Raw genomic sequence first — 56,205 nt, 5'->3', positions numbered from 1 at the left:
TGTATTACCTGTTGCTTGCCGCCGCCGCGTTGATGGTGCTCGCCGGCCTCGCCGCTGTGCACCAGATGGAGTCGCACGGTCACATCGTCACAGGCATGAACAACCAGATCGTGTGGGGCATGCCGCACGTGTTCGCCATCTTTCTGATTGTCGCCGCATCGGGCGTGCTGAATGTTTCCTCGATTGGTTCGGTGTTCAACAAACCGGCCTACAAGGCGCGCGGCCCGCTCGCGGGATTGCTGTCGATCGCCATGCTGGGGGGCGGCCTGATGGTGCTGATGCTGGACCTCGGGCGCCCGGATCGCGTCATCGTCGCGGCCACCAACTACAATCCGACCTCCGTTTTTGCCTGGAACGTCCTGCTTTATTCCGGCCTGTTTGCCTCGGTCATCGTGTACCTGTGGACGATGATGGAGAAAAGCATGTACCCGTGGTCGAAGCCGGCAGGGTTGCTGGTGTTCGTCTGGCGGTTCGTACTGACAACCGGCACCGGCCTGATCTTCGCATTCCTCGGCGCGCGCCAGGCCTATGGCTCGGCCATCCTGCCGCCGATGTTTATCATTCTGTCTTTCGCCTGGGGGATTGCGGTTTTTCATCTGGTGCAATCCGCAATCTATGCGTGGAACGGCACGAGCCTTGACGAGTATGTGCAGAAGCGCATGCGCAACCTGATGGGCGTATTCGTGGTTGCCGCCCTGTATTTCGTGGCGGCCTATCACCTCACCAATCTGTATTTTTCGCGCCAGAGCGCCTTCGAATACTTCATCCTGCGCGACGGCGGCATCTATCCGCAGCTCTTCTGGTGGGGTTATGTCGTCATCGGCAATCTGTTGCCGCTGCTGCTGATTTTCCATCCGTCTCTGGGCAAGACGAAATGCGTGATCGGCGCTTCGCTGGCCATCATTCTGGGCGGTTTCGCGTTCCTCTATGTCTTCATCATCGGCGGCCAGGCGTTCCCGCTGGACATTTTCCACGGTTACGAAGTGAGCAGCACCTTTGGCGACGGCATGATCGGCACCTACCACCCCTCGCTGTTCGAGACCCTGCTCGGGTTTGGCGGGATCGGCGTGGCGTTCATGATCACGGCCATCGGGATTCGTGTGTTGGATTTCGTGCCGCACGAAATCCCGAAAAAAGTCGATCATCACTGATTTGCGCATGCGCAAACGCGATTGAGGTGGCGGCCATGAGTAACCGGATGCTGATTTCAGCCGCGCACAAATCTTCTGGCAAGACCATGGTCAGCATCGGCCTGTGCGCGGCCTTGAGCGCGCGCGGCCATGCCGTCCAACCGTTCAAGAAAGGCCCGGACTACATCGACCCGATGTGGTTGTCACAGGCCGCCGGGCATCCCTGCCGCAATCTCGACATGTATCTGATGGAAGACGCCGATGTCGTGGCGACCTTTGCGCGCCACGCCCGCGCAGTGAATCTGGTCGAGGGCAACAAGGGCTTGTACGACGGCCTGTCGCTCGACGGCAGCAACAGCAATGCCGCGCTGGCCAAACTGCTCGATCTGCCGATTTTTCTGGTCATCGACGCGCGCGGCATGACGCGCGGCATTGCCCCGCTGATCCTCGGTTACCAGGCGTTCGACCGGGATATCAATATCGCCGGCGTCATCCTGAATAATCTTGGCGGCTCGCGCCATGAATCCAAACTGCGTCAGGTCATCGAACATTACACCGATGTGCCGGTGGTCGGCGCGATCCAGCACGATGCGCGCTTGAGTATCATCGAACGTCATCTCGGCCTGATGCCCAGCAACGAATCGCATGTGGCGAACGCCAAGATCAGGCAGATTGGTGAAGCCATCGCGGAGCAGGTCGATCTGGACCAGCTGCTCGCCCTGTCATGCAAGGCGCCATTGCCGGTGCCGCATACCGCCGAGGTGCAGCCCATGTCTTCCGGTGACAAGGTGCGCATCGCCATCGCGCGCGACCGCGCCTTCGGCTTCTATTACGCTGACGATCTCGATGCGCTGCAGGCGGCGGGAGCCGAGCTGGTACCGTTCGATGCCTTGCGCGATGCCCATCTGCCCAAGGTTGATGGCTTGTACATCGGCGGCGGTTTCCCCGAGACCTGTGCGGCCGAACTGGAAGCCAATGCCAGCTTGCGCGGCGAGATCCGGCAGGCCATTGCCAACGGATTGCCGGCCTACGCCGAGTGCGGCGGCCTGATGTACCTGTCGCGCAGCATCGCCTACGAAGGGCACACCTTCGACATGGTCGGCGCGATTCCCGGTGACGTGAAGATGCACGCCAAGCCCGTCGGTCGCGGCTACGTGCATCTGCGGGAGGACGCCGCGCATCCCTGGCCGCGCCCAAAACCGCTTCAGTATTTCCCCCTATCCAACTTTCCCCCGCAAGCGGGAGAAAGCGCAAACGAGAAGAGCAATTTTTTAATTCGCGCGCACGAGTTCCACTATTCGAGTCTGGAGAACCTGCCCAAAGACTGCCGCTTCGCTTACCATGTCGAGCGCGGTTTCGGCATCGACGGCAAGCGTGACGGCATCATCGTCAACAACCTGCTGGCCTCCTATACGCACCTGCGCACCATCGGCAGTTGCTACTGGGCCACGCGCTTTGTCGCATGTGTGCGCCGTTGCAAGGTATCGCATTCAATCCCAACCCAAGAGAACGTTATATGAACAACCATTTGTACCAGGCCGCGATTGCGGCATTCGACCAGGCCAACGCGGAAGACCCCAACAAGGAAGTCTGCGATGGCAAGGAATACCCCAAGGAGCTGCTCTACGCGCAGCGCATGAGCGAGATGCAGGAACGGTTTGCACCGGAAGCGTCCGAGGCGGTGAAACTCGCCTGCCGCGCGCAGCACATCCAGCGCTGGAAAAGCCCGCGCAGCGACTATCCGATGGACAAGAAGGGCTACATGCTGTGGCGCACCAACCTGTACAAGTTCCATGCCGAGACGGCAGGCCGGCTGATGAAGGAAGTCGGCTATGACGACGCGATGATAGACCGCGTGAAGACCATCGTCGGCAAGAAGGAACTCAAGACCAACCCCGAAACGCAACTGATGGAAGACGTGGTGGACCTCACGTTCATCGAGCACTACATGCTGGCCTTTGCCGGGCAGCATGCGGAATACGACGAGGCGAAGTGGATCGTCATCATCAAGAAGACCTGGGACAAGATGTCGGAGCGCGCCCACCAGTTCGCGTTGTCCGGCAAGATCAAACTGCCCGAAGCGCTGGTGCCGCTGATTCTCAAGGCAGTGAAGGGCTGACATGGACTATCTGCCCCTGTTTCACAACCTGCGCGGCAAGCGCTGTCTCGTCGTCGGCGGCGGCGCGGTAGGCACGCGCAAGGCCGGCGTGCTGCTGGAAGCCGGAGCCCGCGTGCGCGTGGTGGCGCCGCAGATCAGCGCGGAACTGCGTGCGCACCCGGAAGTCGAGATGATCGAGGCGCGCTTCGAGCCCGCGCATCTGGACGATGCGGTGCTGGTGATTGCGGCCACCAACGATCGCGCGGTGAACAGCCAGGTCTCCGAACAGGCGCAGGCGCGCGGTATCCCGATCAACGCGGTGGACGATCCGGAGTTGTGCACGGTCATCATGCCCGCCATTCTCGACCGTTCCCCCTTGATGGTGGCGTTCAGCAGCGGCGGCGCGTCGCCGGTGCTGACGCGCATGATGCGCGGCAAGCTGGAAGCGGTCATCCCGCAGAACTACAAACGCCTTGCCGCCTTCGCCGAGCGTTTCCGCGAAACCGTCAAGCAACGCGTGACCAACCCGCCCAAGCGCCGCCTGTTCTGGGAAGACGTGCTGGAAGGCGTGATCGCCGAAAAGGTGCTGACCGGCGACGAGGCGGGGGCGGAAGCCTTGCTGCAACAGCGGCTCGACAGTGAAGACAATGTCCTGCACGGCGAGGTGTATCTGGTCGGCGCCGGCCCCGGCGATCCCGATCTGCTTACCTTCCGCGCCCTGCGCCTGATGCAGAAGGCCGACGTGGTGGTGTACGACAATCTGGTTTCCAAGCCCATCGTGGAGATGACGCGGCGCGATGCGGAACGCATTTTCGTCGGCAAGAAACGCGCCGACCATACCCTGCGCCAGGAAGAGATCAACGCGCTGCTGGTGCGGCTGGCGAAGGAAGGCAAACGCGTGCTGCGCCTCAAGGGCGGCGACCCGTTCATCTTCGGCCGCGGCGGCGAGGAGATCGAAACCCTGGCGGCGGAAGGCATCCCGTTCCAGGTGGTGCCGGGGATTACCGCCGCGTCCGGGGTAGCGTCCTATGCGGGGATTCCGCTGACGCACCGCGACCATGCCCAGGCCTGCGTGTTCGTCACCGGCCATCTCAAGGATGGCACGATGAACCTGGATTGGGAGTTGCTGGCACGCCCACGGCAAACGGTGGTGGTCTATATGGGCTTGCACGGGCTGGATACGCTGTGTGCCAAGCTGATCGAGCACGGCCTGCCGGACAGCACGCCGATCGCCATCGTGCAGCAGGGCACCACGCAGAACCAGCGCGTCCTCACCGGCACGCTGGCGACCTTGCCCGCCATCGCCGAGCGCGAAAAACCGCAGGCACCCACGCTCATCATTATCGGGGGCGTCGTCACCCTGCGCGAAAAACTATCCTGGTTCCACCCGCAAGGGACGGCGTGAAGACGCGCGTTCCCGGGGACGGCAGAACACGATGAGCCACCTGTTGAGTCTGACCCGCGCGGCAAAACTGGTCGGGGCCACGCGCGTCGAATTGCAGAAGAAAATGAAGAGCGGGGAACTGGTCGCCTTCGATGGCATGGTGGCGGTCAAGGACTTGCTGGCGTGCTATCCCGCCGCGCAACTGGAGGATACCGCCGAGTACCGGCGGGTAACGCAGATCAAGGAGCGCGCATTTGCCAAGCGCGTGTTCGAGCGCATCCTGCCCGACGCGGAAGTACTGGCGACACGCCTCACCGATTTGAGCAAACGCCTGACGCAGAGCGAGTCGCAGGTCGGCCGGTTCAATGCATTGCTGGGAAAGATATGGGACAAATTCAGGGAAACCGAAAACCGGAGTTCGGGCGAAACGGCCGCAACATTGTCCGTTTTGCGCCACTGGCTGGAACACGAGGTGGAGCAGGCGATGGAACCCGGCTTCACTAATCCGCTGGAAATCAAGGATGGCGTGTTGAGCGTGCTGTCGGCGCAGGTTACCCTGCTGCCGAGCAAGCAGGACTTTCTGGTCGAGGGACAGGCGACCCTGCTGGAAGCCGCGCTGCGCGCCGGCGTGTCGCTCAATTACGGTTGCAGCGGCGGCAACTGCGGCCTGTGCAAGGGGCGGGTGGTGTCCGGACAGGTGAGGAAGACCCGCCACCACGACTTCCCGCTGACCCGGGCGGAACAGGAGCGGGGCGTCGTGCTGCTGTGCAGCAATACCGCGGTCAGCGATGTCGTGATCGAAGCCGCCGTGACCGACGGGGTGCAGGACATTCCGTTCCAGCAGATCAGTGCCAGCCTGAAATCCAGGGCGAACCTGAACGACGAAGTCGTCCTGCTCCACTTGCAGACGCCGCGCAGCCAGCGCCTGCGCTTCCTCGCCGGACAACGGGTAACGCTGAAGGTCGGCGCGTCTTTCACCGCCGAGTTGCCGATTGCCAGTTGCCCGTGTGACGACCGCAATCTGCTGTTTCATGTGCACCGGCAGGCGGGGAATCTGTTTTCGGACTATGTCTTCGACAAGCTGAAGAACAACGAAACGGTCGAGGTCGAAGGGCCGCAGGGCGAGTTCATCCTGCACGAGCAGTCCGGCCGCCCGCTCTTTTTCATTGTCTTGGATGGCGGCTTCGCGCCGATCAAGAGCCTGATCGAGCACGCCATGTCGCTGGAGGCGTAATCCATTCACCTGTACTGGATCGGTTCCGCGCCGGCACAGATCTATCTGCCGAATGTGGGCCGTGCCTGGGATGATGCGCTCGATACCTTTGCCTATACCGAGCATGTCGCCGATTTCGACCTGCGGACGATGAATGCGAAACGCGAAGCGCTTCTGCATGAATACCTGGCTGCGATCGGCAAGCAGCAGGACGAATTGATGCAGGGCGATATCTATGTGGCCGGTCCCGAAGAGGCCGTGGCGGCCGCCGAACGGTTTTTTCTGGAGCTTGGCCTGCACAAGAGCCGGGTTTTTGTCGAAGCAGTGAGATAACCAAAGGAGAAGCATGATGCGAATGATTCGAGTCGGGCTGTTGCTGTCGCTGCTGTTCATGGCTGTTGGCGCATATGCCGCAGATGCGTTGCTGAAACCATTTGTGCTGGGTTCAAGAGGGGCGGGCACCGTGGCCGATACTTCTGCCACGGTCAAATCGGCGCTGACCGGCGCCGGCTTCGCCGTGGTCGGCGAATATGCGCCATACCCTGGCGCCAACATCATCGTGGTCACGAATGACGAACTGAAACGGAATGCGGCGGCTTCCGAGTTTGGCGGATATGGTGCGGTGCAGCGCGTGGCGGTGACCGCGGAGGGGAGCGAGGTGCAAGTGAGCTATACCAACCCGGTCTATATGGCGCAGGTGTATCGCATGAAAGACGATCTTGCCGGGGTATCGGCTTCACTGGAGAAGGCACTCGGGCGGGTGGAGGAATTCGGATCACGCGGCCTGACCGTGAAGCAGGCGCGCAAATACCATTACATGTTCGGCATGGAATACTTCGACGAACCGAGCGTGCTGGCCGAGTACGCCAGCTACGAGGAGGCGGTGCAGGCGGTGGACGGCAAGCTCGGCAACAATAAAAACGGGGTGGCGAAAGTCTATCGCGTGGATATACCGGGCAAGCAGGAAAGCGTGTTCGGCGTGGCGCTGAAGGGGGAAGGAAAGGCGGGGAAATACCGGGACGATGCGTTTGTCATGTCGGAAATCGATTTCCATGAGGTCCGCTCAACCGCGCATCTGCCCTACGAGGTGCTGGTCTCCGGCACCAAGGTGTATGCCCTGTACGCGCGTTTCCGCATTGCCATCAACTTTCCGGACCTGAGCATGATGGGCAAGAACAGTTTCATGAACATCATGAAGACACCGGAAGCGATCCGCGAAGTGTTGCAACAAACTGTGCAAAAATAAACGCAACGGAGATGACCATGGGACTGATTAAGGCAGTCAGGACGGGCGATACGGAAGCGGTGCGGCGCCTGCTCGCGGGCGGCGCCGATGCGAATGCCGCAGATGCGGAAGGCGCTACGGCGCTGATGCATGCGGCATACCGTGGCGACATCGGGATGGTGCAGCTGCTGCTCGCGGCTGGCGCGGATGTGAACGCCACCGACCCTGCCGGATGGACGGCGCTGATGAAGTCCTGCTACAACGGCGAGCTTGACCGCGGATTCGCCGATGTGGCCCAGGTGCTGATCGATGCGGGCGCCAACATCGAGGCGCCCATCGGCTACGGCGTGCGCCCGCTGATGCTGGCGTCCGGCTACGGAGAAACCGCGGTGGTCGAGACCCTGCTGAAGGCCGGGGCGGATGTGCTGGCGAAGAACGAAGGCGGCTTCACCGCGCTGATGATGGTCAAGCAGAAATTCTACGTGGATGTCATCAACCTGCTGCACGAAGCGGAGCAACTGGCCGGACTCGGCGAGAACAGTTGCGCCAGCAAGAACGCGCCGGGCAGCAATGTCATCACTTTCCTGAAACGCCCCGAGGCTTGAACATCAGCCGCTTCCGCAACGAAAGAGTGCCATGCCTTACTACATCTACCGCGTCACCGAACGTCCCATCCGCCAGTTGGAAAAACTGGAGCAGCATGACACCTACAAGGAAGCCTCCGTGCGCGCGAAACAACTGCGCAAGGACGAGGTTTGGGGCGCAAACGGCCTGGTCAAAATGATTCATGCCCAGAACGAGCTTGAGGCGGAGGACTTGCTGAATCAGGTGCGCGAACCCGCGCCCGAACTGGGCGACGATTAGCATTCCGGATGGACGAGGCAATCTTTCGCCAACGTTTGCAAACCCTGCAGCAGCGGCATTGCCCTTTTCAAAAAGCGATCCTGAGCGCCTGTGTCGCCTGTGCCCGTTCCGACCGGGTGCAGATCGCCGAACGTGAGGTCGTGGTATGCGACGCGGAACCCAGTCATCGCCGCTGTGAGGAATTGCACGCGCATCTGCGTCACAACTTCGGTTTTGCGGTGGGCGTGTTGCACGATGAGTTGCCCTTGCCGCACGCGCAGGAGATGCGTATCCAGTGCGGTGGCCTGCGCGGTTTGGCGGCGGTGGTCGCGGCCGATCCGGAAGTGCGGGACGTCGATGCCTTGCTCGAACAGGTCTTGCAGAGATTTCAAAGGCTGGCCGATATTGATTTTTCCATCGTTGTGCATATATCCCGAGAGATTTACCAAGGCAGACAACGGCCTGACGGAAAGTGAAGACTTTTTTGCGTGCATGCAGCCGTGGGGCATAGCGGCACGCCTCATGCTGACTTAATCTGGCGTCCGATCTGGTTTTGAGGCACGATTCAAATGCAATTGCGCGCCAACCCGTGTCTTTGCTCAAGCGATCTTTCGGGGAATTTGATGTTCACTTTGGGTTTGGATGGAAAAGAAGAGACTCAAACTCTGCTGCAATCGGGGTGTTCCTACTGCCTCGTTGTTCGTTCCGAATCTCAGCGTGCCGCGCTGCTGGCGCATTTGTGCGGCCAGCCCCATGCGGTCATCGTGCCCCACAATGGCGGGTTGATCAGCAATCTTTCGGTATGGGAGAACATTGCCCTGCCAGTCCAGTATCATGCGCTTGCACTTGCCGGGACACTGGAGGAAAACGTGTGCAGATTGCTTCTCCAGTGCGGTCTGACCGATGAGACCACAGTCTCCGCTTTATTGTTCAGTTCCCCCGACCAACTCTCGCTTCTGGAGAAACGGTTGGCCGGATTTGTTCGGGCCATGCTGATGCGTCCTGAGTTGATCATTTACGATGCCTTGAACGAAGGGTTGTCGCGCAAGGAGTTGGCACGGATGGCTCAATTCGACCGAATATTTCGTTTATACTTTCCCCTAGGCACATCGGTCCTGGTCAGTTTCGACGAATATCGAGACAAGGAAAATCCAGAACAAGTCGTGATCCAGTTGTGAACGTAGATTCAGGATGGAACAGCCTCCCTATAGCCAGAAGTTGTTAAATATCGCAACACGCACCCGGCGTTTCATGCTTGGGGCGCTGGCCTTGTTGCTGCTGGTGCTATTGATGATCGCGGTCAAACAGGATTATTTCAGCCGCAGCACCGCGATCTACTTTTTCACTTCCAATGCGCAAGGTTTGAGCAAGGGGATGGCGGTCAAGTTCGTCGGGTTCAAGGTGGGCAGTGTGCAGGAAATCAGCATGGAGCCCAACGCGACCGTGCGGGTCAGGGTGTCGCTGAATGACGAATATCTCCATCTGATCGGTCAGGATGCCAAGGCGCGCCTGATCAAGGAAGCGCTGGTCGGAGAAAGTGTGGTGGAAATCATCCCGGGTTCGTCGCCGGTGCGCCAGGTGACGCAAAACAGCGTGCTGGAATTCGAGCGCGGGCAGGATGCGGGTACGGTAATGGAAAACCTGGCTTCGCAGTTGCAGCCGATTTTGAGCGACATTCGGCAATTCACCGCAACCATCAACAAGCCGGACGGCGATATCCAGCAGTCCATCAGGAATCTGAACCAGGCCACGGGCAGCCTGCGCGAGATGATCGACCAGCTCACGCGTCTGGGCGTGAACGGCAACCAGAAACTGGAGGGTGCCTATGTCAAGGTCGGGCAGGCGCTGGATACGGCCAATTCCAGTTTGACGGCCCTGGATAAAGCGATTCCGGGCCTGGTGAACCAGGCCGATGCAACCTTGGCCAATGTGCAGGAAGCGGCGGTGCAGATCAAGCAGGTCACCCGGGATTCCGCCGGGGAGATTCCGGCGCTGGTCCACAACACCAACGCACTGGTGCAGGACGTACAACAGACACTGGACGGCGTGCAGCAATCCTGGCCGCTAAACCGAATGCTGCCCAAGGCCGAAGAACAGATTTTGCCGGTAGATGGCTATAGCCCGCCGGCGGGGCAGCGATGACATGAAGCGCTGGCGCCTGCTTGACCTGTTGTTGTGCAGTGTTCTGTGGCTGGCTGCCTGCGGTCAGGTGGAAGCATTGCGCAGCCCCCGTCTGGTGCAGGCGGCCGAATTCAACCAGCGCGCCCAGCACGCTTTCCGGCACGGTGAATATGAGCAGGCTGCGACGCTGTATGAGCGTGCCCTGCAAGTGGATATGGCGATCGAGCATGCGGATGGCATCGCCATCAACACCCTCAATCTGGCGCGGGTGAATCAGGTGCGGGGCCAACCAGCCTTGGCGGAGCACCTGCTGGATCGGTTGCTGGACGACCAGGCCCTGCACTTTGCTCCCGCGTATCTGACAGAAGCTGCCGTGCAAAAATCCCTGTTGCGTTTGCGTGCGGAAGACGCGGCGGCGGCCTCGATATGGCTGGATCGAGCTGTCTCGTGGTGCAATCCGGACTGCAAACTGAACGGCGTAATCGCGAACGTGCGTGCCGGAATCGCCCTGCAGGGGCAGGATGGCGCGCAGGCACTCTCATGGAGCGAGCGCGCAGCGGCGGAGAATCGCGATGTTCCGCTGGAATATGCCAATGCCTTGCGCCTGCAGGCCTCGGCACGGATGCTGCAAAAAGCGCCCGATGCTGCATTGCCCCTGGCGGAAGAAGCGCTGCGCATCGACAAAGCACTGGGATTGCCGGAAAAGATCCGCCAGGATTTGTTGCTGTTGGCACAAGTTCAGGAGCGGAGGGGGCAGCCCGAACTGGCGGCTCAATACCGTGAGCGCGCCGCACGCATCGCCGCGATTGGCTTGAAGTGAGACGGCAATGGGGATGCTGTTGCACCTGCGCCAGGTCAATGCCCGTTTGCCCCAGCAGGGTCGCGCTTCGATCAAGATGGGCATCGTGCTGCATATGGGTGAAGTTATCAGCGGGCGTATCGGCTCCGCGGCTCGGTGCGAATACATCCTTATCGGCGGGGCAGTGAGTCTGTCGGTCAAACTGGCGGCGTTGGGCAATGCCCCAGACTGGAATCCACCCGTGCGGGCCGCAGCATAATGCCGAAGTTCTGGAGCAGACTGGGCGCGCGGCTGAAGATGACGCAATTGCGGCAGACGGTGCTCGGAACATTGCAGCTGCTTTGGTATGCCTTCACCCATTTGCACGTGCTGCGCATCGCCCCGGTGAATGCCGTGTTCCAGCGCCAGTTGTTCTTTACCGGGGTCGAGGCACTGGCCATCGTCGCGGTATTCGGTCTGTTGAGCGGCGCGCTGGTCATTACCCAGATCACCTCGCTGGTCGGCGGCGACAGTGAGCTGACCGTCAAAATCCTGATCTGGACCGTGGTCCGGGAAGTTGGTCCCTTGTTTGCCGCCATCATCATCATCGCGCGCAGCAGCGCCGCCATTGCTTCCGAACTGGCGCTGATGAAAACGCGCGAGGAAATGACCAGCCTGCTCCGCATGGACATCCCGCCGCAGGATTATCTGCTGGTGCCGCGCATCGCCGGGGTGACCCTGGCCGTCCTGGCGCTGACCATCTATTTTCAGGTGGTGGCCATCGGCGGCGGGCTGGCAATCAGCGCCATGTATCAGAATGTCTCCTACCTCGACCAGGTCGGGCGCTTCCTGCAAACCGTCAAACTGTCCGAATTCGCCGTGGTCGGGCTTAAAGGCTGCTTGTTTGGCCTTGCCATTTCATCCATTTCCTGTTTCAACGGCATGCAGGCGCAGCCCTCGGTGACCGAAGTGCCGAAAGTCGCGATCAAGGCCGTGCTGCAAAGCCTTTTGTTCGTTTTTGCTTTGGATGCGCTGATCGCCTACCTCGGCATGGCGGGCTGACTTGCGCTATACTGCGCGCCCGTTTGGCGCTAGAGCGCCTCTAAACGGTTACAGACCGAAATTTGAAGTGCGGCGCTTGCCGCATTTGTTTTTGCAGAGTGGACAAAATGCCTGTCATTACCTTACCGGATGGTTCGCAACGTAGCTTTCCCAACCCCGTGACGGTCGCCGAAGTTGCGCAGAGCATCGGCGCCGGCTTGGCGCGTGCCGCCCTGGCGGGCAAGGTGGACGGGAAACTGGTGGATACCTCGCACCTGATCGCTGCCGATGCCCGGCTGGCCATTGTCACCGACAAGGAGGACGACGGGGTCGATCTGATCCGCCATTCCACCGCGCACTTGCTCGCGTACGCGGTGAAAGAACTCTTTCCCGAGGCGCAGGTGACCATCGGCCCGGTGATCGAGGACGGTTTCTTTTACGATTTTGCCTATGCGCGCCCGTTCACCCCGGAGGATCTGGCCGCCATTGAAAAGCGCATGGCGGAACTGGCAAAACTTGATTTGCCCGTCACGCGGCGCGTGTTGCCGCGCGACGAGGCGGTGGCCTATTTCAAATCGCTCGGCGAAAAATACAAGGCCGAACTCATCGCGGCCATCCCCGCCGACCAGGAAGTGTCGCTTTACAGCGAAGGCGAGTTTACCGACCTATGCCGCGGCCCGCACGTGCCATCGACCGGCAAGCTCAAGGCGTTCAAGCTGATGAAAGTGGCGGGTGCCTATTGGCGCGGCGACGCGAAGAACGAGATGCTGCAACGCATCTACGGCACGGCCTGGGCAAAAAAGGAAGACCTCGATGCCTATCTGCACCGTCTGGAAGAAGCGGAAAAACGCGACCATCGCAAACTCGGCAAGCAACTTGATCTGTTCCATATGCAGGACGAGGCACCGGGCATGGTGTTCTGGCATCCAAAAGGCTGGGCGGTATGGCAGGTGATCGAACAGTACATGCGCCGCGTGTATCGGGATAACGGCTATCAGGAAGTGCGCTGTCCGCAGATCATCGACCGCGTGCTGTGGGAGAAATCGGGCCACTGGGAACATTACAAGGCCAACATGTTCACCACCGAGTCCGAGAAGCACGACTACGCCATCAAGCCGATGAACTGTCCCGGCCACGTGCAGGTATTCAATGCCGACCTGCGTTCCTATCGCGAGCTTCCACTGCGCTACGGCGAATTCGGTTCGTGCCACCGCAACGAGCCTTCCGGCGGTTTGCACGGTTTGCTGCGCGTGCGCGGCTTCGTCCAGGACGACGGGCACATCTTCTGCACCGAGGCACAGATCGAGTCGGAAGTCACCGCCTTCAATGCGCTGGTGCTAAAGGTCTATAAGGATTTTGGCTTCAATGACGTGGTGGTGAAACTGGCGTTGCGTCCGGAAAGCCGCGTCGGTTCGGACGAGATATGGGATAAGGCGGAGGAGGCCTTGCGTGCCTCGTTGCGCGCTGCGGGGATGGACTGGGTCGAGTTGCCGGGCGAGGGCGCATTCTATGGTCCCAAGATCGAATTCCACATCAAGGACGCGATCGGCCGTTCCTGGCAATGCGGCACGATCCAGGTGGACTTTTCCATGCCGGGCCGCCTCGGCGCAGAGTTTGTGGACGAAGACAATACGCGCAAGACACCGGTGATGTTGCACCGCGCCATCCTCGGTTCGCTGGAACGGTTCATCGGCATTCTGGTGGAAAACCATGCCGGAGCGTTGCCGTTGTGGCTGGCGCCGGTGCAACTCGTCCTGATGAATATTTCACAGGCGCAGGAAGCCTACACCGAAAAAGTCTCCGGAATTTTGCGCGCTGCCGGTTTTCGCGTGCAAACAGATTTGCGCAACGAGAAGATTACCTATAAAATCCGAGAACATAGCTTGCAGAAATTGCCATATCAGCTGATTGTGGGTGACAAGGAAATGGCTGCAGGTCTCGTTGCCGTGCGAACCCGTCAAGGTGAAGACCTCGGGCAGATGTCGGTGGAGGCGTTGTTACAGCGCCTCAATACCGAGCTGCATGCGGGACGCGCGGTTTAATTTTTTAATGGAGAAATTGCAATAGCACAGGATAAGTCGCAGCGACTGAACGAGCAGATAACGGCACCACAAGTGCGGCTCGTTGGCGCGGAGGGAGAGCAGGTTGGCATCGTGGCCGTAGCGGAAGCGCTGCGCATGGCGGATGAAGCGGAACTGGATCTGGTCGAGATTGCGCCCATGGCGGAACCGCCGGTCTGTCGCATCATGGACTTCGGCAAGTTCAAATACGCCGAAAGCAAAAAACAGCACGAAGCCAAGCTCAAGCAAAAGCAGGTGCAGGTCAAGGAAATCAAATTCCGGCCCGGCACCGATGAAGGTGACTACAACATCAAGTTGCGCAACCTGATCCGCTTTCTGGGAGACGGTGACAAGACCAAGGTGACGTTGCGCTTTCGCGGACGCGAGATGGCGCACCAGGAGATTGGCATGCGCCTGATCGAGCGGATTCGGGAAGATCTGGCCGAGCATGGTGCCGTCGAGCAGTTCCCGAAAATGGAAGGCCGCCAGATGGTGATGGTGATCGGTCCGAAACGTAAATAAGTTTGCATCGCAACGGAGTAAGGGGCTGTCGTTGTGGTGGTTGTCGAAGTGCCCCAGACAAGTGATTCCGGGTTTCAAGCGTTTCTGCCAGAAACCTCCCGGCGTCATCCAATAAACGGAGTTGTTATGCCAAAGATGAAAACCAAGAGTGGCGCTGCCAAGCGCTTCAAGGTGCGCGCCAGCGGAAGCGTCAAGCGTTCGCAAGCATTCAAGCGCCACATCCTCACCAAGAAGACCACCAAGAACAAGCGTCAGTTGCGTGGTACGACCGAAGTTCACGCAACCAACACGGCGTCCGTGCACGCCATGATGCCCTACGCATAAGGAGTTATTGACATGGCAAGAGTTAAACGTGGTGTAACGGCGCGCGCGCGCCACAAGAAAGTTCTGGACAAGGCCAAGGGTTACCGTGGCCGCCGCAACAGCGTCTACCGCATCGCCAAAGAGGCGGTGATGAAGGCCGGGCAATATGCCTATCGTGACCGTCGTCAGAAAAAGCGTCAGTTCCGCACCCTGTGGATTGCCCGCATCAACGCGGCGGCCCGTGAACAGGGCTTGAGCTACAGCGTGTTCATGAACGGCCTGAAGAAGGCTGCGATCGAGATCGATCGCAAAGTGCTGGCCGACTTGGCCGTGTTCGACAAGGCTGCCTTCACGCAGATCGTCGGACAAGCCAAAGCCAGCCTCGGCGCGTAATACCGGCGCAATAAGAAAAAGGAGGCTTCATGCCTCCTTTTTTGTTTCAAGATCGAACCGCTATCTAAAAGATGCAAGAACTTCAAACCATTCTTGATGACGCGCTGGCCCGTTTTGCCGCGACAACCGATGCGGCCGAACTGGAGAACGTCAAGGCTCGTTATCTCGGCAAGGAAGGCAGCCTGACCACGCTGCTGAAGGGGCTGGGAAAACTTTCCGCCGCTGATCGTCCGGCGGCAGGGGCGCGCATCAACCAGGTCAAGCAACAGATCGAGACTGCGCTGCAAGCCCGACGCGAAGCAATTCAACAACTGGCGCTGCAAGCCAAACTGGCGGGCGAGTCGCTGGACGTTACCTTGCCGGGACGTGGGCTGGGCGTGGGCGGGCTGCACCCGGTGACGCGCACGCTGGAGCGGATTGCCGCCCTGTTCCATTCGATCGGTTTTGCAGTGGCCGAAGGCCCGGAGATCGAAAACGATTTCTACAATTTCACTGCGTTGAACATCCCGGCTGACCACCCCGCACGCGCCATGCACGATACGTTCTATATCGACGAACAACATGTGCTGCGCACCCACACGTCACCCATCCAGATCCGTTATATGCAGGCGCATATGGCGAAATACGGCCATCTGGACACTATGCCGGACATCCGGATTATTGCCCCGGGCCGCGTCTATCGCGTGGATTCCGATGCGACCCATTCGCCCATGTTCCACCAGGTGGAGGGCTTGTGGATCGGCGAGCGCGTCAGTTTTGCCGATCTGAAAGGCGTGATCGCCGATTTCCTGCAGAATTATTTCGAGAGCGAAGACCTGCAAGTACGCTTCCGTCCGTCGTTCTTCCCGTTTACCGAGCCGTCGGCCGAGATGGATATGAGCTGGAAGGGGGGGTGGTTGGAGATCGGCGGTTGCGGCATGGTGCATCCGAACGTGCTCAAGCATGTCGGCATCGACAGCGAGAAATACATCGGCTTCGCCTTCGGCATGGGGGTGGAACGTCTGGCCATGCTGCGTTACGGCGTGATCGACCTCAGGCTGTTCTTCGAGGGCGACCTGCAATTCCTGAAACAATTTAACTGATATGCAATTTTCCGAATCCTGGTTGCGCATCTTCGTGAATCCATCGCTTTCCAGCGATGAGTTGTCGCACCTGCTGACGATGGCGGGTCTTGAAGTCGAAGCAATGAGGCCTGTCGCAGCTGCCTTCGACAAGGTCGTCGTGGCGCAGGTACTGACCAAAGACAAACATCCCGATGCCGACAGACTGAACGTGCTGACCGTGGATGTCGCCCAGGCCGAACCGCTGACCATCGTGTGCGGTGCGGCGAACGTGGCCGTCGGCATGAAAGCGCCCTGCGCGCTGGTCGGCGCGAAGTTGCCCCCGGGTGCGGATGGAAAGAATTTCGAGATCAGGCAGGCCAAGGTGCGCGGTATCGCCTCCTTCGGCATGATGTGCTCGGCCAAAGAGCTTGGCCTGGCAGAAGAAAGCAGCGGACTGCTGGAATTGGCGAGCGATGCAGCGGTCGGGCAAAGCATCCGTGAGCATCTGGATCTGGACGATCAACTGATCACGCTCAAACTGACGCCGAACCGCTGCGACTGTCTGTCCCTGCAAGGGATCGCGCGCGAAGTCGCCGCTTTGACGTCTGCGCATTTACAGCCAGTACCGTCCGCGACTTTCAAGCCGACCGGCACCCGATCGATCAAGGTCGGCATAAGCACATCCGTCTGCCCGCGATACAGCGGGCGGGTGATTTCAGGGGTGAACGCCCGGGCGGCGACTCCTGACTGGATGGTGCAGCGCCTGCAGCGTTGCGGTCTGCGCAGTGTCAGTGCGCTGGTCGATGTGACCAACTATGTGCTGCTGGAAATGGGGCAGCCGCTGCACGCGTTCGATCTGAACAAATTGCACGGGGATATTGAAGTGCGTTTCGCGCGTGCTGGAGAAAACCTTGAACTGCTCAACGGGCAGGTGGTGGCATTGCAGGAAGACATGCTGGTGATCGCCGATGCCGAACGCCCGGTTGCGCTGGCTGGCGTGATGGGCGGGGCGGATAGCGCGGTGGATGAGGCAACGACCGATATTTTTCTGGAGAGCGCCCACTTTTTGCCCGCCGCAATCGTCGGCAAGTCGCGCCGACTGGGGGTCAACTCCGACTCCGCCTATCGCTTCGAACGCGGGGTGGATTTCGCGGCGACCTGCGCGGCGCTCGACCGTGCCACCCAATTGATCCTCGATATTTGCGGTGGGGAAGCGGGACCCGTGACAGAAGTGCAGGGAGAGTTGCCGTCGCGCCATCCGGTGCGTCTGCGTGCCGCGCGGGTGCAGCGGGTATTGGGAGTGACCCTGGCGACCGACGAGATCGCGCGGATTTTGTCCAGCCTGGGCATGGCGCTACAGCAGAGCGGAAATGATTTCGTCGTGACCCCGCCCAGCTACCGTTTCGATATCGAGATCGAGGAAGACCTGATCGAAGAGGTCGCGCGCGTGTATGGCTACGAAAACATCCTGCCAGCCCCAATCCGGGCAAACATGCGCATGCTGCCGCTGGTCGAAGCCGAGCGCTCCCTGGTGAAACTGCGCCAGACCATGGTATTGCGCGACTATCAGGAGACCATCAATTACGCTTTCGTGGAAACCGCGTGGGAGCGCGACTTGTGCGGCAATCCCGCACCGGTTGCCCTGAAGAACCCGATCGCCAGTCAGATGAGTGTGATGCGCAGCAGTTTGCTGGGCGGATTGCTTGCGACCCTGCGGACCAATCTGGCGCGCAAGCAGCCGCGTGTGCGTCTGTTCGAGATCGGGGGCTGCTTCAGAGCCGAGGCGGGGAGTTACACCCAGCAGGATCGCCTGGCCGGGCTGGCTTATGGCGGGGCCTGTGACGAGCAATGGGGGGTGTCCGCGCGTGCCGTCGATTTCTTCGATGCGAAAGCGGATGTGGAAGCCCTGTTCGCCCCGCGCAGCCTGACTTTTCAGGCGACTGAACATCCCGCATCACATCCCGGCCGTTCGGCGCGCATTCTGCTGGACGGGCTTGCGATTGGCTGGATGGGGGAATTGCATCCGCAATGGCAACAGCAGTACGACTTGCCGCAAGCGGTATTGTGGTTCGAGGTGGACTTGGCCGCATTGACTCAAGGAGAGGTTCCGCGTCCGGGCGCTGTTTCGCGCTTGCCATTGGTACGGCGGGATATTGCGGTCGTGGTCGATGAGCACGTCACGGTCCAGTCGCTGCTGGAAGCGATGCAGGGCTGCAAAGTTCCCTTTGTGGTGGGGATCAACCTGTTCGATCTGTATCGCGGGCACGGCGTGGCGCAAGGGAGAAAAAGCCTTGCATTCCGTGTGTTATTACAAGATACTGAAAAAACGCTCGGCGATTCCGAAATCGAGCAGAGCATTGCCGGACTGCTGGATGTTTTACAGAAAAATGGCGCGCAAATAAGGGGAGAGTCATGACAACAACGCTGACCAAGGCTGAACTGGCAGACTTGCTATTCGAAAAAGTCGGGTTGAACAAACGTGAGGCCAAAGACATGGTGGAAGCCTTTTTCGAAGAAATCCGAGCGCAACTGGCGCAGGGAGACAGCGTAAAACTGTCCGGTTTCGGCAATTTTCAGTTGCGCGACAAACCGCAGCGGCCGGGCCGCAATCCGAAGACCGGCGAAGAAATCCCCATCACCGCGCGCCGGGTGGTGACCTTTCACCCCAGCCAGAAACTGAAGAGCATGGTAGAGAAGACCTATCATGGATCCGCACGCAACTGATACAGATTTGCCGGTGATCCCGGCAAAGCGCTACTTCACCATCGGTGAGGTGAGTACCCTGTGCGGTGTCAAGGCGCACGTGCTGCGCTATTGGGAACAGGAATTTACCCAGCTCAAACCGCTCAAGCGCGGTGGCAATCGTCGTTATTACCAGCATCACGAAGTGCTGCTGATTCGCCGCATTCGCCATTTGCTGTATGAAGAAGGATTCACCATCAGCGGCGCGCGCATCCGTCTTGAGCAAACCGGATTGCAGGAGCCGGCAATGGCAGCGCCGGCAGCGTTGCCGAACCTGCATTTGGCAGAGATTCGCCATGAGCTGAATGAAGTGTTGCGATTGTTGCGCGCGTGATGGCAAAAAGAATTTCATCGTTTCTTTGCTCTGCTATAATCCGCGCCCTCGGGGCGTAGCGCAGCCTGGTAGCGTACTTGCATGGGGTGCAAGTGGTCGGAGGTTCAAATCCTCTCGCCCCGACCATCAGAACAATAATCTATCCGGGCTATTGTGGCTGATTAAAAATTTCATAAGTTTTACTCCGCCAATCCGCGCAACCTGCTCCCCCACTCCGATTTTCCTGTGTGGTGGATTCACCTCCGATATTGTTTCCGAATGAGCGTGTCTTCAGCCGCTGTTTTTCATCTGTCCGCGCTGCGACAGCACGGGTAAAGCCTGCTAAAATCGCGCCCTCAGAACTTTCTGATTCACAATAATCATTTGGAGACAAGTATGGCTGTTGAACGCACCCTTTCTATCATCAAACCCGATGCGGTCGCCAAGAACGTCATCGGTCAAATCTATTCCCGTTTCGAGAATGCAGGTCTGAAGATCATCGCCGCGCGTATGGTGCAACTGTCCCGTGCCGAAGCAGAAGGCTTCTATGCCGTGCACAAGGCACGTCCGTTCTTCAATGATCTGGTGAACTTCATGATCTCCGGCCCGGTGATGATCCAGGTGCTGGAAGGCGAGGGCGCAATTCTGAAGAACCGTGACCTGATGGGCGCAACCGATCCGAAGAAAGCCGACAAAGGCACCATCCGCGCCGATTTCGCGGACAGCATCGACGCGAATGCAGTGCACGGTTCCGACGCGGCTGAAACGGCTGCGGTCGAGATCGCGTACTTCTTCCCGGCACTGAACGTCTACTCGCGCTAACTGGCGAGGGATGCCATCTGCTAATGCGTAATCTCGCCAGCTGCCATCTCCTCAATCCTCTTCCGCAAGCGGGCGAGGAGGCGGGCGAACGCTGCGCGTGTTTCATGTTCGGGTGCGTCTGATGAAACAGAACCTCCTGGATCTTGAACCTCCCGCGATGACCGCCTGGTTCGCGGAACACGGCGAAAAGCCGTTCCGTGCCAAGCAGGTGTTGCGCTGGATCTACAAGAACGGGGTGTCCGATTTCGATGCGATGAGCGACCTGGCGGTCTCTCTGCGCGAAAAACTGAAACAGCTCGCCTGCATCAGGACGCCAGCCGTAATGCGCGAAGAGACCGCCTCCGACGGGACGCGCAAATGGCTGCTGGATGTGGGAACCGGAAACGCGGTGGAGACCGTGTTCATCCCGGAAGAGGACAGGGGCACGCTCTGCGTTTCGACGCAGGCGGGCTGCGCGCTGGATTGCGCGTTCTGTTCCACCGGCAAGCAGGGTTTCAACCGCAACCTATCCACCGCCGAGATCATCGGCCAGGTGTGGTGGGCCAACCATGAATTGGGCAAGAATGAAGATGGCAACTGGCCGGTCACCAATGTGGTGCTGATGGGCATGGGTGAGCCGTTGCTGAACTTCGACAGTACGGTGAGCGCCTTGCGCCTGATGCTGGACGACCATTGCTACGGCTTGTCGCGCCGTCGTGTGACGGTGTCCACTTCCGGCGTGGTGCCTGCGATGGATCGGTTGCGCGATGAGTGTCCGGTCGCGCTGGCGGTTTCGCTGCACGCGCCGAACGATGCGTTGCGCAACGTGCTGGTGCCGATCAACCAGAAATATCCCCTGCAGGAATTGATGGCGGCCTGCCTGCGTTATCTGGAAAAGGCACCGCGCGATTTTGTCACCTTCGAGTATGTGATGCTGGCCGGCATCAACGATACCATACAGCACGCGCGCGAACTGGTCGCGCTGGTGCACGACGTGCCGTGCAAGTTCAATCTCATTCCGTTCAATCCGTTCCCGCAGGCGCCCTATCAACGCTCGGATATGGAAACGGTGAAACGTTTTCGCGATGTGCTGATGCAGGCCGGCATCGTCACCACCATCCGCAAGGTGCGCGGCGACGACATTGCGGCGGCTTGCGGACAATTGGCGGGACAGGTGCAGGACAAGACGAAACGGACGCATCGCTTGATGGAGGTACAGCAATGAGGTACGGCATGAAGAGCGGAATGGTGTTATTTATTTTCCTTCTGGCCGGCTGTGCCACACATGGCGCAACGGATGAACGGGACCGTAATATTGCAGCAAGCCATACCGAACTGGCCGCATCCTATTTCGAGCGCGGCCAGTATTCGATTGCCTTGCAGGAATTGGGGGTTGCCCTGCAGGCTGACGATTCCTATGCGCCCGCTTATAACGTGCGCGGCTTGGTGCGCATGACGCTGCGCGAGGACAAACAGGCGGAAGCTGATTTTCGGCGTAGCCTCAAGCTTGAACCGGCCAATGCAGGTGCCTACAACAACTACGGCTGGTTTTTGTGTCAGCGTGGTCGTGCCAAAGAGTCACTTCAGCAGTTCAGGAAGGCACTCGCCAACCCGCTGTATGGCACCCCCGATCTTGCTAATGCGAATGCGGGAATCTGTGCATACAAGGCCGGCGATCCTGCGCTGGCCGAGACTTATTTGCAACGCGCATTAATTCTGCATCCGGAGATGCCGGAAGCGCTGGCCGGTTTGGCCGCCCTGGCCTATGGCAACGGCAACCCTGCGGCGGCCAAGTCATGGCTGTTGCGGTATCTGCGCACCGGGCGCGAACTCGATGCCGAACAATTGTTGCTGGCCGTGCGCATCGAGCGTCAACTGGGTGATCGTAATGCTTCGGCCAGTTTTGCTTTGCAACTGCGCAAGCGGTTCCCGGATTCGCCCGAGGCGCAACTTTTACAAAGTGGCGAATGATGAACGAAATCAAACAGGATTCTGCGGCCGGTGATTCGGTCATACCGCACTTGAGCACCGGTGCGCGGTTGCGCGCGGCGCGCGAAGCGCACGGGCTGACCACCCAGGAAATCGCGGATCGGATCAAGTTCAGCGTGCGCCAGGTGGAGGCGCTGGAGGCTGATGATGCCGAACATTTGCCACAGGGGACTTTTCTGCGCGGGTTCATCCGCAGCTACGCGCGCGTGGTGCATCTCGATCCCGCACCCTTGCTCAACGAGACCGCAACGGAAACGGAGCACCATTTCGATGTGACCGATGTTCAAGGTGGAGGCGCACCGCTCCCCAAGGGGGGTGCCGCGGAACGCAAGAATCTTTACGTGCTGGCTGGCGCCCTGATCATTGCAATCGGCCTGGCGTGGTTTCTCTTCACTCAACGGGATGGCGGCGTGCAAATGATCGGCGTCGATTCGGGCATGCAATCAGCGGTGGTTATTGCTACAGCAACTTCCTCCGTAACCGCTGTTTCCAGTGAAGTCGCTGCGAGTGAAACTGTCGTGCCAGACAGGGCCACGCCACCGGTGTCGGTGAAGGCAGAAGCCGCCAGAACTCTGCCAAAGAATGAAACGATTCCTGCCGTAGCGGTTGCCGCGGAAATACCGGCCAAGCGCGAAATTCCGCTGGAGCAACTGATGAAACGTCCCATCCACTTCGTGTTCACGGAAGACGCCTGGGTGGAGGTCACGGACGTAAACGGCGAAGTGCTTATTTCGCGCGTTACCCAGGCTGGGGGCGAGAAATGGATCGGCGGCAACCGGCGCGCGCCCTATCAGGTCAACATCGGCAAGGTCGGTGCCATCCGCCTTTATTACAAAGGGAAGGAAGTCGATCTTTCCGGATTCAGGCCCGATGGCATCGCGCACTTGGTATTGGAGTGATTCATGAGTTTTCTGCACGCCGCACGCCGCACGACCCCGCAGATCCGCGTCGCCGACATCGTGATCGGGAGCGGAGCGCCCATTGTCGTGCAGTCGATGACCAACACCGATACCGAGGACATCACCGCCACCACCAACCAGGTGCACGAACTGGCGCAGGCGGGTTCCGAACTGGTGCGCATCACCGTCAACACCTCCGCCGCCGCGGAAGCAGTGCCGCATATCCGGCGACGTCTGAATGCGCTGGGCTGCACAGTTCCCCTGATCGGTGACTTTCACTACAACGGCCACCGCCTTCTCACCGAATATCCGGAATGCGCACAGGCGCTGGCGAAATACCGGATCAATCCCGGTAATGTGGGCAAGAACCGCAAGGGCGAAGACCAGTTCGCTATGATGATCGGGGTTGCCAGGAAATACGACAAAGCCGTACGCATCGGTGTCAACTGGGGCAGTCTGGACCAGGATCTGATCGTGCGCATGATGGATGAGAACTCCCGACTGGCCGAACCCAGGGCAGCGAACGAAATCACGCGCGAAGCGCTGATCATGTCGGCGCTGCAAAGTGCGCAACGGGCCGAGGAGCTTGGTTTGGCGCATGACCGCATCGTGCTTTCCTGCAAGGTCAGCGATGTGCAGGATCTGATTGCCGTGTATCAGGAACTTGCCCGGCGCTGCGACTACGCATTGCATCTTGGTTTGACCGAGGCGGGCATGGGCTCAAAAGGAATTGTCGCCTCGACCGCCGCGCTCGCCGTATTGTTGCAACAGGGCATCGGCGACACCATCCGTGTTTCGCTCACTCCGGCTCCTGGCGGTGCGCGCACCGAAGAAGTCGTGGTGGCGCAGGAGATCTTGCAGACCATGGACCTGCGCGCTTTTGCGCCAATGGTCACTGCTTGCCCTGGTTGCGGCCGCACCACCAGTACGGTATTCCAGGAACTGGCACAAAGTATCCAGGCTTACCTGCGCGCGCAAATGCCACTGTGGCGCGAACAATACCAGGGTGTTGAGGAGATGACCGTTGCCGTCATGGGTTGTATCGTGAACGGGCCCGGGGAGAGCAAATTGGCGAATATCGGCATCAGTTTGCCCGGCACCGGCGAAACCCCCTCGGCGCCAGTCTATGTTGATGGCGAGAAAACCGTGACGTTGCGCGGGGAAAATATCGCCCAGGAATTCCAGCAGATTGTTGATGCCTATGTCGCCAGCAACTATGCTAGAAAGGCTCACTAAACGCCAGCCGTGCTGTGGCAAACCCGACTGTTTTCAAAAAACAAAAATAAAAGAGCCCGAATTTTCGGGCTCTTTCGTTTTTCAAAAGCACGCGTTATTTCAACTTCTCGATCCCCAGCATCTTCATGATGCTTCCCTCATAGAAGGGTTCCGAGCTGCCTTTCTTCATCTTGCGGATGAAATACTTCTCAAAGGCGACCTTGGCCAGATGCACCCATTTCCCTTCGGAGAACCAATTGACGTTGCGCGGGGGAATTTGCGGGATCGCCACAAAAGCCACGCCACTCTCGCCAAAATCGGCCAGACAAACCGCATTCCATGTAGCCTCCCGATCTGCGGGCTGGCCAGTCAGGTCGGAATGGATATTGTGCACGGCGGCGGTTACCATGGACTCGATCATGTATCCGGTTTTGGGGGTTCCGACCGGAACCGGGGTCGCTTCGACCGGAGGAATGGCGACACACACGCCGACCGCGAAGATGTTCTTGAATTTCTGGTTGCGCTGATGCTTGTCCACCGTAATAAAACCGCGCGCCTGGACCAGGCCCTCGATGCCGAAGACCGCATCAATGCCTTTGAACGATGGCAACATCATGCTGTAGTTGAACGGCAATTCGTGCTGTTTCCGTTCCTGCCCAAGATCATCGAACTCGGTGACATACATCTTTCCGGCCTCGACCTTGGTCACCTTGGCATTGCAGATCCACTTGATGTGTTTGTCGCGCATGGCCGATTCCAGGATGCCTTTGGAATCGCCCACGCCGCCCAGACCGAGGTGTCCGATGTAGGGTTCTGACGTAACGAACGTCATCGGCACCTGGGTGCGTATCTTGCGGCGGCGCAGATCGGTTTCCATGATGAAGGCGTATTCGTAAGCCGGGCCGAAACAGGAGGCGCCTTGCACTGCGCCCACCACGATTGGCCCCGGATTCCTGCAGAAGTTTTCCCATTCGTCATGGGATGCCATCGCATGATCGAGCGTGCAGACCGAATGGGTGAATCCTTGCGGACCGAGACCTTCCACTTCGTCGAAAGCGAGTTTGGGGCCGGTCGCGATGATCAGATAATCGTAAGCGAGTTTTTTTCCATCATTCAGTTCGATCAGGTTCTGCTCGGGATGAACCCGTTTGACACCGGTCGAAAGGAAGTCGATTCCCTTGCGTTCCAGATAGGCGCGCACCGGGAACTCAACATGCTTGCGCTCGCGCCATTTGACTGCGGCCCATGGATTGGAGGGAGTGAACTGAAAATTCTCGCGGTCGGAAACCACTGTCACTTTGTGCTGCTTATCCAGTTTTTCCTGCATCTCGTAAGCGGCAGGCATGCCGCCGACGCCTGCTCCCATGATCACCACATGCGCCATATTGCCCCCTTATTAGGATGAAACAGAATCGACAGATATTGCTCGAACAGGAGCCATCTTCAGGCGCGAATTAGACGCAATCCATGGCGCAGATGTCTATAGCCACATTGGTCGTCAGAAAGTAGCCCGAATGGGCTACCGGAATGATCACTGGCGTTTTTGGTAGTTCTCGTCGCCATGTTCTTTGGCGAACAGCACTGCGGCCTTGACGCGCGACGACAGGTTCAGCTTGTTGAGGATGTGCCGGACGTGCTGTTTTACCGTGTCATAGCTGATATGCAAGGTTAGGGCGATGCCTTTATTGCTTTCCCCGCGCGACAGAAGCTGCAGGATCTCGCGTTCGCGGTCGGTGAGCAATTTGATCGAGTTTTTCGCCTCATGTTCGGATTTGTCGCCCTTGAGCAGATCAATCATTTTCACCGTCATCGACGGGGCAACGACCAGTTCGCCGGCGGCAACCCGTTTGATCGCGTCGACGACTTCATCCGGTGCCATATCCTTGAGCAGATAGCCGCGCACGCCGGCCCGGATTGCATTGCTCAAGTCGGTTTCGGAATCGCTCATGGTCAACATCACGGCGGGAAGGGTGCAGCCGTTCTTGCGCAAGGCTTCAATTATCGAGATTCCATCCATCGGCTTCATGCGCAAATCGACGATGAGCAAATCCGGTTTTTGTTCAATCAGTCCCTGCAAATCTTCCAGAGAACCGACCGCCCCCAGCACCTCGATATCGTAACAGTGGGAAAGCAACTCACTCAGTCCGCTGCGGCAAAGGCTTTAGTCATCAATCATGGCCACTTTCAACTTCTCACTCATGCAATTTTCTCCAGTCTGATCCCGGTTCAGGGAAATAGAGTTGTACACAGGTACCCAATCCCCTGGTGCTTTCCACACGGATTTCTCCGCCAATGTTTTGCGCCCGCTCGCGCATGATGGTGATGCCGTAGTGTCCTTCAACGGGCGAGAAGGTGCCAACCCCGTTATCTTCAATACAGAACACATAGTAACCGCATAACTGATCGATGATCAGTCGTGCATGGCTTGCATTCGAATGCTTGGCGATGTTGGAAAACGCCTCGCGCACGATGTTATATACCTGAATTTCATGTTCGAGTGGCAGGTCGAGATCGACGACATGAATCGTCGTTTCAAGCGTGATGGAATACTTGCTACGGAATTCCGCCATCAAGGTATGTAATGCCTTCAGCAGGCCAGCCGGATCCATTTCGCTGCGGAAATCGGTAATCAGCGAGCGCACCGCTTTTTGACTGATTTCAAGTGCTCCATCAAGCTCATTGGTGTATTTCTTGACCATCAGTTCATTTTTATTGCGAAGTGCCCCGGTCAGCAGTCGGGTGCTCATGCGCGCATAGTTGAGCGTTTGCGCCAGAGAATCATGAATCTCGTTCGCGATCGTTTGTCGCTCCTGCAACAACTCGGCGCGCTTTGCCTCGCGGTTGGCCTGGATGTATTCGATCAGGGCGCTGCATAGTTCGGCAAAAATGGCAGCCAGACTGGCAGTCTTGCCGGAAGAGGATTTGGGGGAATTAAAAAAAAGCGTGAATACCCCGAGCAGTATGCCGGGAGAATTTGTGCTTTCCAGCGGTATCGAGAGAGCAGAATGGCACTGTTTATTGGCTATATCGCCTTGTTTCGATTCGCATGCTTCGACATCTGTGGCGCACAAGCCGCGTCGGAAAGCATCCTTGCCGCAGTTCTCGCAGGCCAGTTTGGCCAATGATTCAGGCTCTGCTTCTTCGTCGGTCAAACCCACCGCACTGATTACTTGCAATGTCTGCTCATCGGGAAGGAGGACGCGCACCACCCCGGCCTTGGCTTGAGTCAGATTGATGGCTGATTCGAGATGGGATGTCAGGAGTTTCCTGAAATCGCTGGGACGTGCGGTCTGGAATTGTTCTTCCACGCATGCGTCAACGCCGCCACTGGCACCCGGCGGATTGAATTCGGGCTCGCGTGTCCAGCAAAAATTGCTGCCGCCCAGATTCTTCAGTTTTTTACTCATTTGGCTCGGTCGTTGTGTCCATTCGTGCGCTGATGGTTGCCGGGCTTGTCTTAAGTTGGCAGGTTATGATGCTTTTCGATAAATTTCAACCTTATGCGGGAACCGGGAAATCATCTTGTCGCCTATAGCATCCGCCCAGTCTGCTGGCATAGCCTGAAGGGTAGGTGACAGACTACCCGATATGGCTATAGACATGGGGTATATTAATTTTGCCTAATGCGGCAAATTTCCACAACGCCAACAGGGTATGAAGATATGCATCGTTTCCGACAGCCATGACCGCTCTGATGCGCTGGTCGATGCGATCACGGAAGCCCGATCCGCGGGAGCAGAATTGGTGATTCATTGCGGCGATCTGATCGGCGCCAACACTTTGCGCGCATCGCTGCGGCTTGGAATTCCCATTCACGCCGTGCACGGCAACAATCTCGGCGACATGGCTTCACTGTACCGCATGATGGCAAAAAATCCCGGTCGTTTCACCTACCACGGGGAAGCGGCTGTGCTGGAAATGGCGGGGCGGAAGATTTTTGTCACCCACCTGCCTCATCACGGTCAAGCCTTTGCCTGCACCGGCGACTACGACCTGGTCTGCCATGGCCACAGTCATACCGCCCACGTCGGCAAACAACAGCACGTCAAGGGCGGAGAATGCTGGCTGGTTAACCCCGGCTCGGTGGCGGGCATCGACGCCCCGGGGGTCGATGCGATTCCGACCTGGATTTTGGGCGACCTATCCAGCATGACTTTTGAGATACGCAAACTACCGGAGGTTTGATGAACGCTTCTATTGCAAGAAACCAGTCCCGTCCGGATGACCCGGTGATCCAGCCGAAAAAATTCCAGGACATCGCAGGAAAATGATGGGGCTATAATTCATCACGTTAACTAAAAACCGAGGAGCGACCATGCAGCACCTGACCCCAAAAGAAGCATACGATTTTTTGCAGGCAAACCCGGAAGCAGTATTTATTGATGTGCGCAGCGAGATGGAATACATGTTCGTTGGCCATCCGCGCGGTTCCATTCTGATTCCATGGGTGGATGGTCCGGATTGGGAGATTAACCCGCTGTTTGTCGCACACGTGCGCAAGGCATCCAGTGTGAATCGGCCGGTGCTGTTGATTTGCCGTTCCGGACGCCGCTCTGCCGATGCCGGACTGGCACTGGAGAACGCCGGAATCAAGGATGTTTACAACGTCGAACATGGTTTTGAAGGCGACCTCGACGAGACGCACCACCGGAATTCGCACAACGGTTGGCGTTTTGACGGATTACCCTGGGCGCAGACTTGATGTCGATTCGCGCCTTGCATCCATCCGTTTTCCGACCACGCATCTTGCGAAAGAGTCCGACAGGCTGCTAGTGTGGTGTTGCACGCTATCTGGAACTTATGCCAAGGTGCGGGAAGCCCTTGTGGGTCGGGTTTTAACCCGACATGTCGGACTGAAGTCCGACCCACAAAGGTTTGCAATAAGTATCGTTAAGAGTGCAGCACTACACTAGGCATTTTAGATGCCGAACTTCACGGTGGCAGGAAGTTCAGTTCAACCCGGCTGTGGGCATGTCTCCGGCGGCGCGGATGCAAAATTCCGATAGTTCGCCCAACATCTGCTGCAGGATCTGATTTGCCGCTATGACCCCGCCATAAGCATCATCGCTGGGTGTTTCCTGTATCTTTTCAAACCATTTTACGGCGAGCACCTTTCTGTCGTGCACATTGCTCAATTGGGCGCGCACGACCATTTGCATGGTGCTGGGGTGGGTCATAAAGTCCTGCTGCAAACGAACCAGATCGACTTCGAGCCTGAGGTCCGCGGGAAGGGCGCCCGGGGTCTGCACAATGGCGCGGAATCCGCCCCCTTGTTCCAGAGCTTGAATGAGAAGTGGCAACAGCATCTGTTGCGGGGTGTCGGCCCAGCGATTGACCGCAAAATACTGAAGTTCATGCGTGCGGTTCCGATACGCCATTTGCGGCGTGTCGAAGCCGGGCCGCGCGCGCGGCATGGCAACGGCCAGCACCCGGTCGTGTCTGGCCTGTGCCGGAGGGGGCATCGCCTGCATCTCAAGCAGGTAGAGGCGGGAATTTTCCAATTTGGGTGCCGACAAGGCGGTGCAGCCGACCAGCAGCAGCGCGGACACCAGGCACAATCCTATGCGGCAGGAATGACATATTGGCGGGTTTGGATTCATCACGGGCGCTCTCTTGGATAGACTCATTTTAACGGAACGGAATCATTCCCCGGGGCCACGCCGGGCGGCGGGTTTGCCGTGCAGCAGAACGCCGGGGTTCTGTTCCAGCTCGGCGCTGATCCGCTGCAAGGAGTCGGTCAGTTGGCGCAACTCGATAAATAACTGATGCGCTTCCGGCAGCGCTTCGTCCGTGAATTGCCGGGTTCCATCCAGGGTACGGCTTGCGTTTGCGCCGGCGCTGGCGATTGTGCCGGACATCTGATCGAACGCGTCGGCACTCCGCTGCGCACGCTGTACCAGTTGGCGCAGTTCATCGCTCAACTGTGCCATGCTTTGCATGAGATGAGCCGCGTTATTCAAGCTTGAATCGATGGTATCCGCGCGGGCGGCAATGGTGTGCGAGACCAGTGCGATATCCGCCAGCGCGGTCTTGATCGTGCTCTGGTTATTATCATCCATCAGGGTATTGAAATGCTCGCTGGCGCGATTCAGATTGGCGAGTAACGCCGTCACCGCCGAATCGAGGCGGGTCAGCAGCGAGGGCGCGGACGGGATCACCGGATAGTCTTCCCCTTCCTGATTTTTTGGCGCGGGAGAGTCGCGGCTGCCTCCGTTCAGCTCGATAAAGGCAAGCCCAGTCAGTCCCTGGGTTTGGAGGATGGCCACGGTGTCGGCTTTGATCGGTGTGCCGTGCTCGATGACGAGCGTCAATTGCACCTGTTCGACATTGCCCGGCGCCAGCCTGATGCGCTGCACGCGGCCTACCTCGACGCCGCGGTAACGGACCGGGGCGTTGAGATTCAGGCCCGATACCGATTCATTCATATAGGTCAGGTAGGTGTCGTAAGTGGTGCGATAAGAGCGGCCACTGCCCAGCCACAACACCCCCATAATCAGGGCGGCGCCCAGGATTAGGACGAAGGCGCCGACGACGGCATAGTTTACTTTGTCTTCCATGCGTGCCCCTGTGCGGCCCGCCCGCGCGGCCCGGAAAAGTATCCCTGGATGATGGGGTGATCCGATTTTGATAATTGTTCCATTGTGCCGACCTCGAGAATGTGCTGCTCCCCCAGTACGGCGACTCGATCTGCGGTGCTCCATAACAGATCAAGGTCGTGCGTCACCATCATGATGGTCAATCCCAGGATATCGCGCAAGCTTTGCACCAATTCATCAATGCCGCTCGCGCTGAGCGGATCCAGTCCCGCCGTGGGTTCGTCGAGAAACAGCAGTTCGGGATCGAGTGCCATTGCACGCGCCAGTGCGGCACGTTTGCGCATGCCTCCGCTCAACTCGCTCGGGTATTTGACGCCCGCGTTCGCAGGCAAACCCGCCAGCGCGATTTTCAGTGCGGCGATCTCGGCGATCAGGCCCTCGCTAAAGCGGGTGTGTTCACGCAACACCAGGCTGACATTTTCGGTGACGGTGAGCGAGCTGAACAGCGCGCCGCGCTCAAACATCACGCCCCAGCGGCGGCGGAGTGGCAGTGCCTGCTGATCGTTCAATCCCACCACTTCCTGCCCGAACACGCGGATCGAACCCGACAACGGGCGCAGCAACATGATGATGGTGCGAAGCAATGTGGACTTGCCGCTACCGCTGCCGCCCGCCAGTGCAAAGACCTCTCCCCGGCACACCTCCAGATTGACGTCCTGGTGCACCACATGCGGACCAAAGCGGGTATGCAGATGTCGGATATCAATTACGGCGGGGGCGCTGTGCGGTGCGGGAATCATATTTCGAACCAGTTGAACACGACGGAGAACAGCGCATCGGCCAGAATGACAAGAAAAATCGACTGCACCACACTCACCGTGGTTTGCTGCCCGACGCTAGCCGCACTCCCGCTCACCTGAAAACCCCGATAGCAGCCGACCGAGGCGATGATGAACGCAAAAACCGGAGCCTTTCCGATCCCGGTCAGAAATGAGGACACGCTGACCGCATCTTCCAACCGATCGAGAAAGACCGTGAAGCTGACATCCAGTTGGGCGCGTGCCATCAACATGCCGCCAAACATCCCGCTCACATCGGCCCAGAGCGTGAGCATGGGGAGGGTGATGATCAGGGCCATCAGTTTGGGGAGAACCAGTATTTCGGCGGGCACAATACCGATGGTGCGCAAGGCATCAATTTCTTCGGTCATCTTCATGGTGCCGATCTGTGCCGCATACGCAGAGCCGGAGCGGCCGGCGACGATAATGGCGGTAAGCAGGGGGGCCAACTCGCGCAACATCGAGAGGCCAACCAGATCGGCAATAAAAATATTTGCGCCGAAGCGTTGCAGTTGATCCGCCCCCTGGTAGGCAATCACGATACCCATCAGAAAGGCGAGCAGCCCCACGATCGGCATGGCCTCGAATCCCGCGACCTGTACGTTGTGCAGGAACGAACGCCAGCGGATACGGCGCGGCTGGAATAGCGAAGTCAGTCCTCCGATCACACACTCACCGATGAAGGATAACATGCCAACCGCGTCGTTCAGACTATGCCAGAATTGTTTGCCGATGCCGGCCAACAGGCGGGTGCGTTCCGGCAGGGCGGGCGTGAGGGGAATGGTATGCGCAGCAATCAACTGCAACAGACGATTTGACTCGGGACGCAATCCAACGATGCGGACGCTTCGCCCCGACTGTTGCTGGCTGTTCAGCGTGCGCTGCAGCAGCAACGCGCCCGCGGTGTCCAGCTTGGATACGGCGGAGCCGTCGAACTCCAGGTCGCCGCTGGAAGGCCAGCGGATCGTCTCCAGTTGCCGCTCCAGCTGGTAGATTTCCGGCATCGTCCATGCCCCCGTGCAGCGCACCCGGATTGTCGCTGCGCAATCTGCCGCAGGGGACTCGACCTTTAGCCGGGCAGGGCTCCCGTTACTCATGCTTTCTCCAAGGTTGAGGCGGCAGGGCGCATGCGCGGCAAACCCTCAAGTTCATTCAGCCGCAGGTATTCTCCCGCCATACGCTCTGCAACATCCGTTCCCCGAATTCGGCGCGACACCGGGTACGGGGACGATTACTCCACTTTTGCCTTGCTGCGCAATTCTGAAATAGCCTTTTGGATCAGTTCCTGCTGGCGGCGCTTTTCCAGATTTTGTTTGACATCCTCGAATGCCGGAACTTTTAATTCCCGCGTGTCTTCCAGCTTGATCACATGCCAGCCGTATTGGGTTTGCACGGGGGCGCTGATCTGGCCTTTCTGCATGGCGGAGACAGCCTCGCCGAAGGGTTGGACGAAATTGGAAGGGACCGTCCAGCCCAGATCGCCGCCCTTGTCCTTGGAGCCCGGATCCTGCGATTTTTGTTTGGCAACCTTGGCAAAGCTTTCCTTCTTGACGCGCTTAAGCATCGTTTTTGCCTCATCCTCGGTGGGAACCAGAATGTGCGACACCTTGTATTCCTTGTTGCCAATGCGCGCCTTCATTGCCTCGTAATCCTGCTTGAGCAGCGCCTCTTCGACCGGATGAGTTTTGACGTAATTCTGGACATAAGCGCTGGCCAGCACCGATTGTCTGGCGAGCTCCAACTGTTGTGCAACAACAGCTTCTTTTTCGAGGCCCTGCCGGGCGGCTTCCTGCGAAACAATTTCAAGATTGATGAGATCTTCACGCAGCGTGGTTCGCAACTCCGGGCTATCCGGCTGACCTTGTTGTTCTGCGGCTTTGATCCGCAAATCAAGGCGTGACTGGGGAACCGCAACGCCATTGACTAATGCGGCCGCTTTGCTTCCATCGTCCGCCATCGCGGTGGCGCCACAGACAAACAGGGAAGAGAACAGGACGATTCTCGAGAATCTCAGCATAATTTATTCCTTTAGATGATCAATTGGATGGGGGTTAACCGCGCGCGCAATATAGCACAGGATGCCAGTTTAACGGTCGATCATAAGGTGGCAAGTCCGCGGACTTATTTTCCGTTTTTCGGGAATAAATCCGTCATATCCGCACCCGCTGGCACTTGGGGGATAGATTGTAGACACAGATGAATCTGAAAATACTCAGCGGTTGTAAGTTTCAGTGGCGCGGGTCGCCACGGTGTGGTGTTGTACCCGCTTGCTTCTGCTGTATTTGGTTGCTTGGCTTCTGGAACTGCCTGGCAGGATGGTGAAACGCTGTCCGATGCGGAGTCGATGGCTGTGCTTGTTCATCGCGATCAGGCTGGCCTGGCTGATATGAAACTTGCGCGCGATGCCGGAGATGGTGTCCCCCTTGCGCACCACATAGATAAAGCCCGACATTTCCTGCACGGCAGTAGCGTGCATATTGAATGGTGAAAACGCCTCGCCTATGTCATTCTCGCCAGCCGGCACCAGCAAGGTTTGACCGTTGCTCTGGATGGCGTAGTGCGACAGTCCGTTGGCGGTGCGCAACTGATCCAGCGAAATATCGAAGCGCTGGGCAATCTCGGCGAAGGTTTCACCTTTGGTGCTTTCATAGGCGCGCCAGGATACGAGCCGTTGACTGTTCTTTTCCAGATTGCTGCGGAATAGCGCCACTTTGTCAACCGGCAGCAGCAGCAATTCCGCCTGACCTTGCAAAATCACCGGCCTGTTGTGCCCCGGGTTCAGGGCAAGGAATTCTTCCATCGATATTTCCGCGAGTTCCGCCGCCACCTTTACATCCATAGGTTGCGAGGGGGTTACCGCGGCAAAATAAGGCCGATTCGGAATCGTCCGCAATTCCAGTCCATAGCGCATCGGATCGCTGACGATATTCTTGATGGCAAGCAGTTTTGGCACATAGTTCCGCGTTTCGCGCGGCATTTTCAGGTGCGAATAGTCCGTCGGTTTTCCGCGCCGGCGATTGCTCGCTTGCGCCCGCGCGACTGCATTCTCGCCCCAGTTATAGGCGGCCAGCGCCAATTCCCAGTCGCCAAACTGGTCATGCAGCTTTTGCAGATAATCCAGCGCCCCGTTGGTGGCGCTGATGATGTCGCGTCGCCCGTCGTACCACCAGTTCTGCTCCATGCCGAAGTGTTTGCCGGTGGAGGGGATGAACTGCCAGATGCCGGATGCGCGGGCAACGGAATTGGCGCCGGGATTGAATGCGCTCTCGATGATGGGAAGGAGGGCGATCTCCGCGGGCATGCCGCGTCGTTCGACTTCTTCCGTGATGTAGAACAGATAACGCTGAGCCCGTTCGCTCATGCGCAACACATAGTCCGGATGGCTGGCATACCATTTTTCATGGCGCTTGATCAGGGGACTGTTCAGATCGTTCATGCCGAAACCGTTGCGGATGCGCTGCCAGACATCCTCCTCCGGCAAGGCCGTCAGCTCCGGATACGGGGACGATCCAACCGCTTCATCCGGCACTTCTTCCTCGGGTACCTGCTGAACGTTTTTCGGCGCGATGAACATTGCCTCCCGGATGGGGGCGGGGGCTTGTGTCTGGATTTCGGTGATCGCGCGAACGGCTTCAATCTCTGCACACGCAGGTGCAGCCCACGCAACAAAAATCAGGGACAGCAACGCCAAACGTGCTGTCCCTGAACTTGATGCCGTAATAATGGATGTGCCCAATCTGATCATCTCTGTCGCGTTGTGAAATCTCCGACAGTTTACCGCACATTACCGCGATGGTTGAACGGGATTTGAGGCAGAGCCATTGTCTCTGCTTCAAATCCCGGCGCACATCACCTGATGACTTCTTTCAACTGTTCCAGAATGGCCGGGTTTTGGCTTTGGCCGCCGCTGCCCGGCTTAACTTGCTGCGCAAGTTAGCCCACGCCGAAACCCGGCCATGATCACTTCACGACTTTCTTCAACTGTTCGAGAATAGCCGGGTTTTCCAGGGTCGAAACATCTTGCGTGATTTCCTCTCCCTTTGCGATCGCGCGCAGCAAACGGCGCATGATCTTGCCGGAGCGGGTCTTGGGCAGGTTCTCGCCGAAACGAATCTCGTCCGGCTTGGCGATCGGACCGATCTCCTTGCCGACCCAGTTGCGCAAGTCTTCCACCAGTTTCTTCGCGGTCGCGGCATCTGCCGGACGCGCTCCCTTGAGCACCACAAAAGCGACGACGGCCTCGCCTTTGAGTTCATGCGGTTTTCCAACCACAGCGGCTTCTGCCACCAAGGGGTTGGCGACAAGCGCAGACTCGATCTCCATCGTGCCCAAGCGGTGGCCCGAAACGTTCAGTACATCGTCGATGCGGCCCATGATCCAGAAGTAACCGTCTTCGTCGCGGTGTGCGGAGTCTCCTGCCAGATAGGCACCCTTCATTTCTTCGGGGAAGTAGCCTTTCTTGTAGCGCTCCGGATCGCCCCAAATCGTGCGAATCTGCGAAGGGAAGGGTTTCTTGATGACGAGGAAGCCACCATGTTTGTCATGCACCTCGTCCCCCGCCTCATTGACGATGGTGGCCATGATGCCGGGCAGGGGCAGAGTGCAGGTGCCGGGTTTGATCGGCATCGCCCCCGGCAGTGGGGCAATCATGTGGCAGCCGGTCTCGGTTTGCCACCAGGTGTCGACGATGGGACAACGCGATTTTCCCACTACCGTGTAGTACCAAATCCACGCTTCGGGGTTGATCGGCTCGCCCACGGTGCCAAGGATACGCAGACTGGACAGATCGTATTTGGACGGCAGATCGCTGCCCAGTTTGATCAGCGAACGGATCGCCGTGGGAGCGGTATAGAAAGTCGTGACTTTGTGGTCCTGGATCATCTTCCAGAATCGACCGGCATCCGGATAGGTCGGCACGCCTTCGAAAATGACCTGGGTCGCGCCCATGGCCAGGGGGCCGTAGGTGACATAACTGTGGCCCGTGATCCAGCCTACATCGGCCGTGCACCAGAAGACATCGGTCGGTTTGTAGTCGAATACCCATTGCATGGAAACCATTGATCCCAGCAGATAGCCGCCGGTTGAATGTTGGACGCCCTTGGGCTTGCCGGTGGAGCCGGAGGTGTAAAGGATGAACAAGGGATGTTCCGCCCCCACCCATTCCGGTTCGCAGGTGGAAGATTGGTTGTTGAACAGGTCGTGCCACCAGATGTCGCGGTCATCATCCCAGGCAACATCGCCGCCGGTGCGACGGTACACGACCACGGTGTGAACCGCCTCGCATCCGCCCAACGTCAGTGCCTCGTCCACGGCCGGTTTGAGCGCCATTGCCTTGCCGCCCCGGAACTGGCCGTCGGCGGTGATCACCGCCACCGCCTGGGCATCGGTGATGCGTTCGTGCAGACTCTTGGAAGAGAATCCGCCAAAGACGACGGAATGGATGGCGCCGATGCGCGCGCAAGCCTGCATCGCCACCACCGCTTCCACACTCATCGGCATGTAGATGACGACACGGTCGCCCTTCTTGATGCCGCGCGATTTCAGGCCGTTGGCAAACTGGCAGACCCGGCCGTGCAATTCGCGGTAGCTCACGCGGGTTACTTTGCCATCGTCAGCCTCGAAAATGATGGCCGTCTTTTCCGGCTGGGTCGAAAGATGTTTGTCGAGACAGTTGAAGGAAACGTTCAGCTCGCCGTCTTCGAACCACGTGTAAAAGGGGGCCTTGCTTTCATCCAGGGTCTTGCTGAATGGTTTCTTCCACACGATATATTCGCGGGCCAGTTTCGCCCAGAAACCGGCGTAATCTTTCTCCGCGTCTGCACAGAGCGACTGATAGGCAGCCATGCCGGAGATGTTGGCCTGTTTGACGAAGGCGTCGGACGGGGCGAAAACCCGGGTTTCGTTCAAGATGGACTGGATGTTGGACATTTCTTGCTCCCTGGAAGTGTTGTTGATTCTTTCAAATGCCTGTCATTTTCTGTAGATCAAAGCCCCATTGTGCCGGGTCTTCAGCGCCTACGATGCTTTCCTGCGACCCGCTCAAGTCTAGCATTTCGGGCAGGATGGGCTCGTTCGATTTGGTGGAAAAGAAGATCTTGACCACGGGCGTGAGCAGACTTTTGCTACTCTGCTCAAGGACTATAGCCAGTTTTCCTGACTTGAGCCTTACTAGTGTGCCGGAAGGATAGATGCCTATGGTCTTGACGAAAGCATGGAACACGCGCTCGTCGAAGTGCCCGTTGCGCCATTCCGCCATCTTGCGGATGGTCTCGGCCGGTTCCCAGCCATTCTTGTAACAGCGGTTGGAGGTGAGCGCGTCGTACACGTCGCAGACCGCGCCCATCTTCGCGAACAGGGAGATCTGTTCGCCGGCCAGTTTTTCCGGATAGCCCTTGCCGTCCATGTGTTCGTGATGGTGCAGGCAGACGTCCAGCGCAATCGCGGTGATGCCGCTGGAGCCTTGCAGGATTTCCCAGCCTTTGCGGGGATGTTCCTTGACGATATTGAACTCTTCGTCGGTGAGTTTGCCGGGCTTGTTCAGTACGGCTTCGTCGATCATCATCTTGCCGACATCGTGCAGCAGCCCGGCCAGTCCGGCTTCTTTCAGGTCTTCGCCTTCGAGTCCCAGTTGCTTGCCGAGCGCGATCATCAGTGCACACACCGCCACCGAGTGCATATAGGTGTAATCGTCCTTGGTCTTGAGCCGGGCCAAATTGAGGAAGGCTTCCGGGTTGCGCGTGATGGACTGGCTGATCTCATCGACCAGCGGCGCGGCCTCGCTGATCTTGATGGCCTTGCCCATGCGCACTTCCAGGAACATCGAGGTGACCGATTCTTTGCCTTGGGCGAGCAGGGCGCGGGCGCGCTCAATCTCTTCATGCAGGGGGACTCTTGCGGATTTAGAAGCGCTGATTCGCGCCAGCTCATTTTCCACATCTTGCGCAGCCTGGTCCTCCGAGACGACGACGCTCCCGGTTTTGACATCACATCCCAGACCGGTATCTATCCAAACATCGCTGATTGAGCTGTTTTGCAAGGTAGCCAAATCCCTGGCGGATTCCAGCAGAAAGGATTTTCGCCAGAAGGGGTGATCCATCCAGCTCCCGCAGATATCACTGATATACATGCCGATGCAAACATTTTGCACGGAGATTTTTTTACGCATTTCTATCCCCTATCCGTTGCCATTGGTGGTGGCGTACCTTGCATCGGGTGTCAGGCTGTCCGGCGATTGATGAGCTTGCCCGTCATTATAAAACATCCAGTCTTCGGTCAGGCCGGGCACCCAAGCCGTCGCGTTGCTGATCCGCCAGATCAAACCCCTTTCTTGAATGCCCGTCGATCAGCGCGACCAGGTACACAAAACCGTGCGCCAACCGGATGGGTGTGATGTCGGCGCTCAACACCCGATTCGATTTTGTTACCTCAGCACCGCGCAACAGGTCGGGATGGATGCGGGTGCGGGCGGCGGCGGGTGTTGGTTAGCCGGCGCTCCGCTCTGCGGATTGCACGGCGTTGGCGACCAGCATGGTGATGGTCATGGGGCCGACGCCGCCGGGGACGGGGGTGATCCAGCCGGCGACTTCCCTGGCAGAATCAAAATCCACGTCGCCGCACAGCTTGCCGTCGGGCAGGCGGTTGATGCCGACGTCAATGACTGCGGCACCGGGCTTGATCATGTCGCCGGTGATCATCTTCGGACGACCGGTGGCCACGACCAGAATGTCGGCGTCGCGGGTGAACTTGGCGAGGTCCTGGGTTTTCGAGGTGCAGATGGTGACGGTGGCGTTGTGCTGCAACAGCAGCAGCGCCATCGGCTTGCCGACGATGTTGCTGCGCCCCACGACAACGGCATGTTTGCCTTCGATGCTGATGCCGCTCTTTTGCAGCAGCACCAGCGCGCCGTAAGGGGTGCAGGGCGCGAAGCGCATGTTGCCGGTGGCCAGCGCACCGACGTTGAGCGGATGGAAACCGTCCACGTCCTTGTCCGGGCTGATCGCATACAGCACCTTGTCGGCGTTGATGTGTTTGGGCACGGGGAGTTGCACCAGCAGGCCGTGAATCTTCGGGTCTGCATTCAGTTCGGCAATCTTCGCCAGCAAGGCGGCCTCGCTGGTGTCGGCGGGCAGGGCGATGTGCTCGGAATGCAGCCCCAGTTCGGCGCAGGCTTTCACCTTGTTTGCCACATAAACCTTGGAGGCAGGATCGTCGCCGACGATGATGACGGCGAGTCCGGGCGTGATGCCGCGCGCCTTCAGGGCGTCGGCGCGGACTTTCCATTCGGCGCGCACTTCCTGCGCGATGGACTTGCCGTCAATGATGCGTGCGGTCATCGGTGTGTCCCCCAATCAGAACTCGGGTTTGACTTTGGCGTTGTTGTACATTTCGACGCCGGCCATGATTTCGCGGCGTGCGGCTTCAATGTCTTCCCAGCCGCTGACCTTGACCCACTTGTTCGGTTCCAGATCCTTGTAGTGCGCGAAGAAGTGTTCGATTTGCTGCAACAGGATGGCGGGCAGTTCGGTGTGGCTCTTGAGGCCGCGATACATGGTGGAGAGTTTGTCCACCGGCACCGCCAGCAGTTTGGCGTCCACGCCGGATTCATCTTCCATTTTCAGCACGGCCAGCGGACGGCAACGCACCACCACCCCGGTTTGCAGGGGGATCGGCGTTACCACCAGCACATCCACGGGGTCGCCATCGTCGGACAGGGTGTGCGGGATGTAGCCGTAGTTGCAGGGGTAGTGCATGGCAGTGCTCATGAAGCGGTCCACGAAGATTGCGCCGGATTCCTTGTCCACTTCGTATTTGATCGGTTCGCCGTGCATCGGAATTTCGATGATGACGTTGAAATCGTTGGGGAGGTCTTTGCCGGACGGGACTTTGTTCAGACTCATGATGCGCTGCCTTTAAGTGAAAATGGGAAGGCGCGAATTGTACCATTCCGAACCATGGAAAAGGGGCTGCGCAGGCAGCCCCTCGGGGTGGACTGAAGTCCAGATTACAGCAATGGCACGATCATCAGGGCGACAATGTTGATGATCTTGATCAGCGGGTTGACCGCCGGACCGGCCGTGTCCTTGTACGGATCGCCCACGGTGTCGCCGGTGACGGCGGCCTTGTGCGCCTCCGACCCTTTGCCGCCGAAGTTGCCTTCCTCGATATATTTCTTGGCGTTGTCCCAGGCACCGCCGCCGGTGGTCATCGAGATGGCGACGAAGATGCCGGTGATGATGGTGCCGACCAGCACACCGCCCAGCGCCTGCGCGCCGAGGGTGAGGCCGACGATCAAGGGCACGGCGACCGGCAGCAGCGAGGGCACGATCATTTCGCGGATCGCGGCCTTGGTCAGCATGTCCACGCAGGTGCCGTATTCCGGCTTGCCCTTGCCTTCCATGATGCCGGGGATTTCCTTGAACTGGCGGCGCACTTCCACCACCACGCTGCCCGCGGCGCGACCGACCGCTTCCATGCCCATCGCGGCGAACAGGTAGGGCACCATGCCGCCGATGAACAGGCCGATGATGACCATGTGGTTGGACAGGTCGAAGGTCATGGCCTGTGCCAGCGGATCAAGCAGCAGCGCCTTGGCATTGATGGCATGGGTGTAGTCGGCGAACAGCACCAATGCTGCCAGTCCGGCGGAGCCGATGGCATAGCCTTTGGTCACGGCCTTGGTGGTGTTGCCCACGGCATCGAGCGGGTCGGTGATGTTGCGGATGGTATCCGGCAGACCGGCCATTTCGGCGATGCCGCCGGCATTGTCGGTGATCGGGCCGTAGGCGTCGAGAGCCACAATGATGCCGGCCATCGACAGCATCGAGGTAGCGGCAATGGCGATGCCATACAGCCCGGCCAGTTCATAGGCGCCCCAAATTGACAGACACACGGCGATAACCGGTGCGGCAGTGGATTTCATCGACACGCCAAGGCCGGCGATCACGTTCGTGCCATGTCCGGTGGTGGAGGCCTGGGCGATGTGGCGCACCGGATTGTATTCCGTGGCCGTGTAATACTCGGTGATCCACACCATCGCCGCCGTCAGTGCCAGACCGATCAGGGAGGCCAGATACAGATTCATCGAGGATACCAGTGCGCCGTTGATCATCACGCCATCGCCCAATATCCAGGTGGTCACCGGGTAGAACGCAACGACCGCCAAAACACCGGACACGAGCAGGCCGCGATACAGCGCATTCATGATCTTGCCGCCTTCATGCGCCTTGACGAAGAAGGTGCCGATGATGGAGGCGATAATGGAAACGCCGCCCAGCACCAGCGGATAGATCACCGCATCGGGCGAACCGGTGATCAGCAAGCCGCCCAGCACCATGGTGGCGATGATGGTCACGGCGTAGGTTTCGAACAGGTCGGCCGCCATGCCGGCGCAGTCGCCGACGTTGTCACCGACGTTGTCGGCAATCACCGCGGGATTGCGCGGGTCGTCCTCGGGAATGCCGGCCTCGACCTTGCCCACCAGGTCGGCACCGACGTCGGCCCCCTTGGTGAAGATGCCGCCGCCGAGACGGGCGAAGATGGAGATCAGCGAACCGCCGAAGGCGAGCCCGACCAAGGCATGCGTGGCTTCGGCAGTGGTGCTGCCCAGCATCAGGGTCAGGAAGGCGTAATATCCGGCCACGCCCAACAATCCCAGGCCCACGACCAGCAGGCCGGTGATTGCGCCGCCCTTGAAGGCGACATTCAGCGCGGCATTCAGTCCGCCGCTGGCGGCCTCGGCGGTGCGGATGTTGGCGCGCACCGAGACGTTCATGCCAATGTAGCCGGTCAGTCCGGAAAGCAGCGCGCCGAGCAGGAAGCCGAGCGCTGTCTGCCAGCCCAGTGCCAGGAAAATCGCGACCAGCAAAATCGCACCGACGATGCCGATGGTGGTGTATTGCCGATTCAGATAGGCCTGCGCGCCTTCCTGCACCGCTGCCGCGATCTCTCGCATCCTTTCATTGCCGGTTGGCAGGCCCAGTATCCATTTGATCGAAGCAGCGCCGTACAGCAGCGCAGCGATTGCACATAACAACGCAAAGCCCAAAGCAGTTGACATCGTTTCCTCTCCCTATGTGAAAACCGCCCCTTGCGGAGCGGTGTTAAACATCAAATCTTGAAATTTTCCAGCTTTTTTGTGGCTGCAGCATTCTTTAGTTGCACATATTGCGGCAAACCGTTCTTGTAGGCGGGGTAGTCCTCGCCTTTGATGAGCGGGGTGAGATACGCGCGGCATTTTTCGGTAATCCCAAAGCCATCCTTGGTGATGAAATTGCGCGGCATGAACTTTTCCACGTTCGCAACTTTGGACAGCGGCGCGACGCCGACTTTCCATTTGTAGGGTTTGTCGGAAACGCGCTGTACCGTGGGCATCACCGCATTCTCGCCCTTCAGGGCCAGTTCTACCGCCGCCTTGCCCAGTGCATAGGCCTGTTCGACATCTGTCTTCGACGCGATGTGGCGCGCGGCGCGCTGCAGATAATCGGCCACCGCCCAATGGAATTTGTAGCCCAGGGCTTCCTTCACCATGTTGGCGACGACCGGTGCCGCGCCGCCCAGTTGGGCATGGCCGAAGGCATCGCGCGAACCCTGTTCGGCGAGGAACTTGCCATCGGGGTAATGGCAGCCTTCCGACACCACCACGCTGCAATAGCCGTGTTTCTTCACCATGGCATCCACGCGGGCCAGGAATTTCTTTTGGTCGAATTCGATCTCGGGAAACAGGATGACCACCGGGATGCCCTGTTCTTCCACCAGACCGCCGGCAGCGGCGATCCAGCCGGCATGGCGTCCCATCACTTCCAGGACGAATACCTTGGTCGAAGTCTTGGCCATGGAGCGCACGTCGAAGCTGGCTTCCAGCGTGCTGACGGCGATGTATTTGGCGACCGAGCCGAAGCCGGGACAGCAGTCGGTGATCGGCAGGTCATTGTCCACGGTCTTCGGCACATGGATGGCCTGTACCGGGTAGCCCATCTTTTCCGACAACTGCGACACCTTGTAACAGGTATCGGCGGAATCGCCGCCGCCGTTATAGAAGAAATAGCCGATGTTGTGCGCTTTGAACACGTCGATCAGACGCGCGTATTCGCGCTGGTTTTCTTCCAGTCCCTTGAGTTTGAAGCGGCAGGAGCCGAAAGCACCGGAGGGCGTGCTGCGCAGCGCGGCGATGGCCTTTGCGGATTCCTTGGAAGTATCGATCAGGTCTTCGGTGAGTGCGCCGATGATGCCGTTGCGTCCGGCATAAACTTTTCCGATCTTGTCCTTGTGTTTGCGGGCGGTCTCGATGACACCGCAGGCTGAAGCATTGATGACGGCGGTGACGCCGCCGGATTGGGCATAAAAAGCATTCCGTTTCACCATTCCCTGCGCTCCTTTTTTCGATTGGGATGAAGCCAAATTGCACGTAACAATGCGACGGCATATTACCCTTTTTGCCGGGGTGTGGTATTACCCGCATAGCGGGGTGGGTTATTACCCGTTTTACGGGGGGTGTGAGAGAATCGTCCCGCAGAAATAAGGTTGCTGGCTTCACCGTGGCGTTTGTCCAGCCAGTGTGGATATACATAAAACAAGACTCAATCTTCAGGGAGGAAGCGCATGGCAATCGAACTCTTTAACAACGGCAAGCACCTATGCATGATGTTCGACGACCTGGTGGACGACTCCACGGGCGAGGCGGTGCAGGCCAACCAGTTCCTGATCGTCGATAACGGCCATGGCGCACTGATCGATCCGGGCGGCAACATGACCTACAACGGTTTGCTGATGGCGATGCATAGCTTCTTCGCCCCGAAAAATCTGGATTACATTCTGGCTTCTCACGCCGATCCCGACATCATTGCCTCGGTCAACAAGTGGATGATCCACTCCGAGTGCAAGGTGATGATCTCCAAGCTCTGGGTCCGGTTCGTCCCCCACTTCTGCAGCGTGGGGAATGCGGTGGGCCGGGTGGAAGGCATCCCGGATGCAGGCATGAGCTTGCCGCTGGGACAGGCCGTGATCAAGGCTGTCCCCGCCCATTTCATGCATTCGGAGGGAAACTTCCAGTTCTACGATCCGGTGAGCAAGATTCTGTTCAGCGGCGACATGGGCGCTTCCCTCGTGCCACACGATGCGGCCGACGTGCCGGTGGAAGATTTCAGGTCGCACATCCAGTACATGGAGGGATTCCACACGCGTTACATGATCTCCAACAAGATCTGCCGCTACTGGGTCAACATGGTGCGCGGCATGGACGTGGAAATGATCGTGCCGCAGCACGGGCGCATGTTCAAGGGCAAGAAGATGGTGAACGAATTCCTCAACTGGATCGAAGCCCTGCCGTGCGGTATCGACAACATGACGCAGGATCACTATCGCGTTCCGGCCTGAAACCGGCTGTGCGAAGAAACGGGCTGCATCCGCCAGGATGCAGCCCGTTTTCATTTGCGCGTGTTATGCAGTCAGAGTGCGCCGGCACCGACTTGGGCGATCTGGCCATCCTGCACGGAACGCACCCCGCTGATTCCGAGACCGCCGATGACGATGCCGTCGCGCAGCAAGGGCACTCCCCCTTCGGCCGGGATCACACCGGGCAGGGCGAGGTGGATCAGGCGGCCGCTCAACACCGCCTCTTCCGAAGCCTTGGTCGGGCGCTGAAAAGCCACGGCGGCGTGCGCCTTCATGATTGCCGTTTCCACAGTGCCGAATTGCGTGTCATGGCTGCGTTGCAGGTAGAGCAGGTGGCCGCCGTCATCAACCACGGCAATCGCCACTTTCCAGACATTGTTGCGGGCTTCCGCTTCGGCGGCGGCAGCGATGCGCCGGGCGTCTTCCAGCGTCAGTACCGGTTTGCTCGCCATGCTCAGGCGCCCAATACCTTGAATACCTGCTCGCGGATGGATTCGACGCTGCCCACGCCGGGCACGCGCAGAACCTTGGGGGCTTGTGCATCGCCCGATTTCGACCATGCGCCGTAATACTCGACCAGCGGCTGCGTTTGCTCGTGATAAACAGTGAGGCGCTTGATGACGGTGGCCTCGGCATCATCCGCGCGTTGCACCAGTTCCTCGCCGGTGATGTCATCCTTGCCGGCGACCTTGGGCGGATTGAAAACGATGTGGTAAGTGCGGCCGGACGCGGGATGCACGCGGCGCCCGCTCATGCGCTGCACGATCTCGCTGTCGGCAACATCGATTTCCAGGACGTAGTCGATCTTGATTCCGGCGTCTTTCATGGCTTGCGCCTGCGGAATGGTGCGCGGGAATCCGTCGAACAGGAAGCCGTTGGCGCAGTCGGATTCCTGGATGCGCTCCTTCACCAGATTGATGATGATGTCGTCGGATACGAGATTGCCGGCATCCATGACCTGTTTCGCCGCCAGTCCGAGCGGTGTGCCCGCCTTGATCGCGGCACGCAGCATGTCGCCGGTGGAAATTTGCGGGATGCCGAATTTTTCCCGGATGTAATTGGCCTGGGTTCCTTTGCCTGCGCCGGGGGCGCCCAACAGAATCAGTCGCATGTCATTTCCTCTCTGTTTTTAATTGCCGGGACGGGCGAAAAGTTGCCGCGCCACCTGTAAGTCCCGCTCGGTATCCACCCCGGCGGGCGGGGCATCCGTCGCGATGGTGACGCCAATTTTGTATCCATGATAGAGCGCGCGCAGTTGTTCCAGCGACTCCGCCTGTTCGATTGCGGCCGGGGCGAGCTGGCCGTAGGTGCGCAGGAAACCGGCGCGGTAAGCGTAGAGGCCGATGTGGCGCAACATTTCGATGTTTCTCTGGGATTCCCCGCTTCCAACTTTCCCCTGGGGGGAGGAAGGGCTGTCGCCCCGTCCTGTGGCTGAATCCATAAACGCGTCGCGCGGCCAGGGGATCGGCGCACGGCTGAAATACAGGGCGTTGCCGTGTTTGTCCAGCACGGTCTTGACTACGTTCGGGTTGCGCATCGAAGCTTCGTCGTGAATGGCATGGCAGGCGGTGGCGATGGCGCACCCGGCATGATCGTGCAGATGCTGCGCCACGGCGCGAATGAGGCCGGGCGGGACCAGCGGCTCGTCGCCTTGCACATTGACCACGATGGTGTCGTCGCCCCAGCCTTGCTGCGCCGCAACTTCGGCGATGCGGTCGGTGCCGCTGGCGTGGTCGCTGCGCGTCATGCACGCCTGGAAATCGTGTTGCGCGGCGGCGGCGAGTATGGACGGGTGGTCGGTGGCGATGATGACCTGCTGTGCACCGCTTTGTGCCGCCTGTTCGGCGACACGAATCACCATCGGTTTGCCGCCGATATCCAGCAGCGGCTTGCCCGGCAAACGCGTCGAGGCGAAACGGGCGGGAATGACGACCCTGAAGGTCAGCATTAGAGTTTTTCGACTTCTTCCGCTGTCATGCTGCGGGCCTCATCGGCCAGCATCACCGGGATATCATCCTTGATGGCGAAGGCCAGGCGATCAGCCCTGCATACCAGTTCCTGCTCGGCCTTGCGGTAGATCAGCGGCGATTTGCACAGCGGGCAAACCAGAATATCGAGCAGTTTTGCGTCCATTATGGGGTGACCTTTTTGACGATAAGTTGAACGAGTGCCGGGCTGACCTGCGCCTCCACGCGCAGGATCCAATCCCGTTCGCTGGCGAATGCAACGCATTTTACCGCATCTTTTTCGGTCATGAGTAGCGCATCCGTGTTAGCGAATGATAGCTCCGACGGGGTATAAGCATGATGATCCGGAAAGGCGTGGGGGGTGCATTGCAGGCCGAGTTTTTGCAGGTGCGCAAAAAAACGGCCGGGATGCCCGATGCCCGCAATGGCATGCACACGCTGCCCGGTGAAGTCGCTTGCCGTCCGGATCTGTTCCGGGTTGAGCAGGTTCTGGAAGCGGGTGCCTTCCAGGCGCATGGCGAATTCGCCCGCTTGGGCGGTGCCGCCATTGACGACGATTGCGTCCACTGCTTGCAGGCGCGATACCGGCTCGCGCAACGGTCCGGCGGGCAGCAGCAGGCCGTTGCCGAAACGGCGCGTGCCATCGATAACGGCAATCTCCACATCACGGTGCAGGCGGTAATGCTGCAAGCCATCGTCGCTGAAGATGACATCGCACTCCGGGTGTGCCCGCAGCAGCGCGAGTGCGGTGGCAGGACGGTCGCGCCCGATCCAGACCGGACACAGTCTGCGTTGCGCCATCAGCAGGGGTTCGTCGCCGACGGCTTCGACCGGATCATCGACCTGTACCTCGCGCGGCAGTGCACCACCTTTGCCCCCGTAACCGCGACTGATGATGCCGGGGTGCCAGCCCAGGGCGGTCATTTCCTGAACCAGCGTCAGGGTGAGCGGTGTCTTGCCGGTGCCGCCAACGCTGATGTTGCCAACCACGATGACGGGCACCGGAATTCTGATTGCAGGCAACAGGCGCCAGCGGTAGCCCAGGCGTCGCAGGGCGGCGACCATGCGGAAAAGCAGACTGAACGGGTACAGCACGAGATGCAGCGGGGTAAGGCGATACCAATGGTATGGCAGTCCGCGCATGGAATTACTTGTCTGAATTGCGGATGGTGAAGGTGATGCGGCCGTATCCCGCCTGCCGTGCGGCTTCCATGATCGCGATCACCGACTGGTGGGAGGCTCTGGCATCGGCATTGATCACGATGACCGGGTCGGTCTCCGTGCCGGCCGCCAGGCGCAGGGCTTGCGCGAATTCGCCCAGATTCCTGAAAGGGGTGCGTTTGCCGTCGATGGCATAGTGTTCGCTGGCATCCACCGCGACCGTGAGGGGTTTGCTGAGTGCCAGCGAACTGCCGGCTCCCGTGGCCTGCGGCAGATTGATCTGCAACTCGGAGAACTTGCCGTAACTGGTGGTCACCATCAGAAAGATCAGGATCACCAGCAACACGTCGATCATCGGAATCAGGTTGATTTCCGGTGTGTCACGATCGTGGCCGCGGCGGAAATTCATTTGCGCTCACCATGCACGATCTCCACCAGCTTGACCGCCTGCTGTTCCATCTCGATAGTGAACGAATCGACCAACGCGCGGAAGTGGCGATAGGCGATCATGCTGGGAATGGCGACGATCAGGCCAAAGGCGGTGTTGTACAGCGCGACCGAAATACCGTGCGCCAATTCGGTCGGTGCCGCGCCACCCGCGTTCTGCGCCCCGAAGATTTCGATCATGCCGACCACCGTGCCGAACAGCCCGAGCAGGGGACTGATCGAGGCGATGGTGCCGAGGGTGGTCAGGAAGCGTTCCATATCGTGACTGGCGCAACGCCCGGCTTCCTCGATGGCCTCCTTCATGACTTCGGGCGAGTTTTTGATGTTTTTCAAGCCGGCGGCGAAGACCTTGCCGAGGGGTGAGCCTTTCGACAATTTATCCAGCATGGGCGGGTTGATGCCGCGCTGCTTCATTTCATGCACGACTTCTACCAGCAGTTTGGGGGGAATGACATTTTTACGGCGCAGATAGAGGACGCGCTCGACAATCAGGGTGACCGCAACCAGCGATGAGATGATCAGCAACCAGATCGGCCAGCCGGCCGCTTCGATGAGATTGAACACGAGGTCCCCGCAGGAGAAAAAATCAAGGCGCGAACTGTATCCTGTCCCTGCCGGTTTGAGCAAGAAAAAGCCTTGTCCAATGACAAATGAGCCTAAACGAGGGGAGTGCTGTTTCCAGCACGAGATGAGCCTGGCGGGGCAGAAGTTGGGAGCATGAAGGCATGATCGTGACTTTACATACCCATACAATGGCAGCGATAGCGCAGCTTGTTGGCGCGCGCCAACACTATGCCAGACGATTTTGATTTCAGGCGGCATCACGCTGCACTTTTTGCACTTGGAACTTGAAACCGCCATGCCAAAAGCGCGTGCAACACATCCCAAACCAACCCGTTACGGTATGAAGGCGTGCTCCTGTTGTTCTCGCCTCAATCAAGCGAGGACAAAACCGTAACAAGACTCAACTGCGCGCCGTCTGAACAACATCTCTCACTCACCTTGGTTCAGGTTCTGGCCTGGATTGTAAATACTCTTTTCTGGTGGAGACGTTTTGTGGATACGACTCAATGTGGGCTGTGTGCGTCGTTATCACTGCTCCATAAGCTATGGGCGTCCAGCAACAAGCGATAGCGCGATTCGTTGGCATCCTGCCGCGCCAGGGTCTCGGCCAGGGTCGCTTCGAGCGCCTGACGCCGCGAGAGCAGAGTCGCATCCAGACTGTTTTCCCCCAGACTGTAGGCGCGGGCGACCAGATCGGCGTTGTGGCGCAAGGCGCTGGCAGCGGCAGAGGCTTGCTGCCATATCTCGTAGCTGCTGACCGCATGGGTGTACGCGTGGTAGATGTCGCCTTCCACCTTGCGCTGCAGCGCCTGAGCCTGGTCTGTCGCGATGCGGGCCTGCGCTTGGGCGCTGTCTGCGTTCGCCGAGCGGGCGCTGTAGCCCAGCGGGATCGAGACATAAACTCCGGCGATGCGCTGCTTGCTGTCGAGCTGCGAGGTGTATTTCAGGCCGACCGTTGGGTCGGGCAGGCGGTCGGCACTGGCGCGCGCGGCCAGTCTACGTTGAAAGTCCGCCTCCGCCATGGCCAGGCCGATCTCGTGATTGTGATTGAGCATGATGTCATGCCAGTAAGTCAGCGGCTGCGTGATGGCTTGCGGCTCCACCAGCGTCACTGTTTCGGGCAGCGACAGGGCGGGGAACTGCCGTTTCAATTCGTCGGCCGCCAGCGCCGCGCGCAGTTTGGCTTGTCGCATGGAGACCGCAGACATGGCGGCGGCGGCGTTGACCTGGTTCAGCTCCATGCGTGGCACGTCGCCTGCCTTGATGCGCTTTTCCGTGATCGCCGCCTGCTGCTGCAGGAGGTCCAGTTGCGCTTGCCATTGCAGGAGTTGTGCCTGTTCGCGCTGCCAGGTGAACCACAGGCGCAGCAACTGGCGCGAGACTTCATGGCGCGCATCCCCCAGCGCATGCTGGCCGCGTGCCAGGGCGGCTGCACCGATGTCGCTGTCTATCCACACCTTGTTGGGCAGGCGCAGCGGGCGCTCGATGGCGATCTCCCAGTCGCGGGAGTCATTCTGCACGTTGCCCTCCTGCAGGCGGTCGCGGTAGGTCCCACCTTGCAGGGTGAATTCATAGTCGCCCGTGTCGCGCCTGCGCTGTTCGCTCTGTGCGATCTGCATGCCGGCCTGAGCGTTGAGTACAAGGACGTGCTCGTCCAGCGCACGATCCACCTGGTCATGCGGGGGGAGATCGGCTTCGGCATGGCTGAACGATGCAGCGAGGCAGAGGCAGGCAGTGGCCAGCGTCAATCCGGTGTGCTTCATGCCAGTCTCCCGAACTCGAGCACCGGCACCAGCCAGTAGGCGATCTCGTGATTGGGCTCGGCCTGCTTCAGATGAGCGATCAGCAGTCGCGCATCCTCGAGATTCATCACGGTATCGAACTGAATGCGTTGCGAGCGACCGCGCACCTGTTCCAGCATGCTGGGCAACTTTTCCTTCTGGCTGCCGCCCTCGATATGTTTGATGGAAAAGCCGTGCACCCAGTCCGGGTGGGAGAGCAATTGATCGACCAGCCGCTCTTCCAGCGATTTGTGGCAGACCAGCGACAGGCAACAGTTCATTTCTTTCATGCTTGCACCTCGGGTTTTTCCAGGCCGAAGCGGCGATACAGGATGGGCAGCATGATCAGCGTCAACAGGGTCGAGCTGACCAGTCCGCCGGTGACCACGATGGCCAGGGGTTTCTGGATCTCGGAGCCGGGACCAGTCGCGAACAGGACTGGCAGCAGGCCGAAGGCCGTGATGCTGGCCGTCATCAGCACGGGGCGCAGACGGCGCTTGGCGCCCTCAAACACCACATCGGCCAGCGACAATCCTTCATCGTGCAACTGGTTGAAATAGGACACCATCACCACGCCGTTCAGCACCGCGATGCCCAGCAGCGCGATGAAGCCGACCGAGGCGGGAACGGACAGGTATTCGCCGCTGATCCACAGCGCGAACACGCCGCCGATCAAGGCGAACGGGATGTTGGTCAGGACCAGCGCGGCCTGGCGCACCGAGCCGAAGGTGGCGAACAGCAGCATGAAGATCATGCCCAGTGCGACCGGAATGACCACGGCAAGCCGCGCCGCTGCCCGCTGCTGGTTCTCGAACTGCCCGCCCCATGTCAGTCGATAGCCGCTGGGCAGGTTGACTTGAGCGGCGACCGCAGCTTTCGCTTCCTCGACGAAGCCGACCAGATCGCGTCCGCGCACATTGCTCTGGATGACCACCATGCGCTGGCCGTCCTGGCGGTCCACCTTGACCGGGCCGTCTGCACGTTCCAGCTTGGCCACGACGGAAAGCGGCACGGCCTGTCCGTTGGGCAAAGGCAGCTTGATGGCAGCAAGCAAAGCGGGGGATTGGCGGATCTCGGCCATGCCGCGCATGATCAGCGGGGTGCGGCGCCCGTCCTCGATGACCGTGCCCAGTTGCTGGCCTTCTATCTGGCTGCGCAAGGCCGTGCCGATGTCGTCCACGTTCAATCCCATGCGTCCCGCCGCCAGCCGGTCGATGATGACGCGGTAATACTGCACGCCGCTGTTCTGCACGGTGTAAACGTCCTCGCTGCCGGGGATGCCTTCCAGCACTTTGACGATCTGCTCCGCGCGGTCGTTCAGCGTGGAGAGGTCGGTGCCGAACAGCTTGATGGCGACGTCGCCGCGCGCGCCGGTCAGCATCTCCGAGACGCGCATGGCGATGGGTTGCGTGAAGCCGTATTCGATGCCCGGGAAGTCTTCCATCACTTTGCGGATGTCGTCGATGATGGCGTTCTTGTCACTGTTGCGCCATTCCTGCTGCGGCTTGAGCACGAGGAAGTTGTCGGTCTCGTTCAGACCCATCGGGTCGAGGCCCAGCTCGTCCGCGCCGGCACGCGATACGATGCCTTGCACTTCCGGCACCTGCTGCAGAATGGCAGTCTGGATGCGCTTGTCCAGCTCCGCCGTCTGCTCGATGTTGATGGAAGGCAGCTTGGAGGTCTGCATGATGATGTCGCCTTCGTCCATCTCCGGCATGAAGGTCTTGCCCAGCAACATATAGATGCCTGCGGTCACCAGCAGCAATGAAACCGCGCTGACGATGACGGCGCGTTCCTTCTCCAGCGCACGCCGCAGCAGCGGCACATAGATAGCCATTGCTTTGCGTACCAGCCAGGGCTCCTCGTGGCCGGCAGTCTTGAGCAGAAATGATGCGAGCATGGGCACGAAGGTCAGCGACAGCAGCAGCGAGCCGGCCAGCGCGAACACGATGGTGACGGCGACCGGGATGAACAGTTTGCCTTCCAGTCCCTGCAGCGTCATCAGCGGCAGGAACACGATGATGATGATGGCGACCCCGGCCGCGACCGGGGTGATGACTTCCTTCACCGCGCGGTAGATCACATGCAGGTGCGGGATGTGTGCTTTGCGGTGTGCGAGATGGTTGATGATGTTCTCCACCACCACCACCGCCGCATCGACCAGCATGCCGATCGCGATGGCCAGACCGCCCAGCGACATCAGATTGGCCGACATGCCGAACTTGCCCATCAGAATGAAGGTGAACAATACTGCCAGCGGCAGGGTGAGCGCGACGACCAGTGCGGCACGCAGGTTGCCGAGAAACAACACCAGCAGGATAATCACCAGGATGATGGCCTCACCCAATGCCTTGGAAACGGTGCCGACCGCGCGCTCGACCAGACTGCCCCGGTCATAGAACATACGGGTCGTCACGCCCGCCGGCAGGGTGGGGGCGATCTCGGCCAATTTGGCACGCACACCATTCACGACTTTTTGCGCATTCGCCCCGCGCAAGCCAAGCACCAAACCCTCGACGGCTTCGCCTTTGCCGTCTTTGGTGACTGTGCCATAGCGGGTCAGGCTGCCGATACGCACTTGCGCAACGTCGTTCACGCGGATTAGATTGCCATGGGTACCGACGATGACGATGTCACGCACATCCTGCAGGCTGCGGATGCTGCCCTCGGCGCGCACCAGCAGCGATTCGTCGCCGTCGCTAATGCGCCCGGCGCCATCATTGCGATTGTTGGCCTGAATTGCTGCCTGCAACTCGGCAAAGGAGATACCGTGAGCGGATAGCGCATTATGGTCGGGCACGACCTCGAAACTGCGCGCCAGGCCGCCCAGCGAGTTGACATCGGCCACGCCGGGCAACGTGCGTAACGCCGGGCGTATGGTCCAGTCGAGCAGGGTGCGGCGCTCTTCCAGCGAAACACCTTCACCTTCCACGGTGAACATGAACATTTCGCCCAGCGGGGTGGTGATCGGCGCCAGTCCGCCCGAAGTATCGGCAGGCAAATCGCGCATGGCATTGTTCAAACGTTCGGCAACCTGCTGGCGCGCCCAGTAGATATCGGTCCCGTCATTGAAGTCGATGGTGATGTCGGCGATGGCGTATTTGGAGATGGAGCGCAGTACGCGCTGATTGGGAATGCCCAGCATCTCCAGCTCGATCGGGGCGACGATGCGGGCTTCGACCTCTTCCGGCGTCATGCCGGGGGCTTTCATGATGATCTTGACCTGCGTGGTGGATACGTCCGGGAAGGCGTCGATGGGCAGTTCGCGGAAAGCGGATACACCGGCTCCGATCAACAGCAGCGTCAGAGCAGCCGCCAGCATGCGCTGGGTCAGCGCGAATTCGACCAGTTTGGACAACATCATTCGGCTCCGCTGCTCATGGCGCCGGATTTCAGCGTCGAGACGCCCTGCACGGCGATCAACTCATCCCCTTTAAAGTCGCCGCCTATCAGGCTGCGTTGCGCACCTTCCAGTTTCACCGAGACCTTTTCGGCACGGAAGCCGGTGGGCGTTCTGACGAACACCACCGGCTGCTTGCCCAATCTGGCCAGTGCGCTGTTCGGGACGTTCCACTGCTTCATGCCGTTTCCTGCGGTGGCGATGTTCGCTTCCACATACTGGCCGGGGCGGAGTCCCTCTGTACCCTTGTTGATAAGTGCGCGGACCCGGATCGTCTGGCTACCACCGCTCAAGCTGCGACCGATAGCGGCCACTTTACCGCTTGCCGAATAGGCAGGGATGTCGACGGCCGCACCAACTTTGATGTTTTCGGAACTGGCCAGGGGAATTTGTATCTCCAAACCGAGCGGACTCAGTCGGGCCACTTGGAACAATGGTGTGGATGCATCGAGCCGCTGGCCCGAGCTGGCGGACTTGTCCAGAATGACGCCATCAATGGGCGAGGTAATAGCAAGTTGGCTACTCAATTCATTGTCGGACAGCAGTTGCTCGATTGCTTTGGAGGGCATTCCGAATAACTTCAATGCCTGATGGCGTTCGGTCAGGATGGCATGTGCCTCGTTGCGCTGACTGCGTGTCGCGCGCAGGCGACTCTCCGCGATGATGCCGTCCTGCCACAATTCCTGGTCTCGTTTGAAGTTCTCCGTGGCGAGCTGGTCTTGCAGGTGTGCCTGCAACAGTCTGCGCTGGGCCTCAATGAAAGCCGGGCTTTGCAGTCTCGCCAACACCTGGCCCTTCTTTACAGCATCACCCACACCGACCAGTGTTTGTTCGACCATCGCGGATAACGGTGTGCTGATGGTATAGAGCTGGTTGCCGGGGATGACCACTTGTGCAGGTAAATCGGAGATATCGCCGTTGGTTCGTGCCGGCAGCGGCGTAGTCGCAATACCCAGCTTGACGATCTGTTCCGCAGTCAATGCAATGTCTTGAGCATGAACGCCGCCGAAGAATTGCGACAGGAACAGGATGGCGATTGATAGCTTTCTCATTATTTGGATTTTTCCGGTATGGCACGGTTGTTGTTGACGCGATTGCAAAGTGGCGAGATGCAGTTTGAAGACCCCATCAAACCTGCGAACTTTGCAAGAAGAACGAGCGTGCTATAGGTTGCCGTACTAAGAATTAGTTCCGTCGCTTGCGAGAAATTTATGTGGCTCTATTGTCGTGTGCGTAGCTAGCTGCATTTGGAAGAAACTTATCGAGAAAAAACAGTGCGCATGCATAAAGTGAATGGATTGAAACACATCAATCCCGCAGCCATGTCGATTTTGATGGCGATGCCAACTCGGTGAAATTGAGGGGCGCTTCAATGCCAGCCTGTTTCAAGGCGCTTTTCCAAGCGTGAGTGTTGGGTATCGGCTTGCCTGCGTGGGTAAATACGCTCGCGGAATGTTTGCCTGCTGGCTGATTGAATGCCGCCAAGGCGTTACGATTTAGCGATCCTGGTGATCCTGCTCGCGCTCCTTCCATAAACGCGCAACAACTTTACCCAGCAGAGTGAAGGTTACGCCCCGGCTGAATACATTGAGCGCGAGTGCCCCCAGTGGAAAATCTGACGGTGTGAGCAGGGCTTCGGACAAACTCCAGATTGCGCCGACGAGGAAGCCGATGAGGAGCGGGATCAGCAATTCAGACTGGCGATTGGATTGTAGCATCGGCATCTGTGCGGCCTGAATGATGGGCAGGCAATACAGCACATCCAGCGAGACATGGGTGTCGATCGTTGCATAGTTCAATACAGTGACCAGTGCAACTTCGAAAACGATAATGAATAAACTCAAATACACGCGTTCACTCCATCTGCGGTTGCCCCATGAGCCGTGGCGGATTCTATAGTAAGTATCCCCCGGCAAAGCCGGGGGCTTTATTTTGTGAGCCGCTCAAAGCGGCTTAACGTGGTCGCTTACGCGGCCCCTGCTCTTGTGGCCACCTGAAGGTGGCTGGT

The 56,205-nt window shown here is 59.0% G+C and carries 59 protein-coding genes and 1 tRNA gene (1 of these 60 only partly in view); 31 read left to right on the top strand and 29 right to left on the bottom strand.

From position 1 onward, the window contains the following. The 9 genes in view from nrfD to ACKTSJ_RS05850 are tightly spaced (at most 54 nt apart) and all read left to right on the top strand, a layout consistent with a single transcriptional unit that may run on beyond the window. Positions 1-1,151, top strand: partial view of an NrfD/PsrC family molybdoenzyme membrane anchor subunit gene (nrfD, locus tag ACKTSJ_RS05890; protein ID WP_407898318.1) — the 3' portion only. The gene continues 37 nt to the left of window position 1, outside the view; only the last 1,151 of its 1,188 coding nucleotides appear in the window; its start codon lies beyond the left edge, outside the window; its stop codon occupies positions 1,149-1,151. A gap of 35 nt (positions 1,152-1,186) precedes the next feature. Then, positions 1,187-2,650 carry a cobyrinate a,c-diamide synthase gene (locus tag ACKTSJ_RS05885; RefSeq protein ID WP_407898316.1) on the top strand — a complete coding sequence of 488 codons (1,464 nt, stop codon included), beginning with the start codon at positions 1,187-1,189 and terminating at the stop codon, positions 2,648-2,650. Continuing rightward, a complete protein-coding gene (locus ACKTSJ_RS05880) occupies positions 2,647-3,249 on the top strand; it encodes a DUF4202 domain-containing protein (protein WP_407898314.1) in 603 nt (200 codons plus the stop codon). The genes ACKTSJ_RS05885 and ACKTSJ_RS05880 overlap by 4 nt, the downstream gene beginning before the upstream one ends. A gap of 1 nt (position 3,250) precedes the next feature. Next, on the top strand, positions 3,251-4,633 hold the full coding sequence (gene cysG, locus ACKTSJ_RS05875) for a siroheme synthase CysG (protein ID WP_407898312.1): 1,383 nt from the start codon (positions 3,251-3,253) through the stop codon (positions 4,631-4,633). 31 nt (positions 4,634-4,664) lie between these two features. Beyond that, a complete protein-coding gene (locus tag ACKTSJ_RS05870; protein WP_407898310.1) occupies positions 4,665-5,846 on the top strand; it encodes a 2Fe-2S iron-sulfur cluster-binding protein in 1,182 nt (393 codons plus the stop codon). Positions 5,847-5,900: 54 nt separating this feature from the next. After that, positions 5,901-6,158, top strand: a complete 258-nt coding sequence (locus ACKTSJ_RS05865; protein ID WP_407898309.1) for a hypothetical protein — start codon at positions 5,901-5,903, stop codon at positions 6,156-6,158. Positions 6,159-6,171: 13 nt separating this feature from the next. Continuing rightward, a complete protein-coding gene (locus ACKTSJ_RS05860) occupies positions 6,172-7,071 on the top strand; it encodes a hypothetical protein (protein ID WP_407898307.1) in 900 nt (299 codons plus the stop codon). A 17-nt stretch (positions 7,072-7,088) separates the two neighbouring features. Further along, positions 7,089-7,655 (top strand): ankyrin repeat domain-containing protein, encoded by a 567-nt coding sequence (locus ACKTSJ_RS05855; protein ID WP_407898305.1) that lies wholly within the window; start codon positions 7,089-7,091, stop codon positions 7,653-7,655. Between the two features lie 31 nt (positions 7,656-7,686). Further along, entirely contained in the window at positions 7,687-7,914 is a 228-nt protein-coding gene (locus ACKTSJ_RS05850; protein ID WP_407898303.1) for a hypothetical protein, read from the top strand. Here ACKTSJ_RS05850 and ACKTSJ_RS05845 read toward each other — a convergent pair. Next, on the bottom strand, positions 7,911-8,402 hold the full coding sequence (locus ACKTSJ_RS05845; RefSeq protein ID WP_407898301.1) for a hypothetical protein: 492 nt from the start codon (positions 8,400-8,402) through the stop codon (positions 7,911-7,913). The two genes, ACKTSJ_RS05850 and ACKTSJ_RS05845, sit on opposite strands and share 4 nt — an antisense overlap. Before the next feature lie 60 nt (positions 8,403-8,462). On the opposite strand from ACKTSJ_RS05845, the gene ACKTSJ_RS05840 reads away from it, so the two are divergent. The 19 genes from ACKTSJ_RS05840 to ispG all read left to right on the top strand — a co-directional run bounded on the left by ACKTSJ_RS05840 (position 8,463) and on the right by ispG (position 24,134). After that, the gene (locus ACKTSJ_RS05840; RefSeq protein ID WP_407898299.1) at positions 8,463-9,071 is read left to right on the top strand and encodes a hypothetical protein; all 609 of its coding nucleotides are present in this window, start codon (positions 8,463-8,465) and stop codon (positions 9,069-9,071) included. Positions 9,072-9,084: 13 nt separating this feature from the next. Further along, positions 9,085-10,035: an MlaD family protein gene (locus ACKTSJ_RS05835; RefSeq protein WP_407898297.1), complete on the top strand. Its 951-nt coding sequence runs from the start codon at positions 9,085-9,087 to the stop codon at positions 10,033-10,035. Between the two features lies 1 nt (position 10,036). Continuing rightward, complete coding sequence (locus ACKTSJ_RS05830) at positions 10,037-10,834, top strand: hypothetical protein (protein WP_407898295.1); 798 nt, start codon at positions 10,037-10,039, stop codon at positions 10,832-10,834. 7 nt (positions 10,835-10,841) lie between these two features. Beyond that, a complete protein-coding gene (locus ACKTSJ_RS05825) occupies positions 10,842-11,072 on the top strand; it encodes a hypothetical protein (protein ID WP_407898293.1) in 231 nt (76 codons plus the stop codon). Then, the gene (locus ACKTSJ_RS05820) at positions 11,072-11,854 is read left to right on the top strand and encodes an ABC transporter permease (protein ID WP_407898291.1); all 783 of its coding nucleotides are present in this window, start codon (positions 11,072-11,074) and stop codon (positions 11,852-11,854) included. The genes ACKTSJ_RS05825 and ACKTSJ_RS05820 overlap by 1 nt, the downstream gene beginning before the upstream one ends. Positions 11,855-11,961: 107 nt before the next feature. Further along, on the top strand, positions 11,962-13,875 hold the full coding sequence (gene thrS, locus ACKTSJ_RS05815) for a threonine--tRNA ligase (RefSeq protein ID WP_407898289.1): 1,914 nt from the start codon (positions 11,962-11,964) through the stop codon (positions 13,873-13,875). 21 nt (positions 13,876-13,896) lie between these two features. Further along, positions 13,897-14,415, top strand: a complete 519-nt coding sequence (gene infC, locus ACKTSJ_RS05810) for a translation initiation factor IF-3 (RefSeq protein ID WP_407898363.1) — start codon at positions 13,897-13,899, stop codon at positions 14,413-14,415. A 126-nt stretch (positions 14,416-14,541) separates the two neighbouring features. Next, complete coding sequence (gene rpmI / locus ACKTSJ_RS05805) at positions 14,542-14,739, top strand: 50S ribosomal protein L35 (protein ID WP_407898287.1); 198 nt, start codon at positions 14,542-14,544, stop codon at positions 14,737-14,739. A gap of 12 nt (positions 14,740-14,751) precedes the next feature. Then, positions 14,752-15,111 carry a 50S ribosomal protein L20 gene (rplT, locus tag ACKTSJ_RS05800; protein WP_407898285.1) on the top strand — a complete coding sequence of 120 codons (360 nt, stop codon included), beginning with the start codon at positions 14,752-14,754 and terminating at the stop codon, positions 15,109-15,111. Positions 15,112-15,182: 71 nt separating this feature from the next. Continuing rightward, entirely contained in the window at positions 15,183-16,193 is a 1,011-nt protein-coding gene (pheS, locus tag ACKTSJ_RS05795; RefSeq protein ID WP_407898283.1) for a phenylalanine--tRNA ligase subunit alpha, read from the top strand. Between the two features lies 1 nt (position 16,194). After that, complete coding sequence (gene pheT, locus ACKTSJ_RS05790) at positions 16,195-18,570, top strand: phenylalanine--tRNA ligase subunit beta (RefSeq protein ID WP_407898281.1); 2,376 nt, start codon at positions 16,195-16,197, stop codon at positions 18,568-18,570. Then, positions 18,567-18,878, top strand: coding sequence for an integration host factor subunit alpha (locus ACKTSJ_RS05785; RefSeq protein ID WP_407898279.1), 312 nt, complete (start codon positions 18,567-18,569; stop codon positions 18,876-18,878). Before pheT ends, ACKTSJ_RS05785 begins: the two co-directional genes overlap by 4 nt. Then, positions 18,859-19,230 carry a MerR family transcriptional regulator gene (locus tag ACKTSJ_RS05780; RefSeq protein ID WP_407898277.1) on the top strand — a complete coding sequence of 124 codons (372 nt, stop codon included), beginning with the start codon at positions 18,859-18,861 and terminating at the stop codon, positions 19,228-19,230. The genes ACKTSJ_RS05785 and ACKTSJ_RS05780 overlap by 20 nt, the downstream gene beginning before the upstream one ends. Positions 19,231-19,279: 49 nt before the next feature. Continuing rightward, positions 19,280-19,356, top strand: a tRNA-Pro gene (locus tag ACKTSJ_RS05775). Positions 19,357-19,605: 249 nt separating this feature from the next. After that, complete coding sequence (gene ndk, locus ACKTSJ_RS05770) at positions 19,606-20,031, top strand: nucleoside-diphosphate kinase (RefSeq protein ID WP_407898275.1); 426 nt, start codon at positions 19,606-19,608, stop codon at positions 20,029-20,031. Between the two features lie 121 nt (positions 20,032-20,152). Next, positions 20,153-21,235 (top strand): 23S rRNA (adenine(2503)-C(2))-methyltransferase RlmN, encoded by a 1,083-nt coding sequence (gene rlmN, locus ACKTSJ_RS05765; protein WP_407898273.1) that lies wholly within the window; start codon positions 20,153-20,155, stop codon positions 21,233-21,235. An 8-nt stretch (positions 21,236-21,243) separates the two neighbouring features. Next, positions 21,244-21,981 (top strand): type IV pilus biogenesis/stability protein PilW, encoded by a 738-nt coding sequence (gene pilW / locus ACKTSJ_RS05760; protein WP_407898271.1) that lies wholly within the window; start codon positions 21,244-21,246, stop codon positions 21,979-21,981. After that, positions 21,981-22,898, top strand: coding sequence for a RodZ domain-containing protein (locus ACKTSJ_RS05755; RefSeq protein ID WP_407898269.1), 918 nt, complete (start codon positions 21,981-21,983; stop codon positions 22,896-22,898). Before pilW ends, ACKTSJ_RS05755 begins: the two co-directional genes overlap by 1 nt. Before the next feature lie 3 nt (positions 22,899-22,901). Next, entirely contained in the window at positions 22,902-24,134 is a 1,233-nt protein-coding gene (gene ispG, locus ACKTSJ_RS05750) for a flavodoxin-dependent (E)-4-hydroxy-3-methylbut-2-enyl-diphosphate synthase (protein ID WP_407898268.1), read from the top strand. 94 nt (positions 24,135-24,228) lie between these two features. Here the strand turns inward: ispG and ACKTSJ_RS05745 are convergent, their stop codons facing one another. The 3 genes from ACKTSJ_RS05745 to ACKTSJ_RS05735 all read right to left on the bottom strand — a co-directional run bounded on the left by ACKTSJ_RS05745 (position 24,229) and on the right by ACKTSJ_RS05735 (position 27,520). Then, positions 24,229-25,497, bottom strand: a complete 1,269-nt coding sequence (locus ACKTSJ_RS05745) for an NAD(P)/FAD-dependent oxidoreductase (RefSeq protein WP_407898266.1) — start codon at positions 25,495-25,497, stop codon at positions 24,229-24,231. Positions 25,498-25,644: 147 nt separating this feature from the next. Further along, positions 25,645-26,256, bottom strand: coding sequence for a LuxR C-terminal-related transcriptional regulator (locus ACKTSJ_RS05740; protein ID WP_407898361.1), 612 nt, complete (start codon positions 26,254-26,256; stop codon positions 25,645-25,647). A 49-nt stretch (positions 26,257-26,305) separates the two neighbouring features. Beyond that, the gene (locus tag ACKTSJ_RS05735) at positions 26,306-27,520 is read right to left on the bottom strand and encodes a sensor histidine kinase (RefSeq protein ID WP_407898264.1); all 1,215 of its coding nucleotides are present in this window, start codon (positions 27,518-27,520) and stop codon (positions 26,306-26,308) included. Positions 27,521-27,767: 247 nt separating this feature from the next. Here ACKTSJ_RS05735 and ACKTSJ_RS05730 point away from each other — a divergent pair, with 247 nt between their 5' ends. Further along, positions 27,768-28,298, top strand: coding sequence for a YfcE family phosphodiesterase (locus ACKTSJ_RS05730; protein ID WP_407898262.1), 531 nt, complete (start codon positions 27,768-27,770; stop codon positions 28,296-28,298). Positions 28,299-28,428: 130 nt separating this feature from the next. After that, a complete protein-coding gene (locus tag ACKTSJ_RS05725; RefSeq protein ID WP_407898260.1) occupies positions 28,429-28,815 on the top strand; it encodes a rhodanese-like domain-containing protein in 387 nt (128 codons plus the stop codon). Between the two features lie 247 nt (positions 28,816-29,062). Here ACKTSJ_RS05725 and ACKTSJ_RS05720 read toward each other — a convergent pair whose 3' ends face one another. The 13 genes from ACKTSJ_RS05720 to ACKTSJ_RS05660 all read right to left on the bottom strand — a co-directional run bounded on the left by ACKTSJ_RS05720 (position 29,063) and on the right by ACKTSJ_RS05660 (position 43,848). Then, positions 29,063-29,662, bottom strand: coding sequence for an ABC-type transport auxiliary lipoprotein family protein (locus ACKTSJ_RS05720; protein WP_407898258.1), 600 nt, complete (start codon positions 29,660-29,662; stop codon positions 29,063-29,065). A gap of 93 nt (positions 29,663-29,755) precedes the next feature. Further along, positions 29,756-30,670: an MlaD family protein gene (locus ACKTSJ_RS05715; RefSeq protein ID WP_407898256.1), complete on the bottom strand. Its 915-nt coding sequence runs from the start codon at positions 30,668-30,670 to the stop codon at positions 29,756-29,758. Further along, a complete protein-coding gene (locus tag ACKTSJ_RS05710) occupies positions 30,655-31,449 on the bottom strand; it encodes an ABC transporter ATP-binding protein (RefSeq protein ID WP_407898254.1) in 795 nt (264 codons plus the stop codon). The genes ACKTSJ_RS05715 and ACKTSJ_RS05710 overlap by 16 nt, the downstream gene beginning before the upstream one ends. Then, positions 31,446-32,585, bottom strand: coding sequence for an ABC transporter permease (locus tag ACKTSJ_RS05705; protein WP_407898252.1), 1,140 nt, complete (start codon positions 32,583-32,585; stop codon positions 31,446-31,448). The genes ACKTSJ_RS05710 and ACKTSJ_RS05705 overlap by 4 nt, the downstream gene beginning before the upstream one ends. A gap of 134 nt (positions 32,586-32,719) precedes the next feature. Continuing rightward, positions 32,720-33,505, bottom strand: coding sequence for a peptidylprolyl isomerase (locus tag ACKTSJ_RS05700; protein ID WP_407898250.1), 786 nt, complete (start codon positions 33,503-33,505; stop codon positions 32,720-32,722). Between the two features lie 195 nt (positions 33,506-33,700). Next, a complete protein-coding gene (locus ACKTSJ_RS05695) occupies positions 33,701-35,179 on the bottom strand; it encodes a transglycosylase SLT domain-containing protein (RefSeq protein ID WP_407898248.1) in 1,479 nt (492 codons plus the stop codon). A 269-nt stretch (positions 35,180-35,448) separates the two neighbouring features. Next, positions 35,449-37,416 carry an acetate--CoA ligase gene (acs, locus tag ACKTSJ_RS05690; RefSeq protein ID WP_407898246.1) on the bottom strand — a complete coding sequence of 656 codons (1,968 nt, stop codon included), beginning with the start codon at positions 37,414-37,416 and terminating at the stop codon, positions 35,449-35,451. Positions 37,417-37,447: 31 nt separating this feature from the next. Further along, a complete protein-coding gene (locus tag ACKTSJ_RS05685) occupies positions 37,448-38,653 on the bottom strand; it encodes an HD-GYP domain-containing protein (RefSeq protein ID WP_407898244.1) in 1,206 nt (401 codons plus the stop codon). A gap of 85 nt (positions 38,654-38,738) precedes the next feature. Then, on the bottom strand, positions 38,739-38,891 hold the full coding sequence (locus tag ACKTSJ_RS05680) for a hypothetical protein (protein WP_407898242.1): 153 nt from the start codon (positions 38,889-38,891) through the stop codon (positions 38,739-38,741). 78 nt (positions 38,892-38,969) lie between these two features. Further along, positions 38,970-39,821 carry a bifunctional methylenetetrahydrofolate dehydrogenase/methenyltetrahydrofolate cyclohydrolase FolD gene (folD, locus tag ACKTSJ_RS05675; RefSeq protein WP_407898240.1) on the bottom strand — a complete coding sequence of 284 codons (852 nt, stop codon included), beginning with the start codon at positions 39,819-39,821 and terminating at the stop codon, positions 38,970-38,972. Positions 39,822-39,836: 15 nt separating this feature from the next. Continuing rightward, the gene (gene ppa, locus ACKTSJ_RS05670) at positions 39,837-40,385 is read right to left on the bottom strand and encodes an inorganic diphosphatase (protein WP_407898238.1); all 549 of its coding nucleotides are present in this window, start codon (positions 40,383-40,385) and stop codon (positions 39,837-39,839) included. A 104-nt stretch (positions 40,386-40,489) separates the two neighbouring features. Beyond that, positions 40,490-42,544, bottom strand: a complete 2,055-nt coding sequence (locus ACKTSJ_RS05665; RefSeq protein WP_407898236.1) for a sodium-translocating pyrophosphatase — start codon at positions 42,542-42,544, stop codon at positions 40,490-40,492. 50 nt (positions 42,545-42,594) lie between these two features. Next, on the bottom strand, positions 42,595-43,848 hold the full coding sequence (locus ACKTSJ_RS05660; protein WP_407898234.1) for a 6-phosphofructokinase: 1,254 nt from the start codon (positions 43,846-43,848) through the stop codon (positions 42,595-42,597). Between the two features lie 237 nt (positions 43,849-44,085). Between ACKTSJ_RS05660 and ACKTSJ_RS05655 the strand changes: the two genes are divergently transcribed. Then, the gene (locus tag ACKTSJ_RS05655; protein ID WP_407898232.1) at positions 44,086-44,859 is read left to right on the top strand and encodes an MBL fold metallo-hydrolase; all 774 of its coding nucleotides are present in this window, start codon (positions 44,086-44,088) and stop codon (positions 44,857-44,859) included. Between the two features lie 71 nt (positions 44,860-44,930). On the opposite strand, the gene ACKTSJ_RS05650 is transcribed toward ACKTSJ_RS05655, so the two are convergent. From ACKTSJ_RS05650 to ACKTSJ_RS05595, 12 genes are all read right to left on the bottom strand, one after another. Beyond that, a complete protein-coding gene (locus tag ACKTSJ_RS05650) occupies positions 44,931-45,329 on the bottom strand; it encodes a GlcG/HbpS family heme-binding protein (protein WP_407898230.1) in 399 nt (132 codons plus the stop codon). A 2-nt stretch (positions 45,330-45,331) separates the two neighbouring features. Next, the gene (gene adk / locus ACKTSJ_RS05645; RefSeq protein WP_407898228.1) at positions 45,332-45,988 is read right to left on the bottom strand and encodes an adenylate kinase; all 657 of its coding nucleotides are present in this window, start codon (positions 45,986-45,988) and stop codon (positions 45,332-45,334) included. An 18-nt stretch (positions 45,989-46,006) separates the two neighbouring features. Beyond that, positions 46,007-46,825 carry a 3-deoxy-manno-octulosonate cytidylyltransferase gene (gene kdsB / locus ACKTSJ_RS05640; protein WP_407898227.1) on the bottom strand — a complete coding sequence of 273 codons (819 nt, stop codon included), beginning with the start codon at positions 46,823-46,825 and terminating at the stop codon, positions 46,007-46,009. Beyond that, positions 46,825-47,010, bottom strand: coding sequence for a Trm112 family protein (locus tag ACKTSJ_RS05635; protein ID WP_407898225.1), 186 nt, complete (start codon positions 47,008-47,010; stop codon positions 46,825-46,827). The genes kdsB and ACKTSJ_RS05635 overlap by 1 nt, the downstream gene beginning before the upstream one ends. Next, positions 47,010-47,987: a tetraacyldisaccharide 4'-kinase gene (gene lpxK / locus ACKTSJ_RS05630; protein WP_407898223.1), complete on the bottom strand. Its 978-nt coding sequence runs from the start codon at positions 47,985-47,987 to the stop codon at positions 47,010-47,012. Before lpxK ends, ACKTSJ_RS05635 begins: the two co-directional genes overlap by 1 nt. Positions 47,988-47,991: 4 nt before the next feature. Further along, on the bottom strand, positions 47,992-48,414 hold the full coding sequence (locus ACKTSJ_RS05625) for an ExbD/TolR family protein (protein ID WP_407898221.1): 423 nt from the start codon (positions 48,412-48,414) through the stop codon (positions 47,992-47,994). Beyond that, complete coding sequence (locus ACKTSJ_RS05620; RefSeq protein WP_407898219.1) at positions 48,411-49,016, bottom strand: MotA/TolQ/ExbB proton channel family protein; 606 nt, start codon at positions 49,014-49,016, stop codon at positions 48,411-48,413. The genes ACKTSJ_RS05625 and ACKTSJ_RS05620 overlap by 4 nt, the downstream gene beginning before the upstream one ends. Positions 49,017-49,519: 503 nt before the next feature. Continuing rightward, on the bottom strand, positions 49,520-50,779 hold the full coding sequence (locus tag ACKTSJ_RS05615) for a TolC family protein (protein ID WP_407898217.1): 1,260 nt from the start codon (positions 50,777-50,779) through the stop codon (positions 49,520-49,522). Continuing rightward, a complete protein-coding gene (locus ACKTSJ_RS05610) occupies positions 50,776-51,087 on the bottom strand; it encodes a DUF3240 family protein (protein WP_407898215.1) in 312 nt (103 codons plus the stop codon). The genes ACKTSJ_RS05615 and ACKTSJ_RS05610 overlap by 4 nt, the downstream gene beginning before the upstream one ends. Continuing rightward, complete coding sequence (locus tag ACKTSJ_RS05605) at positions 51,084-54,158, bottom strand: efflux RND transporter permease subunit (RefSeq protein ID WP_407898359.1); 3,075 nt, start codon at positions 54,156-54,158, stop codon at positions 51,084-51,086. Before ACKTSJ_RS05605 ends, ACKTSJ_RS05610 begins: the two co-directional genes overlap by 4 nt. Continuing rightward, a complete protein-coding gene (locus ACKTSJ_RS05600; RefSeq protein ID WP_407898213.1) occupies positions 54,158-55,249 on the bottom strand; it encodes an efflux RND transporter periplasmic adaptor subunit in 1,092 nt (363 codons plus the stop codon). The genes ACKTSJ_RS05605 and ACKTSJ_RS05600 overlap by 1 nt, the downstream gene beginning before the upstream one ends. Positions 55,250-55,693: 444 nt before the next feature. Further along, positions 55,694-56,041, bottom strand: a complete 348-nt coding sequence (locus ACKTSJ_RS05595) for a hypothetical protein (protein ID WP_407898211.1) — start codon at positions 56,039-56,041, stop codon at positions 55,694-55,696. Between the last annotated feature and the right edge of the window lie 164 nt (positions 56,042-56,205).

This window comes from Ferrigenium sp. UT5, assembly GCF_045866295.1.
Taxonomy (GTDB): Bacteria; Pseudomonadota; Gammaproteobacteria; order Burkholderiales; family Gallionellaceae; genus Sideroxyarcus.
This window is presented reverse-complemented; position numbering and strand designations above follow the sequence as displayed.

Coding starts and splice junctions, on each gene's coding strand:
- ndk (WP_407898275.1), top strand. CDS start 19,606: ATGGCTGTTGAACGCACCCTTTCTATCATCAAACCCGATGCGGTCGCC.
- ACKTSJ_RS05780 (WP_407898277.1), top strand. CDS start 18,859: ATGGATCCGCACGCAACTGATACAGATTTGCCGGTGATCCCGGCAAAG.
- ACKTSJ_RS05665 (WP_407898236.1), bottom strand. CDS start 42,544: ATGTCAACTGCTTTGGGCTTTGCGTTGTTATGTGCAATCGCTGCGCTG.
- ACKTSJ_RS05745 (WP_407898266.1), bottom strand. CDS start 25,497: ATGGCGCATGTGGTGATCATGGGAGCAGGCGTCGGCGGCATGCCTGCC.
- ACKTSJ_RS05700 (WP_407898250.1), bottom strand. CDS start 33,505: ATGCTGAGATTCTCGAGAATCGTCCTGTTCTCTTCCCTGTTTGTCTGT.
- ACKTSJ_RS05885 (WP_407898316.1), top strand. CDS start 1,187: ATGAGTAACCGGATGCTGATTTCAGCCGCGCACAAATCTTCTGGCAAG.
- ACKTSJ_RS05650 (WP_407898230.1), bottom strand. CDS start 45,329: ATGGCGAGCAAACCGGTACTGACGCTGGAAGACGCCCGGCGCATCGCT.
- ispG (WP_407898268.1), top strand. CDS start 22,902: ATGAGTTTTCTGCACGCCGCACGCCGCACGACCCCGCAGATCCGCGTC.
- ACKTSJ_RS05870 (WP_407898310.1), top strand. CDS start 4,665: ATGAGCCACCTGTTGAGTCTGACCCGCGCGGCAAAACTGGTCGGGGCC.
- ACKTSJ_RS05655 (WP_407898232.1), top strand. CDS start 44,086: ATGGCAATCGAACTCTTTAACAACGGCAAGCACCTATGCATGATGTTC.
- ACKTSJ_RS05725 (WP_407898260.1), top strand. CDS start 28,429: ATGCAGCACCTGACCCCAAAAGAAGCATACGATTTTTTGCAGGCAAAC.
- ACKTSJ_RS05735 (WP_407898264.1), bottom strand. CDS start 27,520: ATGAGTAAAAAACTGAAGAATCTGGGCGGCAGCAATTTTTGCTGGACA.
- ACKTSJ_RS05610 (WP_407898215.1), bottom strand. CDS start 51,087: ATGAAAGAAATGAACTGTTGCCTGTCGCTGGTCTGCCACAAATCGCTG.
- cysG (WP_407898312.1), top strand. CDS start 3,251: ATGGACTATCTGCCCCTGTTTCACAACCTGCGCGGCAAGCGCTGTCTC.
- ACKTSJ_RS05830 (WP_407898295.1), top strand. CDS start 10,037: ATGAAGCGCTGGCGCCTGCTTGACCTGTTGTTGTGCAGTGTTCTGTGG.
- pheS (WP_407898283.1), top strand. CDS start 15,183: ATGCAAGAACTTCAAACCATTCTTGATGACGCGCTGGCCCGTTTTGCC.
- rpmI (WP_407898287.1), top strand. CDS start 14,542: ATGCCAAAGATGAAAACCAAGAGTGGCGCTGCCAAGCGCTTCAAGGTG.
- ACKTSJ_RS05825 (WP_407898293.1), top strand. CDS start 10,842: ATGGGGATGCTGTTGCACCTGCGCCAGGTCAATGCCCGTTTGCCCCAG.
- ACKTSJ_RS05600 (WP_407898213.1), bottom strand. CDS start 55,249: ATGAGAAAGCTATCAATCGCCATCCTGTTCCTGTCGCAATTCTTCGGC.
- pilW (WP_407898271.1), top strand. CDS start 21,244: ATGAAGAGCGGAATGGTGTTATTTATTTTCCTTCTGGCCGGCTGTGCC.
- ACKTSJ_RS05860 (WP_407898307.1), top strand. CDS start 6,172: ATGATGCGAATGATTCGAGTCGGGCTGTTGCTGTCGCTGCTGTTCATG.
- ACKTSJ_RS05845 (WP_407898301.1), bottom strand. CDS start 8,402: ATGCCCCACGGCTGCATGCACGCAAAAAAGTCTTCACTTTCCGTCAGG.
- acs (WP_407898246.1), bottom strand. CDS start 37,416: ATGTCCAACATCCAGTCCATCTTGAACGAAACCCGGGTTTTCGCCCCG.
- ppa (WP_407898238.1), bottom strand. CDS start 40,385: ATGAGTCTGAACAAAGTCCCGTCCGGCAAAGACCTCCCCAACGATTTC.
- kdsB (WP_407898227.1), bottom strand. CDS start 46,825: ATGCTGACCTTCAGGGTCGTCATTCCCGCCCGTTTCGCCTCGACGCGT.
- ACKTSJ_RS05635 (WP_407898225.1), bottom strand. CDS start 47,010: ATGGACGCAAAACTGCTCGATATTCTGGTTTGCCCGCTGTGCAAATCG.
- ACKTSJ_RS05605 (WP_407898359.1), bottom strand. CDS start 54,158: ATGTTGTCCAAACTGGTCGAATTCGCGCTGACCCAGCGCATGCTGGCG.
- ACKTSJ_RS05835 (WP_407898297.1), top strand. CDS start 9,085: ATGGAACAGCCTCCCTATAGCCAGAAGTTGTTAAATATCGCAACACGC.
- ACKTSJ_RS05785 (WP_407898279.1), top strand. CDS start 18,567: ATGACAACAACGCTGACCAAGGCTGAACTGGCAGACTTGCTATTCGAA.
- ACKTSJ_RS05855 (WP_407898305.1), top strand. CDS start 7,089: ATGGGACTGATTAAGGCAGTCAGGACGGGCGATACGGAAGCGGTGCGG.
- pheT (WP_407898281.1), top strand. CDS start 16,195: ATGCAATTTTCCGAATCCTGGTTGCGCATCTTCGTGAATCCATCGCTT.
- thrS (WP_407898289.1), top strand. CDS start 11,962: ATGCCTGTCATTACCTTACCGGATGGTTCGCAACGTAGCTTTCCCAAC.
- rplT (WP_407898285.1), top strand. CDS start 14,752: ATGGCAAGAGTTAAACGTGGTGTAACGGCGCGCGCGCGCCACAAGAAA.
- ACKTSJ_RS05715 (WP_407898256.1), bottom strand. CDS start 30,670: ATGGAAGACAAAGTAAACTATGCCGTCGTCGGCGCCTTCGTCCTAATC.
- ACKTSJ_RS05755 (WP_407898269.1), top strand. CDS start 21,981: ATGAACGAAATCAAACAGGATTCTGCGGCCGGTGATTCGGTCATACCG.
- ACKTSJ_RS05850 (WP_407898303.1), top strand. CDS start 7,687: ATGCCTTACTACATCTACCGCGTCACCGAACGTCCCATCCGCCAGTTG.
- ACKTSJ_RS05820 (WP_407898291.1), top strand. CDS start 11,072: ATGCCGAAGTTCTGGAGCAGACTGGGCGCGCGGCTGAAGATGACGCAA.
- ACKTSJ_RS05660 (WP_407898234.1), bottom strand. CDS start 43,848: ATGGTGAAACGGAATGCTTTTTATGCCCAATCCGGCGGCGTCACCGCC.
- ACKTSJ_RS05730 (WP_407898262.1), top strand. CDS start 27,768: ATGAAGATATGCATCGTTTCCGACAGCCATGACCGCTCTGATGCGCTG.
- ACKTSJ_RS05710 (WP_407898254.1), bottom strand. CDS start 31,449: ATGATTCCCGCACCGCACAGCGCCCCCGCCGTAATTGATATCCGACAT.
- folD (WP_407898240.1), bottom strand. CDS start 39,821: ATGACCGCACGCATCATTGACGGCAAGTCCATCGCGCAGGAAGTGCGC.
- ACKTSJ_RS05705 (WP_407898252.1), bottom strand. CDS start 32,585: ATGAGTAACGGGAGCCCTGCCCGGCTAAAGGTCGAGTCCCCTGCGGCA.
- ACKTSJ_RS05880 (WP_407898314.1), top strand. CDS start 2,647: ATGAACAACCATTTGTACCAGGCCGCGATTGCGGCATTCGACCAGGCC.
- ACKTSJ_RS05625 (WP_407898221.1), bottom strand. CDS start 48,414: ATGAATTTCCGCCGCGGCCACGATCGTGACACACCGGAAATCAACCTG.
- adk (WP_407898228.1), bottom strand. CDS start 45,988: ATGCGACTGATTCTGTTGGGCGCCCCCGGCGCAGGCAAAGGAACCCAG.
- ACKTSJ_RS05615 (WP_407898217.1), bottom strand. CDS start 50,779: ATGAAGCACACCGGATTGACGCTGGCCACTGCCTGCCTCTGCCTCGCT.
- ACKTSJ_RS05840 (WP_407898299.1), top strand. CDS start 8,463: ATGCAATTGCGCGCCAACCCGTGTCTTTGCTCAAGCGATCTTTCGGGG.
- ACKTSJ_RS05685 (WP_407898244.1), bottom strand. CDS start 38,653: ATGCGTAAAAAAATCTCCGTGCAAAATGTTTGCATCGGCATGTATATC.
- lpxK (WP_407898223.1), bottom strand. CDS start 47,987: ATGCGCGGACTGCCATACCATTGGTATCGCCTTACCCCGCTGCATCTC.
- rlmN (WP_407898273.1), top strand. CDS start 20,153: ATGAAACAGAACCTCCTGGATCTTGAACCTCCCGCGATGACCGCCTGG.